Source organism: Caballeronia sp. LZ003, assembly GCF_031451465.1.
GTDB lineage: Bacteria > Pseudomonadota > Gammaproteobacteria > Burkholderiales > Burkholderiaceae > Caballeronia.
Genome location: NZ_JARUXJ010000001.1, coordinates 113,416 through 169,804, shown reverse-complemented (window position 1 = coordinate 169,804; position 56,389 = coordinate 113,416). Strand labels below are relative to the sequence as shown.

At 62.0% G+C, this 56,389-nt stretch carries 54 protein-coding genes and 1 riboswitch (2 of these 55 running past the window's edge); of the genes, 30 read left to right on the top strand and 24 right to left on the bottom strand.

Annotated elements, in window-relative coordinates:
* The 3 genes from QCE79_RS00795 to QCE79_RS00785 all read right to left on the bottom strand — a co-directional run.
* Positions 1-373: the beginning of an enoyl-CoA hydratase/isomerase family protein gene (locus tag QCE79_RS00795; protein WP_309841168.1), read on the bottom strand. 455 nt of this gene lie to the left of the window's left edge; the window shows 373 of its 828 coding nt (coding positions 1-373); the start codon lies at positions 371-373; its stop codon lies off the left edge, out of view.
* Positions 374-391: 18 nt separating this feature from the next.
* The gene (locus QCE79_RS00790) at positions 392-1,561 is read right to left on the bottom strand and encodes an ABC transporter substrate-binding protein (protein ID WP_309841166.1); all 1,170 of its coding nucleotides are present in this window, start codon (positions 1,559-1,561) and stop codon (positions 392-394) included.
* Positions 1,562-1,687: 126 nt separating this feature from the next.
* On the bottom strand, positions 1,688-2,674 hold the full coding sequence (locus QCE79_RS00785) for a fumarylacetoacetate hydrolase family protein (protein WP_250491698.1): 987 nt from the start codon (positions 2,672-2,674) through the stop codon (positions 1,688-1,690).
* A 106-nt stretch (positions 2,675-2,780) separates the two neighbouring features.
* On the opposite strand from QCE79_RS00785, the gene QCE79_RS00780 reads away from it, so the two are divergent.
* The 7 genes from QCE79_RS00780 (at position 2,781) to QCE79_RS00750 (ending at position 10,580) form a co-directional block, all read left to right on the top strand.
* Positions 2,781-3,590, top strand: a complete 810-nt coding sequence (locus QCE79_RS00780; protein WP_309841164.1) for an IclR family transcriptional regulator — start codon at positions 2,781-2,783, stop codon at positions 3,588-3,590.
* A 114-nt stretch (positions 3,591-3,704) separates the two neighbouring features.
* Positions 3,705-4,874: a DUF3108 domain-containing protein gene (locus QCE79_RS00775; RefSeq protein WP_309841161.1), complete on the top strand. Its 1,170-nt coding sequence runs from the start codon at positions 3,705-3,707 to the stop codon at positions 4,872-4,874.
* A gap of 137 nt (positions 4,875-5,011) precedes the next feature.
* The gene (locus QCE79_RS00770; protein ID WP_309841159.1) at positions 5,012-5,803 is read left to right on the top strand and encodes an alpha/beta fold hydrolase; all 792 of its coding nucleotides are present in this window, start codon (positions 5,012-5,014) and stop codon (positions 5,801-5,803) included.
* A 135-nt stretch (positions 5,804-5,938) separates the two neighbouring features.
* Positions 5,939-6,196: a DUF3567 domain-containing protein gene (locus QCE79_RS00765; protein WP_244826831.1), complete on the top strand. Its 258-nt coding sequence runs from the start codon at positions 5,939-5,941 to the stop codon at positions 6,194-6,196.
* 213 nt (positions 6,197-6,409) lie between these two features.
* Positions 6,410-7,471: a homocysteine S-methyltransferase family protein gene (locus tag QCE79_RS00760; RefSeq protein ID WP_250508491.1), complete on the top strand. Its 1,062-nt coding sequence runs from the start codon at positions 6,410-6,412 to the stop codon at positions 7,469-7,471.
* A gap of 41 nt (positions 7,472-7,512) precedes the next feature.
* Positions 7,513-10,230 carry a methionine synthase gene (metH, locus tag QCE79_RS00755; RefSeq protein WP_244827945.1) on the top strand — a complete coding sequence of 906 codons (2,718 nt, stop codon included), beginning with the start codon at positions 7,513-7,515 and terminating at the stop codon, positions 10,228-10,230.
* Positions 10,231-10,373: 143 nt separating this feature from the next.
* Complete coding sequence (locus QCE79_RS00750) at positions 10,374-10,580, top strand: hypothetical protein (RefSeq protein WP_250462726.1); 207 nt, start codon at positions 10,374-10,376, stop codon at positions 10,578-10,580.
* A gap of 104 nt (positions 10,581-10,684) precedes the next feature.
* Here QCE79_RS00750 and QCE79_RS00745 read toward each other — a convergent pair whose 3' ends face one another.
* The gene (locus QCE79_RS00745; RefSeq protein WP_244826828.1) at positions 10,685-11,011 is read right to left on the bottom strand and encodes a DUF1840 domain-containing protein; all 327 of its coding nucleotides are present in this window, start codon (positions 11,009-11,011) and stop codon (positions 10,685-10,687) included.
* Between the two features lie 254 nt (positions 11,012-11,265).
* Here QCE79_RS00745 and argS point away from each other — a divergent pair, with 254 nt between their 5' ends.
* The 4 genes from argS (at position 11,266) to QCE79_RS00725 (ending at position 15,467) form a co-directional block, all read left to right on the top strand.
* Complete coding sequence (gene argS, locus QCE79_RS00740) at positions 11,266-13,050, top strand: arginine--tRNA ligase (protein WP_250491693.1); 1,785 nt, start codon at positions 11,266-11,268, stop codon at positions 13,048-13,050.
* Positions 13,051-13,183: 133 nt separating this feature from the next.
* On the top strand, positions 13,184-13,927 hold the full coding sequence (locus QCE79_RS00735) for an SPOR domain-containing protein (protein WP_244826826.1): 744 nt from the start codon (positions 13,184-13,186) through the stop codon (positions 13,925-13,927).
* A 103-nt stretch (positions 13,928-14,030) separates the two neighbouring features.
* Entirely contained in the window at positions 14,031-14,678 is a 648-nt protein-coding gene (locus tag QCE79_RS00730) for a thiol:disulfide interchange protein DsbA/DsbL (RefSeq protein WP_244826825.1), read from the top strand.
* 15 nt (positions 14,679-14,693) lie between these two features.
* Entirely contained in the window at positions 14,694-15,467 is a 774-nt protein-coding gene (locus QCE79_RS00725) for an SDR family oxidoreductase (protein ID WP_309841153.1), read from the top strand.
* Positions 15,468-15,525: 58 nt separating this feature from the next.
* Here QCE79_RS00725 and QCE79_RS00720 read toward each other — a convergent pair whose 3' ends face one another.
* The 14 genes from QCE79_RS00720 to flhD form a co-directional block, all read right to left on the bottom strand.
* Complete coding sequence (locus QCE79_RS00720; RefSeq protein WP_309841152.1) at positions 15,526-16,836, bottom strand: DUF3443 domain-containing protein; 1,311 nt, start codon at positions 16,834-16,836, stop codon at positions 15,526-15,528.
* An 18-nt stretch (positions 16,837-16,854) separates the two neighbouring features.
* The gene (locus QCE79_RS00715; protein WP_404989354.1) at positions 16,855-17,364 is read right to left on the bottom strand and encodes a DUF2844 domain-containing protein; all 510 of its coding nucleotides are present in this window, start codon (positions 17,362-17,364) and stop codon (positions 16,855-16,857) included.
* 321 nt (positions 17,365-17,685) lie between these two features.
* The gene (gene cheZ, locus QCE79_RS00710) at positions 17,686-18,357 is read right to left on the bottom strand and encodes a protein phosphatase CheZ (protein ID WP_309845098.1); all 672 of its coding nucleotides are present in this window, start codon (positions 18,355-18,357) and stop codon (positions 17,686-17,688) included.
* Between the two features lie 38 nt (positions 18,358-18,395).
* Positions 18,396-18,791 (bottom strand): chemotaxis response regulator CheY, encoded by a 396-nt coding sequence (gene cheY / locus QCE79_RS00705; RefSeq protein WP_244826821.1) that lies wholly within the window; start codon positions 18,789-18,791, stop codon positions 18,396-18,398.
* Positions 18,792-18,845: 54 nt separating this feature from the next.
* Positions 18,846-19,970: a chemotaxis response regulator protein-glutamate methylesterase gene (locus tag QCE79_RS00700; RefSeq protein WP_309841150.1), complete on the bottom strand. Its 1,125-nt coding sequence runs from the start codon at positions 19,968-19,970 to the stop codon at positions 18,846-18,848.
* Positions 19,967-20,734 (bottom strand): chemoreceptor glutamine deamidase CheD, encoded by a 768-nt coding sequence (cheD, locus tag QCE79_RS00695; protein WP_244826819.1) that lies wholly within the window; start codon positions 20,732-20,734, stop codon positions 19,967-19,969. Before cheD ends, QCE79_RS00700 begins: the two co-directional genes overlap by 4 nt.
* On the bottom strand, positions 20,731-21,660 hold the full coding sequence (locus QCE79_RS00690; protein WP_244826818.1) for a CheR family methyltransferase: 930 nt from the start codon (positions 21,658-21,660) through the stop codon (positions 20,731-20,733). Before QCE79_RS00690 ends, cheD begins: the two co-directional genes overlap by 4 nt.
* A gap of 147 nt (positions 21,661-21,807) precedes the next feature.
* Entirely contained in the window at positions 21,808-23,625 is a 1,818-nt protein-coding gene (locus QCE79_RS00685) for a methyl-accepting chemotaxis protein (protein ID WP_309841147.1), read from the bottom strand.
* Between the two features lie 46 nt (positions 23,626-23,671).
* Positions 23,672-24,190: a chemotaxis protein CheW gene (gene cheW, locus QCE79_RS00680; RefSeq protein WP_244826816.1), complete on the bottom strand. Its 519-nt coding sequence runs from the start codon at positions 24,188-24,190 to the stop codon at positions 23,672-23,674.
* Between the two features lie 22 nt (positions 24,191-24,212).
* Positions 24,213-26,474 (bottom strand): chemotaxis protein CheA, encoded by a 2,262-nt coding sequence (gene cheA / locus QCE79_RS00675; protein WP_309841144.1) that lies wholly within the window; start codon positions 26,472-26,474, stop codon positions 24,213-24,215.
* A gap of 63 nt (positions 26,475-26,537) precedes the next feature.
* The gene (locus QCE79_RS00670) at positions 26,538-26,918 is read right to left on the bottom strand and encodes a response regulator (RefSeq protein ID WP_244826814.1); all 381 of its coding nucleotides are present in this window, start codon (positions 26,916-26,918) and stop codon (positions 26,538-26,540) included.
* Positions 26,919-26,995: 77 nt separating this feature from the next.
* Positions 26,996-27,979, bottom strand: coding sequence for a flagellar motor protein MotB (gene motB, locus QCE79_RS00665; protein WP_244826813.1), 984 nt, complete (start codon positions 27,977-27,979; stop codon positions 26,996-26,998).
* Between the two features lie 16 nt (positions 27,980-27,995).
* Positions 27,996-28,856: a flagellar motor stator protein MotA gene (gene motA, locus QCE79_RS00660; protein WP_244826812.1), complete on the bottom strand. Its 861-nt coding sequence runs from the start codon at positions 28,854-28,856 to the stop codon at positions 27,996-27,998.
* Positions 28,857-29,317: 461 nt separating this feature from the next.
* Positions 29,318-29,629, bottom strand: coding sequence for a flagellar transcriptional regulator FlhD (gene flhD, locus QCE79_RS00655; RefSeq protein WP_309841138.1), 312 nt, complete (start codon positions 29,627-29,629; stop codon positions 29,318-29,320).
* Positions 29,630-30,278: 649 nt separating this feature from the next.
* On the opposite strand from flhD, the gene QCE79_RS00650 reads away from it, so the two are divergent.
* The 3 genes from QCE79_RS00650 (at position 30,279) to QCE79_RS00640 (ending at position 32,897) form a co-directional block, all read left to right on the top strand.
* Positions 30,279-31,343: a glycosyltransferase family 4 protein gene (locus QCE79_RS00650; RefSeq protein ID WP_244826810.1), complete on the top strand. Its 1,065-nt coding sequence runs from the start codon at positions 30,279-30,281 to the stop codon at positions 31,341-31,343.
* 251 nt (positions 31,344-31,594) lie between these two features.
* Positions 31,595-32,314, top strand: coding sequence for an aquaporin Z (aqpZ, locus tag QCE79_RS00645; RefSeq protein WP_244826809.1), 720 nt, complete (start codon positions 31,595-31,597; stop codon positions 32,312-32,314).
* Between the two features lie 298 nt (positions 32,315-32,612).
* Positions 32,613-32,897, top strand: coding sequence for a PXPV repeat protein (locus QCE79_RS00640; protein ID WP_309841136.1), 285 nt, complete (start codon positions 32,613-32,615; stop codon positions 32,895-32,897).
* Positions 32,898-33,333: 436 nt separating this feature from the next.
* Here the strand turns inward: QCE79_RS00640 and QCE79_RS00635 are convergent, their stop codons facing one another.
* Entirely contained in the window at positions 33,334-34,158 is an 825-nt protein-coding gene (locus QCE79_RS00635) for a Cof-type HAD-IIB family hydrolase (protein ID WP_250508483.1), read from the bottom strand.
* A 47-nt stretch (positions 34,159-34,205) separates the two neighbouring features.
* Complete coding sequence (locus QCE79_RS00630; RefSeq protein WP_309841134.1) at positions 34,206-35,102, bottom strand: BadF/BadG/BcrA/BcrD ATPase family protein; 897 nt, start codon at positions 35,100-35,102, stop codon at positions 34,206-34,208.
* 109 nt (positions 35,103-35,211) lie between these two features.
* Here QCE79_RS00630 and QCE79_RS00625 point away from each other — a divergent pair, with 109 nt between their 5' ends.
* From QCE79_RS00625 to QCE79_RS00615, 3 genes are all read left to right on the top strand, one after another.
* Positions 35,212-35,823 carry a DNA-3-methyladenine glycosylase I gene (locus QCE79_RS00625; RefSeq protein WP_309841133.1) on the top strand — a complete coding sequence of 204 codons (612 nt, stop codon included), beginning with the start codon at positions 35,212-35,214 and terminating at the stop codon, positions 35,821-35,823.
* 441 nt (positions 35,824-36,264) lie between these two features.
* A complete protein-coding gene (locus tag QCE79_RS00620; protein WP_244826804.1) occupies positions 36,265-36,690 on the top strand; it encodes a hypothetical protein in 426 nt (141 codons plus the stop codon).
* A gap of 35 nt (positions 36,691-36,725) precedes the next feature.
* Positions 36,726-37,085 carry a hypothetical protein gene (locus QCE79_RS00615; protein WP_250462691.1) on the top strand — a complete coding sequence of 120 codons (360 nt, stop codon included), beginning with the start codon at positions 36,726-36,728 and terminating at the stop codon, positions 37,083-37,085.
* 100 nt (positions 37,086-37,185) lie between these two features.
* On the opposite strand, the gene rpsU is transcribed toward QCE79_RS00615, so the two are convergent.
* A complete protein-coding gene (gene rpsU / locus QCE79_RS00610; RefSeq protein WP_244826802.1) occupies positions 37,186-37,398 on the bottom strand; it encodes a 30S ribosomal protein S21 in 213 nt (70 codons plus the stop codon).
* Positions 37,399-37,720: 322 nt separating this feature from the next.
* Complete coding sequence (locus tag QCE79_RS00605) at positions 37,721-38,671, bottom strand: aldo/keto reductase (protein ID WP_250508480.1); 951 nt, start codon at positions 38,669-38,671, stop codon at positions 37,721-37,723.
* A gap of 187 nt (positions 38,672-38,858) precedes the next feature.
* Here QCE79_RS00605 and QCE79_RS00600 point away from each other — a divergent pair, with 187 nt between their 5' ends.
* From QCE79_RS00600 to QCE79_RS00585, 4 genes are all read left to right on the top strand, one after another.
* The gene (locus QCE79_RS00600; RefSeq protein WP_244826800.1) at positions 38,859-41,099 is read left to right on the top strand and encodes a glycosyltransferase family 41 protein; all 2,241 of its coding nucleotides are present in this window, start codon (positions 38,859-38,861) and stop codon (positions 41,097-41,099) included.
* Between the two features lie 275 nt (positions 41,100-41,374).
* Positions 41,375-42,511, top strand: coding sequence for a flagellin (locus QCE79_RS00595; RefSeq protein WP_250508479.1), 1,137 nt, complete (start codon positions 41,375-41,377; stop codon positions 42,509-42,511).
* 179 nt (positions 42,512-42,690) lie between these two features.
* Positions 42,691-44,232, top strand: a complete 1,542-nt coding sequence (gene fliD, locus QCE79_RS00590; RefSeq protein WP_244826798.1) for a flagellar filament capping protein FliD — start codon at positions 42,691-42,693, stop codon at positions 44,230-44,232.
* A 9-nt stretch (positions 44,233-44,241) separates the two neighbouring features.
* Entirely contained in the window at positions 44,242-44,541 is a 300-nt protein-coding gene (locus QCE79_RS00585; RefSeq protein ID WP_244826797.1) for a flagellar protein FliT, read from the top strand.
* A 126-nt stretch (positions 44,542-44,667) separates the two neighbouring features.
* On the opposite strand, the gene QCE79_RS00580 is transcribed toward QCE79_RS00585, so the two are convergent.
* Positions 44,668-45,678 (bottom strand): sodium:calcium antiporter, encoded by a 1,011-nt coding sequence (locus QCE79_RS00580; protein ID WP_244826796.1) that lies wholly within the window; start codon positions 45,676-45,678, stop codon positions 44,668-44,670.
* Between the two features lie 117 nt (positions 45,679-45,795).
* Positions 45,796-45,963: riboswitch (yybP-ykoY riboswitch) on the bottom strand.
* A gap of 199 nt (positions 45,964-46,162) precedes the next feature.
* Here QCE79_RS00580 and QCE79_RS00575 point away from each other — a divergent pair.
* Positions 46,163-47,758 (top strand): ABC transporter substrate-binding protein, encoded by a 1,596-nt coding sequence (locus QCE79_RS00575; protein WP_309841127.1) that lies wholly within the window; start codon positions 46,163-46,165, stop codon positions 47,756-47,758.
* A 6-nt stretch (positions 47,759-47,764) separates the two neighbouring features.
* Here the strand turns inward: QCE79_RS00575 and QCE79_RS00570 are convergent, their stop codons facing one another.
* A complete protein-coding gene (locus QCE79_RS00570) occupies positions 47,765-48,838 on the bottom strand; it encodes an MBL fold metallo-hydrolase (RefSeq protein ID WP_250525295.1) in 1,074 nt (357 codons plus the stop codon).
* 123 nt (positions 48,839-48,961) lie between these two features.
* On the opposite strand from QCE79_RS00570, the gene QCE79_RS00565 reads away from it, so the two are divergent.
* The 8 genes from QCE79_RS00565 to QCE79_RS00530 form a co-directional block, all read left to right on the top strand.
* Positions 48,962-49,384 carry a MerR family DNA-binding transcriptional regulator gene (locus QCE79_RS00565; protein WP_244826793.1) on the top strand — a complete coding sequence of 141 codons (423 nt, stop codon included), beginning with the start codon at positions 48,962-48,964 and terminating at the stop codon, positions 49,382-49,384.
* 24 nt (positions 49,385-49,408) lie between these two features.
* Positions 49,409-51,208: a bifunctional isocitrate dehydrogenase kinase/phosphatase gene (aceK, locus tag QCE79_RS00560; RefSeq protein ID WP_309841126.1), complete on the top strand. Its 1,800-nt coding sequence runs from the start codon at positions 49,409-49,411 to the stop codon at positions 51,206-51,208.
* Between the two features lie 42 nt (positions 51,209-51,250).
* Positions 51,251-52,027 (top strand): carbonate dehydratase, encoded by a 777-nt coding sequence (can, locus tag QCE79_RS00555; protein ID WP_250462664.1) that lies wholly within the window; start codon positions 51,251-51,253, stop codon positions 52,025-52,027.
* The gene (locus QCE79_RS00550) at positions 52,020-53,213 is read left to right on the top strand and encodes an acetyl-CoA C-acetyltransferase (RefSeq protein ID WP_309841125.1); all 1,194 of its coding nucleotides are present in this window, start codon (positions 52,020-52,022) and stop codon (positions 53,211-53,213) included. The genes can and QCE79_RS00550 overlap by 8 nt, the downstream gene beginning before the upstream one ends.
* Positions 53,214-53,260: 47 nt before the next feature.
* A complete protein-coding gene (locus QCE79_RS00545) occupies positions 53,261-53,869 on the top strand; it encodes a glutathione S-transferase family protein (RefSeq protein WP_250491675.1) in 609 nt (202 codons plus the stop codon).
* Positions 53,866-54,288, top strand: a complete 423-nt coding sequence (locus QCE79_RS00540; RefSeq protein ID WP_309841124.1) for a YchJ family protein — start codon at positions 53,866-53,868, stop codon at positions 54,286-54,288. Before QCE79_RS00545 ends, QCE79_RS00540 begins: the two co-directional genes overlap by 4 nt.
* 326 nt (positions 54,289-54,614) lie before the next feature.
* A complete protein-coding gene (locus tag QCE79_RS00535; protein ID WP_250491673.1) occupies positions 54,615-55,859 on the top strand; it encodes a dienelactone hydrolase family protein in 1,245 nt (414 codons plus the stop codon).
* Between the two features lie 283 nt (positions 55,860-56,142).
* Positions 56,143-56,389, top strand: the start of a protein-coding gene (locus QCE79_RS00530) for an adenosylmethionine--8-amino-7-oxononanoate transaminase (protein ID WP_309841120.1). 1,067 nt of this gene lie beyond the right edge of the window; 247 of the gene's 1,314 nt are visible here — the first part of the coding sequence; its start codon is at positions 56,143-56,145; its stop codon lies off the right edge, out of view.

The following is a 56,389-nucleotide window of genomic DNA, read 5'->3' as shown; positions in this document are numbered from 1 at the left end:
CCGCGCCGACGGCCGGACCATGCATGGCGGAAACGATAGGCTTGCTGCAGTTGATCACGTTGTACACGAGATCGCGCGCCTCGCGCCAAACGCGGGCGCGCACGTCGAAGTCGTTGGCCATTTCCTCGACGAGCCCGAGATCGCCGCCCGCCGAAAAGCCCTTGCCTTCGCCGCGAATCAGCGCGACGCGCGTGTCGGGATCGCCGTCGATATCGCGCCAGATTTCCGCGAGTTCGCGATGCATGTTGGCATCGGCGGTAGAGAGGCCGCTTTTGTTCGCGCCCGCGCCGGGCATCACGACTTCGAGCACGCCATCCGCATGGCGGCGCAGTTCGAGCGAGCGGTAATTCGAGTACAGGGCAAGGTCGGTCATGTCGATGTCAGGTTGCGTTCAGCGCGGCTGATAGATCCATTTGCCGTCGCGAATCTCGACCATTACGCGCGCGCGTTGATCGAGGCCGATGTGATCGTTGGGCGTCATGTTGACCTGCCCGTTGGTATCGGCGAACTGCTTCGTGCTTTCGAGCGCGTCGCGCAGCGCGGCGCGAAACGCGGGCGTGCCGGGCGCGCCCGCTTTCAACGCGATGGGCACGGCGCGATCGAGCAGCATGCCGGCATCCCACGCATACGAGCCGAACGCGGAGACCGAGCCCGCGCCCTGCTTCGTTTCATACAGTTTGATGTAGTCGAGCGCGAGGCGCTTCGCCGGATGATCGTCAGGCAACTGGGCGGCGACGAGCACCGGGCTCGCAGGCAGAAAGGTGCCGTTGCAGTCCGTGCCGCACACGCGCAGGAAATCGCGATTACCCACCCCGTGGTTGTGATAGACCTTGCCCTTGAAGCCGCGCTGCGCGAGCGTCTTGGGTGGCAAGGCGGCAGGCGTGCCGGCCGCGCCGACGACCACAGCATCAGGCTTCGCCGCAAGAATCTTGAGAATCTGGCCAGTCACGCTCGGGTCGGTGCGATTGAACCGCTCGTTGGCCACGACTTCGATCTTGTGAATCTGCGCGAACTTCGCGACTTCCGCGTAGAAGGTTTCGCCGAGCGCGTCTGCCTGGCCGATGAACGCAATCGTCTTCACGCCGTGATTGCTCGCGTGTTCCGCAATGGCCGATGCCATCATCGCGTCGGTCTGCGGCGTCTTGAAGACCCAGCGCCGCTTGTCGTCCACGGGCTCGATGATCTTCGCGGACGAAGCGAGCGAGATCATGGGCGTCTGACCTTGCGACACGACATCGATCATGGCGAGCGAGTTCGGCGTGATCGACGAACCGATGATCGCGTCGACCTGATCTTCGCTGATTAGCTTCTTCGTGGTCTGCACCGCTTGCGTGGTGTCGGATGCGTCGTCGAGCACGATGTAGTCGACCGCTCGGCCGCCCATTTCCTTGGGCAGAAGCGCGACGGTTTCCCGAGCCGGAATGCCGAGCGATGCAGCCGGCCCCGTCAGCGAGAGCATGAGACCGATCTTCACGTGCGGCGTCTGCGCGATGGCCCCGGTCGTCATGAACACCGAGGCGAATGCCAGCGCCGCCGCCATCCTCCACTTGCCTTTGCGCATGGAACGTCTCCTTGTTGTTTTATTCGCGCTTTAGTTCGAACTTCATTCACGCCGCAGCGCCCGGCAAGTGTAAGACGGCAAAGGCCCGCGACGCATCGGGCTAAACCCCGCCGCGCGCTCGGTGCCTTAGTGCTCCAGTTGCGTCACGGCCTGATCGATCGCGCCGAAAATGGACTTGCCGCGCTCGTCGAACATCTCGATCTTCACGCTGTCGCCGAACTTCATGAACTCCGTCTCTGCCGCGCCGTGCTCGATGACTTCGAGGCAGCGCTTCTCCGCGATACAGCAGTAGCCGCGCTGCGCGTCCTTGTTGGAGATGGTGCCCGAGCCGACGATGGACCCCGCGCGCAGGTTGCGCGTCTTTGCCGCGTGCGCGATCAACTGGCCGAAGTGAAAGACCATATCGACGCCGCATTCCGGCTGACCGACTTTCTTGCCGTTCCAGTGCACGATCATTGGGCGATGCACGCGGCCTTCGCTCCAGGCGTCGCCGAGTTCGTCGGGCGTGACGGCCACGGGCGCGAACGCGCTCGCGGGCTTGCTCTGAAAGAAGCCGAAGCCTTTCGCCAGTTCGGGCGGAATCAGATTGCGCAACGACACATCGTTGACGAGCATCAGCAAGCGCACGCTCTTCAACGCTTCATCGGGCGTGGGCGCCATAGGGACATCCGACGTGATGACCGCCACTTCCGCTTCGAAGTCGATGCCGAACGATTCGGACGCGCACACGATATCGTCCGTCGGCCCGATGAAATCGTCGCTACCGCCCTGATACATCAACGGATCGGTCCAGAACTCGGGCGGCATTTCCGCGCCGCGCGCGCGCCGCACGAGTTCGACGTGATTCACGTAGGCCGAGCCGTCCGCCCACTGGAAGGCGCGCGGCAGCGGCGCCATGCAGGCTTTGGGATCGAACGTGAAGCTATTGCGTGCGCGCGATTGATTCAGCGCTTCGTAGACGTCCATGAGTTGCGGCGCATAGAAGGCCCAGTCGTCGAGCGCGCGTTGCAGCGTCGAGACGATTCCATCGGCGATGGCCGCGGTGCGCAAGTCGCGCGAGACGACGACGAGTTGGCCGTCGCGCGTGCCGTCTTTCAGCGTGGCGAGTTTCATAGAGCGGAGGGTAAGCCGTGATGACGTTAAGGAAAATCTATTTTACGATGGTGAATCGCCGGTCGATGAGTCGGCCATTCGGCATAAGCCCTTTTACGCGCTCCAGATGGATGAAACCCAGGACGACGACCTCGTCGACACCGCTTCAGAAAAAACCCGCTCGGGCATCCAATCGATCGAAGTCGGCTTTCGTCTGCTCGACGTGCTCACCAACGAACCGCGTGCCATGATGTTGCGCGATCTTGCGCAGCGGGCCGGCATGAGCCCGGCGAAGGCGCATCGCTATCTGGTGAGCTTCGTGCGGCTTGGGCTGGCATCGCAAGATCCTTTGTCGGGGCGCTACGAGCTCGGCGGCTTCGCCTTGCAGATGGGACTGGCACGCCTTGCACGCGTCGATGGCGTGAAGCTCGCGCGCCTGGCGCTGGCGCAATTGCGCGACAGGCTGGATCAGACGGTCGGCATCGCCGTGTGGGGCAATCAGGGGCCGACCGTCGTGCACTGGATGGAATCGAGCTATCCGGCGAAGGCATCGCTCAAGCTCGGCGATGTCATGCCGCTGCTTTCGTCGGCAACTGGTCTGCTGTTCGCGGCTTACCTGCCGCGCAGCAAGACGCAGGCGATGCTCGCGCGTGAACTCGCCACCACGCGGAAAACGCTCGCGGATGTCGAGCCGCTTCTCGCCGATGTGCGCGAACAGGGCGCGGCGCGCGTGGAAGGCATGCTGTTGCCATCGATTCATGCATTCTGCACGCCGGTTTTCGATTCGACGGGCGACCTCGCACTGGGTTTGATCGCACTGGGTCACGAAGGCGCGTTCGACACGCGCTGGGGCGGTGAAATCGATTCCGCGCTGCGTGAGTGCGCGCGCGGTTTGTCGTATGAGCTGGGTTATGCGGAAGACGAGCGCTCGCTTTGACGCGTTTTGTAAAAGCTTCGCGTGCGAGGCGCATTCAAGGAACATCGTTTCGTTCAAATGTGTCGAAAACGTTCCTCGTGTTCCGTAACACGCGCCTTTCCATCGCTTCGTTCAATGCCACTTTTCCCGTTTCGCCGTCGAAGTACTGCTTTCGCATCCGGCGAGCCATCCGATGCCGAAAACCCTCCGCGTCGCTGGGGCCGCTGGGCGCTGGTCATTCTCATCGTCGTATGTCTGCACCTGGGCGCGATGCGCTGGGTTGGCCGTGCGCAACGGCCGGTTAATCCGCCGCCGGAAAACCCACCCGTGCAGGTCGAACTGTTGACACAGAAACCGGTTTCGCCTCCTGCGCCACGGCCTCCCACGCCTGCACAGACACCCGTCAAACCTGCACCGACGAAGGCTGTCGAACCACCGAATCCCACACCCCAACCGAAGCCAGCCGCACCGGCGCCAACGCCCACACCGTCAACAACGCCCGCGCCGCCTGTCACCCCAGTCGTTGCCGATGACGACACCGCCCAAGCACAAGCCGCCGCGATTGCAGCCGCTTCTGCCGCTTCTGCCGCTTCTGCATCCGCGCAAGCTGCCGTGCCTGCATCGCAGCCAGTCGTCGCATCCGGCGACAAATTCAGCGTGCCGCCATCCGGCGAGCTTCGTTACGACACGCTCGTGAACGGCGTCATGAATCAGACCGGCACCATTCACTGGACGAACGATGGACAGCATTACGAGATGGTCGTTTCCATTCCGCTGCCCTTCGTCGGTCCATACGTCTATTCGAGCAAAGGTCACATCGATACCTTCGGCATCGCGCCGGACCAGTATTCCGAACAACGCGGCCGCCGCGCCGCCGATATCGCCGTGTTCAATCGCGAGACCAGACAGATCGTCTATACGCGTACGCCCAATAGCCAGCCGCTCGCCGATGGTGCGCAGGACCGCTTCAGCGTGGTCATGCAATTGTCCAGTCTGGTGCGCGGATCGCCCGATCAATACAAGCCTGGCGTGACGCGCCAGTTCAGCGTCGCCGATAACGACAGCAACGAAGTCTGGGCACTCGAAACCGTCGGCGACGAAAACGTGCAGTCGCGCGGCGGATTCACCACGGCGCGCCGCTTCACGCGCCTGCCGCGCCGCGAAGGGGACAAACGCAAGCTCGACATCTGGCTCGCGCCCGCGCTCGGCTGGCTGCCTGTGCGTATTCTGCAAACCGAACCGAATGGCATGCAGATCGAAATGCTGTGGGCGGACAAATTGGGAATAGCTCCCGATGCGCGCTAAGACGACGATTCAGGCACGCCGGATGCGTATGAAGAATCCGCGTCACGGCAATGCAGTGGCCCGGACCTCGAACTGACACCGCTGTGCGCACGAAAAACGGAGACAGCAGCGCAAACCGCATTCTCCACGGAGCCGATATGCAGTTGACGATCAATGGCATCGACACACGGTATGTTCTCGACAACGAAGGCGGCGGCCCGACGCTCACCTTCATCCATCAACTTGGAGGCGATCTCTCGGTGTGGGACCAGATGGCGGGATACTTCCGTCATGGCTACAACGTGCTGCGTTATGACCTGCGCGGACACGGAAGGACTGCGGTATCGCGGGACGCGTTCAGTATCGGGGACCTGGCCGATGACCTGGCCGAATTGCTCGACGAGCTCGGCGCAAAGACCGCGCACCTTGTGGGCTTATCCATTGGCGGCATGGTCGCGCAGACGTTTGCGATCAACCATGCGGATAAAGTGGATTCGCTGACGGTTGTCGGTGCGCCGGCGTTTATTCCAGAAGAAGCGCAGCCTACCTTTCGTCAACGGGCAGCTTCCGTGCGCGAAAACGGCGTATCGAGTATGGTGGATGCAACGCTCGAACGCTGGCTGACGCCGCAATTTCGCAAGGCGCATCCGGAAGTGGTCGAGCAAATTGGCGAAACGATTGCGCAAACGCCCGTCGATGGTTTCGCCCGCGCGGCTGAAGCAATCAGCCGTTTCAACGTCCGGGACAAGCTCGCAGCCATCGACAAACCCACGCTGGTAATTGCCGGCGAGCACGACAGTGGCACGCCACATGCTGCATCTCAGGTGATTGCCGATACCGTACCAGGCGCGCGATTCGAACTACTCAACGCAGCGCACCTAAGCCCGGTCGAGGAGTCGCAACGGTTTTGCGCATTGTTGAATGACTTCTTGCGCACGTCCGCGTCATAAGCTTTCCGCGTCAAAAGCTTCACAAGAAAGCCTCGATAAACCGGCATCACGTCGAGGCCACCCCTTGAATTCCCACCCGAGCGCTCCAATTACGGTGCAGGATTGCCAGGAGCAACAGGAATAAGGAGTGTCGCCATGCAAATGATCTACAACAGCCCTAACTATTGCGTCGTCGAGTTCCCGCCGCAGGACAATCATCTCGCGATGATGTCGGGCGGCTATGAGATCGTCGACAAAAATACGCAGCGGGAAATCTTCATCGACGGTGCGCTTGCCGCCAAGTTTCGCGAGCACGTGCAGAAACTGATCGAAGAAGAACCGTCGCTCGAAGACGTCGATGAATTCCTCGGTCAGTTCGATATCTTGATGAATCAGCCGGTGGTGCTCCACTGAAACTCGACTGCGCGCGCGGTTGAGTGCCGCGTCGCGCCCGCTCCAGCAGCGGTGATCACGGCAGCATGCGACACGAAAGACCCCGTCCGGGCAACCAGGCGGGGTTCTTTTTTTGCATCGGCGCCATGTCCGCGAGCGCTCCCGCACACGGTGATCGAGCCGCGCTGCGGCTACAATGCAGACTATTTCACATTGGTGCAGGGCCCGTCCGTCATGAACCAGAACGCCACATCCAAAGCTCCTTCGCGCGTCTACACGCGCGGCGCCGCGCTCCCCGCGCTCTTGCAGAAACGCATCCTCATCCTGGATGGCGCGATGGGCACGATGATCCAGCGCTACAAGCTCGACGAAGCCGCGTACCGTGGCGAGCGCTTCAAGGACTACGCACGCGACATCAAAGGCAACAACGAACTGCTTTCGATCACGCAGCCGCAGATCATCCGCGAGATTCACGACAAGTATCTGGCGGCGGGCGCGGACATCATCGAGACGAATACGTTTGGCGCGACACGCGTGGCGCAGGCCGACTACGGCATGGAAGACCTGGCTATCGAGATGAACGTCGAGTCGGCGAAGCTCGCGCGTGCCGCCTGCGATGCCTTCTCCACGCCCGACAAGCCGCGCTTCGTGGCGGGCGCGATCGGACCGACGCCCAAGACCGCAAGCATCTCGCCCGACGTGAACGATCCCGGCGCGCGCAACGTGACCTTCGACGAATTGCGCGAGGCTTATTACGATCAGGCGAAGGCGTTGCTCGACGCGGGCTGCGATCTGTTCCTCGTCGAGACCATCTTCGACACCTTGAACGCGAAAGCCGCGCTCTTCGCGCTCGACGAGCTGTTCGAGGACACGGGCGAACTCCTGCCGATCATGATCTCGGGCACGGTAACGGATGCGTCGGGCCGCATCTTGTCGGGACAGACGGTCGAAGCCTTCTGGAACTCGCTGCGGCATGCGAAGCCGCTGACCTTCGGCCTCAACTGCGCACTGGGCGCGGCGCTGATGCGTCCGTATATCGCCGAATTGGCGAAGCTCTGCGATACCTACGTTTCGTGCTATCCGAACGCGGGCCTGCCGAATCCGATGAGCGATACGGGCTTCGACGAGACACCGGATGTGACCTCGGGCTTGCTGAAGGAGTTTGCGCAGGCGGGGCTCGTGAACCTTGCGGGCGGTTGCTGCGGGACGACGCCGGAGCATATTGCGGAGATCGCGAAGGCGCTTGCCGAGGTGAAGCCGCGCGCGTTTCCCTCGCAGTATCGCGACGCTGCTTGACGACGATACCGACATCGACCGACGACAAGATAAAAGACACCATGACCGACCACACCATGCGCCTCTCCGGCCTCGAGCCATTCAACGTCACCGACAGCTCGCTCTTCATCAACGTCGGCGAGCGCACGAACGTGACCGGCTCGAAGGCGTTCGCGCGCATGATCCTGAACGGCCAGTTCGATGAAGCGCTCGCCGTTGCGCGTCAGCAGGTCGAGAACGGCGCGCAGGTCATCGACATCAACATGGACGAGGCCATGCTCGATTCGAAAGCCGCCATGGTGCGCTTTCTGAATCTGATCGCCTCTGAGCCGGATATCGCGCGTGTGCCGATCATGATCGACTCGTCGAAGTTCGAGGTGATCGAAGCCGGTCTCAAATGCGTGCAAGGCAAGGCTATCGTCAACTCGATCTCGCTCAAGGAAGGCGAGGACGCGTTCCGTCATCACGCGAACCTGATCCGTCGCTACGGCGCGGCATCCGTGGTCATGGCCTTCGACGAGCAAGGGCAAGCCGATACCTTCGAGCGCAAGACGCAAATCTGCAAGCGCTCCTACGACATCCTCGTGAACGAAGTGGGCTTCGAGCCCGAGGACATCATCTTCGATCCGAACATCTTCGCTATCGCGACGGGCATCGAAGAGCACAACAACTACGCGGTCGATTTCATCAACGCCACGCGCTGGATCAAACAAAATCTGCCGCACGCCAAGGTGAGCGGCGGCGTGTCGAACGTGTCGTTCTCGTTTCGCGGCAACGACCCCGTGCGCGAAGCCATCCATACTGTGTTCCTCTACCACGCCATTCAGGCGGGCATGGACATGGGCATCGTCAACGCGGGCCAGCTCGGCGTTTATGCCGATCTCGACGCCGAGTTGCGCGAACGCGTGGAAGACGTCGTGCTCAATCGTCGCGACGACGGCACCGACCGTCTGCTCGAAGTCGCCGACAAGTTCAAGACCGGCGCGGCAAAAAAGGAGGAGAACCTCGAATGGCGTAATCAGCCGGTCGAGGCGCGTCTGTCGCATGCGCTCGTGCACGGCATCACGAACTTCATCGTCGAAGATACGGAAGAAGTGCGCGCGAAGATCGAGAAGGCAGGCGGCCGGCCGATCAACGTGATCGAAGGGCCGCTCATGGACGGCATGAATGTCGTCGGCGACCTGTTCGGCGCGGGCAAGATGTTCCTGCCGCAAGTGGTCAAGTCCGCTCGCGTGATGAAGCAGGCGGTTGCGCATCTAATTCCGTTCATCGAAGAAGAAAAGAAGCGTCTCGCCGATGCAGGCGCCGACGTGCGGCCGAAGGGCAAGATCGTCATCGCGACCGTGAAGGGCGACGTGCACGACATCGGCAAGAACATCGTCTCGGTCGTGCTCCAGTGCAACAACTTCGAAGTGGTCAACATGGGCGTGATGGTGCCCTGCGCGACCATCCTGCAAAAGGCGAAGGAAGAAGGCGCGGATATCATCGGGCTCTCGGGACTCATTACGCCGAGTCTCGAGGAGATGGCGTACGTCGCGTCCGAAATGCAGCGCGACGACTACTTCCGTGGCAAGCAGACGCCGCTTCTGATCGGCGGCGCGACGACTTCGCGCGTGCACACCGCCGTGAAGATCGCGCCGCATTACGAAGGGCCGGTGGTGTATGTGCCGGATGCGTCGCGTTCGGTCTCGGTGGCGTCGAGCCTGCTGTCGGACGAGGGTGCGGCGAAGTATCTCGACGACCTGAAGACCGACTACGACCGCATCCGCACGCAACACGCGAACAAGAAGGCGCTGCCCATGGTCACTTACGACCAGGCGCGGGCCAACAAAACGAAGATCGACTGGAGCGCGTATCGGCCGAAGAAGCCGGGCTTCATCGGGCGGCGCGTGTTCAAGAATTACGATCTGGCCGAGTTGGCGACTTATATCGACTGGGCGCCGTTCTTCCAGACATGGGATCTCGCGGGCCCCTATCCCGCGATTCTCAACGATGAAATCGTCGGCGAATCGGCGCGGCGCGTGTTCTCGGACGGCAAGTCCATGCTCTCGCGCATCATCCAGGGCCGCTGGCTTCAGGCGAACGGCGTGGTCATGCTGCTGCCCGCGAACACGGTGAACGACGACGACATCGAAATCTACACGGACGACTCACGCTCGCAAGTCGCAATGACATGGCGCAATCTGCGTCAACAAAGCGTGCGTCCGATTGTCGATGGCGTGCAGCGGCCGAACCGCTCGCTGGCCGACTTCATCGCGCCGAAAGATTCCGGCGTGGCGGACTACATCGGCATGTTCGCGGTGACGGCGGGCCTTGGCGTCGACAAGAAGGAAAAGCAGTTCGAAGCCGATCACGACGACTACAGCGCAATCATGCTGAAGGCGCTGGCCGACCGTTTCGCCGAAGCATTCGCCGAAGCACTGCACGCGCGCGTGCGTCGCGATCTGTGGGGCTATGCGGCGAACGAAACGCTGGACAACGAATCGCTCATCGCGGAAAAATACGCCGGCATTCGCCCGGCGCCGGGTTATCCGGCGTGCCCGGATCACCTCGTCAAGCGCGATATGTTCGAAGTACTTCAGGCAGGCGAAATCGGCATGAGCGTAACGGAGTCGCTTGCCATGTTGCCGGCCGCAAGCGTGTCGGGTTTCTATCTCGCGCACCCGGAGAGCACGTATTTTTCGGTGGGCAAGATCGGCGACGACCAACTTGCGAGTTTCGCCGAACGCATGGCGATCTCGAACGCGGATGCGGAACGCGCCCTCGCGCCGCAGCGCTAATGCTGCAAAACAACATATGCAATCTGTGATAACGAAAAAAATGCACGCTATCGGCGGGAAAATTTTGATTTCCGTAGACTTGTAGCCGCGATAGGTCGTCACCACGACGGCCACGCATTTCTTTTCGTCACGGAGAAAGTCGCATGAAGAAGATGACGTCCGCCGTAACCGTAGCGCTTGCGGCAGCCGTACTTGCAGCATCGAGTTCGGCTGCGTTCGCGCAGGCCAGCACCACCACGGCGTCTTCGTACTCGCCGCCCGTTACCGAGCACAAGAAGAAGCCGAAGAAGCCCAAGAAGCCGAGAGCGTCCGCCAAACCTGCTCCGGCGGAAGGCGGTCAGTCGCAGTAAGCGGCAGCATCGCGACTCAGCCGTCTGACGTTATGTCCGCTGCAAAGTAAAAACCCGCATCGTCGCCGATGCGGGTTTTTTTATTCGCCAATGCAAACGAACGTTCAGACGCCCCAGAGAATGTCCGTATGCTCTTTCTGCGCAAGACGCAGCATGTCGAGAAACGGATAAGCGCGTTGCGCAAGCCCGATGGGAATCTCGTGCGGTTCGTGACCGTCCTCGCCTTCGTGGAAGTGGCCGTCGTGCTCGGCGCGCTCTTTCTTGTCCGTCGACACGGCGGCTTCGAGTTTTTCGATAGCCGCAGGCAGTTCGTCGTGAGTGATGACGCCCCGTTCGTTCAGCTGTTTACCAATGATGCCAAGCAGATACTCGGCGAGGTTTTGCAGCATCATGACGTCCGGAGCCGCGCTGGTTTTGAAAGTGATCAGCATGGTTAGGTCCTTTTCTTTATGTTGATATGCAGCTTTGAAAGCTGCACGATGTTGCCGCGAGTCGCGCCGACTGCCCGGTATGCACCCTGATTCGACATATTAGCACCTGCTAAAATCCCGCTTTACGCGTAGTTTGATTCCCGCGGCCTGTCGAGGCCTCTTACGGCCGGAGCAGCATCGCGTCGCGCATCCGCGCGCACCGCCCTCGCCTACGCCACACCACATCGGACTCGCTCCACTGGATCATTTTCAGCATGCTGCCCGCACACAAAGAAACCCTAGAAACGCTCCTCACCGACGCGGTCAAGCAGGTCGCGCAAGCCACGCAGGGCGCGACTGAAGCGGCCTTCGTCGCGCCGACCATCGTGCTCGAACGACCGAAGGTCGCGGCGCATGGCGATGTCGCCTCGAACGTGGCGATGCAACTCGCCAAGCCACTGCGCGCCAATCCGCGTCAGCTTGCGCAACAAATCGTCGATGCGCTACTCGGCAACGCAGCAGCCAAGGGGCTCGTGGAAGGCGCGGAAGTCGCGGGACCGGGCTTCATCAATCTGCGACTCGCGGCAACGGCGAAGCAAGCCGTGATCCCGGCAGTGCTGTCCGAAGGCGCCGCATACGGCGACTCGCGGCGCGATGCAGGCAAGCAAGTGTTGATCGAATTCGTCTCCGCGAACCCGACCGGACCGCTGCACGTCGGTCATGGACGTCAGGCCGCGCTTGGTGACGCGCTCTCGAACCTGCTCGGCACGCAAGGTTACGCGGTGCATCGCGAGTTCTATTACAACGACGCGGGCGTGCAGATCGGCAACCTCGCCATCTCGACGCAAGCGCGTGCGCGCGGCTTCAAGCCAGGCGACGCCGAGTGGCCGGAAGCGGCGTACAACGGCGAATACATTGCCGATATCGCGCGTGATTACCTGGCGGGCGCAACCGTCGCGGCGAAAGACGGCGAGCCGGTCAAGGGCGTGGGCGATGTCGAGAATCTCGAAGCCATCCGCAGCTTCGCGGTCGCTTATCTGCGTCACGAACAGGACATGGATCTGACCGCGTTCGGCGTGAAGTTCGATCAGTTCTATCTGGAGTCGTCGCTGTACAAGGAAGGACGCGTCGAGCAGACCGTCGAGGCGCTCGTGGCTGCCGGCAAGACCTATGAGCAAGAGGGTGCATTGTGGCTGCGCACCACCGACGACGGCGACGACAAAGACCGCGTCATGCGCAAGACCGACGGCACCTACACCTACTTCGTGCCGGACGTGGCGTATCACGTCGCCAAGTGGCAGCGCGGCTTCACCAAGGTCATCAACGTGCAGGGCTCGGACCACCACGGCACCATCGCGCGGGTTCGCGCTGGGCTGCAAGGGCTCGGCATTGGTATTCCGAAAGGCTACCCCGACTACGTGCTGCACAAGATGGTCACCGTCATGCGCGACGGCCAGGAAGTCAAGATCAGCAAGCGCGCCGGAAGCTACGTGACCGTGCGCGATCTGATCGAATGGTCGGGCGGCATGACGCCCGGCAACGAAGCCGCGCCCGATCAACTGGACGAAGACACCATCCGCCGCGGCCGCGACGCCGTGCGCTTCTTCCTCATTTCGCGCAAGGCAGACACCGAATTCGTCTTCGATATCGACCTCGCGCTCAAGCAGAACGACGAAAATCCGGTCTATTACGTGCAGTACGCCCACGCGCGCATCAGCACGATTCTCAACGACTGGAAGGAGCGCTACGGCGGCGATCTGGCCCAGGCCGCGCACGCCGATCTCGAGCCGCTGTCGAGCCCGCGCGCCATGGCGTTGCTCAACAAGCTCGCCGAGTATCCGGAAATGCTCGCGCACGCCGCCGAAGAACTGGCGCCGCATGCCGTCGCTTTCTATTTGCGCGACCTCGCTGGCGAATTTCACTCGTTCTACAATGCGGAGCGCGTGCTCGTGGACGAACAAAAGGAACGCGACGCGCGCATCGCGCTGCTTGCCGCGACGCGTCAGGTGCTCGCCAACGGTCTCGCGACCATCGGCGTGTCGGCTCCCGAAAAGATGTAATGGTCAGAAGACGTCCGTCGCGCCGAAAACACGACTTTCGACGCGCGCGGACGGCTGCCTGGCGCGGACTTGGCTTTAAGCCACCGTTATAATCGTCGGCCAACTCGAAGACTTTTTGCAGGTGATTCATACGATGGCAAAACCACGTCGCACGTCGAAGCAGTCGCAGTCGAAGCAAACCGGGGGTACTTTTCTCGGCATCGTGCTGGGCCTGATCGTCGGGCTCGCGATCGCCGTGATCGTCGCGCTATATATCACCCGCGCGCCCACGCCGTTCGTGGCGAAGGTTGCGCCGCCGCCCTCCGACACCAGTTCCGCGCCCGCCGCGCAGCCTTACGATCCGAACCGTCCGCTGCAAGGCAAGACGCCTGGGCAGGCCGTGCCACAAGCCGCGCAACCCACGCCGCCCAATACCGCGCCGGGCCAGAGCACCAATCAAACGCAATCGTCGGGCATGCTGGACGAACCGCAGATCGTCGAAGTGCCGCCGTCCGGTTCGGCCGCGTCCACGCCGAGGAACGGCAACGCCGCGAATCCGAAGACGCCCGACAACGCGACGAGTTCCGCCGCCGCTACGCCCAAGCCGAGCTCGACGACGGGCACGGCCAAGACCACGCCGCCCGCTCCTGGCGACGTCAACACGGGTTACTTCCTGCAGGTCGGCGCGTACAAGACTCAGGCCGACGCGGAACAGCAGCGCGCGCGGCTCGGCTTCCAGGGTTTCGAATCGAAGGTGACGCAGCGCGACGCGGGCGGCGTGACGTACTATCGCGTGCGCGTCGGCCCGTTCGCGAAGTTCGAGGACATGAACACGGCACGCCAGCGTCTGTCCGATGCAGGCGTCGATACCGCCGTCATCCGGTTCTCGAAACAATGACGGGCGTGGCCCGCGTCGTAATCAACGCGATGCGGGCCGACTTTAAGCTCGGCTTAAGCGTCGTATGTCCCACTTATGGACCTTCTGTGCTTCCTCTCAAATCATGAAAAAACTGCTTAGCGCCCTCGCTCTTTCTTTCGGCATCGCGGCTCTTTCGCTGAGTGCGGCCAATGTCGCATCGGCGGCGCCCGTTTCGGGCAAGGACTATACGGTGCTTTCGGCGCCTCAACCGGTCGGCGCGCCCGCGGGCAAGGTCGAAGTCATCGAATTCTTCTGGTACGGCTGCCCGCATTGCAACGAATTCGAGCCGTACATCGAGACGTGGGAAAAGAAGCAAGGACCGGACGTCGTGTTCAAGCGCGTGCCGGTTGCCTTCCGCGACGACTTCATCCCGCACTCGAAGATGTATCACGCGCTCGTCGCGCTGGGCGTCGCGGAGAAGGTCACGCCAGCCGTATTCAACGAGATCCACGTGAAGAAGAACTATCTGCTGACGCCGGAGGCGCAGGCGACCTTCCTTGCGACGCAGGGCATCGACAAGAAGAAGTACATGGACGCGTATAACTCGTTCTCGACGCAGAGCGACATCAAGCGCGACGCCAAGTTGCTGCAGGACTACAAGATCGACGGCGTGCCTACCGTCATCGTGCAGGGCAAGTACGTCACGGGTCCGGCCGCGACCAACAGTCTGCAAGGCACGACCGACGTGATGGACTTTCTCGTTCAGCAAGTTCGCGACAAGAAGATGTAATCGACACGGGCCGGCATGAACGCAGTTCGTCTCAAGGTCTTCCTGACCGGCGCGTCGAGTGGCATCGGCCTCGCTTTAGCCGAAGAGTATGTCAAGCGCGGGGCCGTACTCGGCCTCGTCGCCCGTCGCGTCGATTCCCTCGCGGCATTCGCCGCCCGCCATCCGCAAGCCTCCATCTCGATCTACCCCGCCGACGTGCGCAACGCGAACGCGCTTGCCGATGCCGCGCGCCGTTTCATCGAAGAACACGGTCCCGCCGATATCGTGATCGCCAATGCAGGCGTAAGCCGTGGCGCCCTCACCGGCCACGGCGATCTCGAAGCCTTCCGCGCCGTCATGGACACCAACTACTTCGGCATGGTGGCCACGTTCGAGCCGTTCATCGCGTCGATGACGGCGGCGCGAAGCGGCACGCTCGTCGGTATCGCGAGCGTCGCAGGCGTGCGCGGGCTGCCAGGATCGGGCGCCTACAGTGCGTCGAAATCGGCGGCGGCGAAGTATCTGGAAGCGTTGCGTGTGGAAATGCGGCCACAAGGCGTCGCGGTCGTGACCATCGCGCCGGGCTACGTGCGCTCGGAAATGACGGCGCACAATCCCTATTCCATGCCCTTTCTCATGGACGCGGACCGCTTCGCCGCCAAGACCGCCGACGCCATCGCGCGCAAGGTGCGCTACGCGACCTTTCCATGGCAAATGCGCATTGCAGGCATGCTGCTGCATGTCATGCCGCGCTGGCTTTACGACTTCATCTTCGAACGCGCGCCACGCAAGCCGCGCGACGGCCAATAAAAAATCCGGCAACGCGCTCAACGCTGCCGGATTTTTTTGCTTCGAACTTACTGGCCGGTCAGAACGCCACGTAAGGCGAGCTTCCCTGCGGATCGTAGCCGACATACACGTGCCGTCCGTAGAAGAACGGCATGCCGAAGTCGAAGAAGCCCGTCATGCCCAACTGACCGCCGAGACTGTCGAATGCGTACTTCCCGCCGCCCGAGGTCAGCGTGCGCGCGCTTACGAGACTGAACGGCACGGTAGCGGTATTGCCCTCGCTGCCGGTGATCGTGGCCGACAACTGTTGCTCGGAACTCGGGCAATAGAACGAACTCGTGCTCGAACAGAGCGTGAAGCTGTCCTGGAAGAAGTTGCCGTTCGAGCCGGTATCGAAGAAGGTCTGATACGTCGTGCCCTTGTAGGAGCCCGTCAGATCGCCGAATTGGTCCGTGCCGTACTTCGTGACGCCCGAGAGCGAGTTATTGCTCTGCGTGCCGATGCCGAATACCAGCGTGCCGGCAGCACTCGCCGCGCCGTTGTCTGGAATGGGCGGCAACTGCACGATCACGCCGTTGTTGTCGGTCGGAAAGCGCATGACCGGGTTGACGACCTGCTGCGCGAGCGGCACTGCCGTGCCCGTGCAGTTCGTGCCGTTCTGGCAGGAGAAGTAAGTCGCGTTGAGCGCGGAACTCACGCAGGACGTGCCGCAGTCGTAGGTCGCGGGACCGACGCCAAGAATGCCGTTCGCGCCGATATCAGCGGTCGTCGCTTCGTCATTGCCGGACGGGCAGCCGTTCATGCCGGACGGCGCCGAGGTCGAAGCCAGATCGCCGATGATCTGCAACGGCACGTTGCTCGCGACTTCGGTACCGATACGCACATCCGCCTGACGCACCGTGCCCCACGTGTAGCCATCCGCGAAACCGGCGCATTCGGCGAGCTGACCGCCGTTCCCCGCGCTCGTGACAGGCAGGCTGCCCAGTACCGACTGCGCCGCCGTGTTCAGGATACGCAGGCCGTAGGAAGCGGTATCGAGCTGAATGTTGTCGATGGTCTGACATACGTTCGTGCCCGGCGCGCATACCGTCACCGACACGTTCGGAATATTGACGAAGCCCGCCACACCCGCGTTGACGCTGATCGGCACGGCATTGGTGCCGTTGGCCGCAACGGGCTGCGCGTTCGCCGTGCTGGTGGAACCGCCGCCGCCAACCGAGCCGCCGGATGAGCCGCCGTTCGAACCGCCGTTCGAGCTGGATTTGTTGTCGTCGCCGCCACCGCCGCATGCGGCCAGCGCGAACGCGAGGAACAGCGCGCCGAGCCAGCGCACGCAGTTGCGTGCGCTCGAAGAAGAGGAAGCGCCGAGGCCGAGTGTAGTTCTACGCATACTGGGTTCTCCCGTCGCTTACTGAATGTCGCTGGCGGATACGCCGGCGGGCAAGGATTGCGGCAGATAGGCGCTGCCGGCAAATGCACCCATGTGTCCGCCCGAGCGCACGACGAGACCCGAATCCTGCACGCTCACCTGACCGCGTGCGCCGCGCTCGGCGCGTTGCGCGAGCAGGCCTTGCTGATACTGCGGGAAATAGCTGCCGAGCAGCGTGGCCAGGTCGGGCACACGCGGTCCGCGCCAGGCGATGCCGAACACCGTGCCTTCCGTGGACAAATACTCGTTGACGATGGTGCCGCTCGCAAGCGTGGTCGACCGGACCGTATAACTCGAAGCGCTGGCAGACGACGCGCCCGAGGCGCCCACGGCTGCGCGCACGACCGCATTCGTCGCCGTGGCGCCCGGTGGCGCGGTGAGCGGATCGCCGCCAAGCGCGGCCAATGCCGGTGCCGCGGCGCAGATGCCGAACGCTCCCGCTAGCAGAACGAAGTGTCTTTGCAGATGCCCAAGACGGGGTTGCTTCAGTGCCTTCACTGGGCCTCCTGATATTCGCTGTCCATGATGTTTGACGCCGCCGGCGCACTCGCAAGCGGCCGGCTCATGACGTTCCGGTGACGCAAGGACCGCCGATTTGCGCACCGCCAGGGTGCCGCTCAACCGTCAGTATGCCAAAGTCCTCGGAATTGTCCGAACGTTCGCCAGCACGCGCCGTTTGCGTTTTGGCGAATTGGACCGGAAACAGTGCGATTCATTCACACGAATTTACGACGCGCGCGAAAAAACGCGACGCGCACTCTTCGTGCGCGCCGCGTCATTCGCGGGCGAGAAAGCCGCCGATGCAGGAGCTTAAAAACCCAGGCTCGCCAGCAGGTCGTCCACTTGCGACTGATCCTGCACGACATCGCTGCGGCCTTGCGGATTGATCTGCGGACCGTTGAGCAAGGCTTCCGGGCTGCCGCTCGAAGAGACGAGCGCCGCCGCCGATGCCGCGAACTGCTCGCGCCGCTCCGGTGCGATGTTTTCGAGCAGCACGCCAAGCAATTGCTGTTCAATGAGATACACGACATCCGTGATCTTGTTGATGACCTGTCCGGTCAAATCCTGGAAATCCTGCGCGAGCATGATTTCGAGCAGTTGCGCATTGGTCGCCTGCGTCTTCGCCGGAACGCTTTGCAGAAACGTGCGCGTATCCGCGAGCAATTCGCCCGCTTCGCCCTGTCCGAGCGGCGCGCCGTACCATTGCTCCCAGCGTGCATCGAGCGCCTGCGCTTCGCGCTGCATCGCTTCTTGCATCGGCTTCGCGAGTTCGATCGCGTTGAGCGCGCGCTCGGCAGCCTGCTCGGTCATCGTGGCGACGTACTTCAGGCGATCGCGTGCGTCCGGAACGGCAACGGCTGCCGCTTCCACCTGCTTGTCGAGGCCGAGTTCGCGCATCGAGTCGCGCAGCGTGCGCGTCAGTTGCCCGATGCGGGCGAGAATCCGGTCAGTGGACTGATCGTTCTCGATCTCCGCCTGCATGAGCGGGGCGGCAAAATCAGTAGTCAGATCGTTCACGATCAGCTCCCCGCTTTGGCCATCTTCTCGAGAATCTTGCTGAGCTTCTCGTCGAGCGTGGCGGCCGTGAACGGCTTAACGACGTAACCATTCGCACCGGCTTGCGCCGCCGCGATGATGTTTTCCTTCTTCGATTCCGCCGTCACCATGAGTACCGGCAAATGCGAGAGGTTGGCGTCCGCGCGAATCTGCTGCAGCATGGCGAGGCCGTCGAGGTTCGGCATGTTCCAGTCGGAGATGACGAAGTCGAAGCCGCCGCCGCGCAGTCGCGCGAGACCGGCGGCGCCATCTTCGGCTTCATCGACATTCGAATAGCCGAGCTCTTTCAGCAGATTGCGCACGATACGGCGCATCGTCGGAAAATCGTCGACGACGAGGATCTTCATGTTCTTGTCCATCACTACTCCCGGTTGTTTCAATGCGGCGCGACGCCGCGAATCCAAAGTGAAAAATCAGACGCGCTGCACGCGTTCGCCCATCGAGGCAAGCCGCGCCATGACGCGCCGGCTCATTTCGTTGAGCGGCGCGATTTCGCTCGCACCGCCCATTGCAATTGCTTCGCGCGGCATGCCGAACACCACGCAACTCGCTTCATCCTGCGCAAGCGTGCAAGCGCCCGCCTGCTGCATGTCGAGCAGGCCGGCCGCGCCGTCGCGGCCCATGCCGGTCAGGATCACGCCGATCGCGTTCTTGCCCGCGTGCTGCGCGGCCGAGCGAAACAGCACATCCACCGAGGGACGATGCCGGTTGACCGGCGGCGCGTCCGACAGATGCGCCACGTAGTTCGCTCCGCTGCGCGCGAGCACCAGATGCGCGTGGCCCGGCGCGATATACGCGTGGCCCGGCAAGACACGCTCGCCGTGTTCGGCTTCCTTCACCGTGATACGGCATAGTCCGTTCAGACGCTGCGCGAACGACTTCGTGAAGCCGGGCGGCATGTGTTGCGCGATCAGCACGGCGGGCGCATCGGGCGGCAGCGGCACGAGCACTTCGCGGATCGCTTCCGTTCCGCCCGTCGATGCCCCGACGATCACCAGCTTTTCCGTCGATACCAACGGGTTGTTCAAAAACGGCGCGGGCCGCACGGCGGCAGCCGACCCCGCGCTGGCGGGCGCGCTTGCCGCATGCGTCGTCTGCCGCACGCGAGCGCGCGACGCCGCGCGAATCTTGTCGGCGAGCTTCTCCGCGTAATCGAGCATGCCGTCGCGGATGCCGACTTTCGGCTTCGTCACGAAATCCACCGCGCCGAGTTCCAGCGCGCGCAACGTGATTTCGTTGCCGCGCTCGGTCAGCGACGACACCATCACGACCGGCATCGGCCGCAGGCGCATCAACTTTTCCAGGAAGTCGAGGCCGTCCATGCGCGGCATTTCGACATCCAGCGTCAGTACGTCCGGGTTATGCAGCTTGATGAGCTCACGTGCGACGAGCGGATCGGGCGCGGTCGCGCACACGTGCATGTCGGGCTGCGAGTTGATGATCTCGGTCATCAGGCTGCGCACCAGCGCCGAATCGTCGACGCACAGTACGTTGATCTTCGGCGTCGCCGGCTTGTTGTTCGCGTTGACGATACTCATGCTTCCTCCGCCGCTCTGGTGCTGCGCGGCGCACGCGCCAGGCCGCTGCTGAAAAGCTCGGCCCGGGGCTTTGCGCCCGCCGCACTCGATGCGCCGAACAGTTCCACGCGCGGCTTGCCCGTGGCGCCCGCCGCACCCGGCTTCGTGTTGAATAACTCGACCCGCGAGCGTGCCTTTGCGAGCCGCTCCGCGCGTTCTTCCGGCGTGCGCTGCACGAGCGCCTGCTCGCGTTCCACCACCACCGGCTCGTGCGCGGCCTTCAGTTTCTTGACCATCACTTGTCCCGAGCGCGGCATGAACGCCACCTTGCGCGGATGCATGCCCTGCAAATCCTCGGCGACGATACGAATCTTTTCCAGCGCGAGATAACGCCGCACGAACTCCGAATTACGATCGCCGATATTGATGGTCGTCATGCCCGCGAGCACCGCGCCGCCGCCAAACACCTTCGCTTCGAAACGCTCACGCCGTCCGCCGCGCTTGATGAGTTCGTTGATCAGCACTTCCATCGCATAGGCGCCGTAGCGCATCGAATCGGACGCCGCCGCCGACGCATCCGAACCGTCGTCGGGCAACATGAAATGATTCATCCCGCCAATGCCCGCCGTGCGATCGTTGATGCACGCCGCCACGCACGAGCCGAGCACGGTCACGAGCACCATGTCTTCGCTCGTCATGTAAAACTCGTTCGGCAGGAGCTTCACGCCCGGCTTCTGAAAGTGATTGTCGAAATACAGATTCGACGCGATCGGCAGGCCGCTCATGCCACTTCTCCCGCCAGCGCCTTCGTCTGTTTCGCCGCGCCCGCGTTCTTCATGTCGCGCGTCAGTTCGTACACGGTCTGGCCGCGCAAACGGAACGCCTGCGACACATACGTGAAGTTTTCCGAGTGTCCCGCGAACAGCAGGCCGCCCGGCTTCATCAGCGGATCGAAGCGCGACAGCACGTGCGATTGCGTCGGCTTGTCGAAGTAGATCATCACGTTGCGGCAGAAGATCGCGTCGAACGGACCCTTGATGTCGTAGCGCGCATCCGTCAGATTCACGCGGCCGAAGTTCACCATCGCGCGCAGCTCGGGACGAACCTTCACGAGGCCCGCATGCGCGCCCGTGCCTTTCAGGAAAAAACGCTTGAGGCGGTCCGCCGGCAGCGTCTTCACCTGATCGAGCGAATACACGCCGGCGTCGGCCTTGGCGAGCACCTGGCTGTCGATATCGCTTGCGAACACCGTGCACTGGCGCGCGGCGTGATCGCCGAGCGCTTCGACGAGCGTCATCGCGATCGAGTAAGGCTCTTCACCCGTCGATGCCGCCGAGCACCACACCGACACCGGTTGCTGCCGGCGCTTGGCGAAGTCCGCGAGAATCGGAAAGTGATGCGACTCGCGGAAAAACGCGGTGAGGTTCGTGGTCAGCGCATTGACGAAGGCTTCCCATTCGTTGCTGTCTTCGTTGGCTTCCAGCCGGTCCAGATACAGCTTGAACGTGTCGATGCCGCATGCGCGCAGACGGCGGGCGAGACGGCTGTACGCCATGTCGCGCTTGTGGTCGGAGAGCGAAATGCCCGCGCGGCGATGGATCAGTCCGCGAATGCGAGCGAAGTCCGCTGCCGTGAATTCGAAGTCGCGTTCGACTTCGGAGCCGCGCGTGCCGGCGGCCGGGTCGATGCGTGCGTTGCGCGTTGCCGTCATGATGCTTCGTGCTTCCCTGGCGTCTTCTTCGGCGACGCGCGCCGTTGTGTCGTTGAATGCGATCTTGCGTGGCTTTGTCGTCGCTGTTCTCCGCGAACGGAGCTCATGTCGAAAGCCTGCATGGTCGCTGCTGTTTGCAAACCCGGCTTAGAAGGTTTCCCAGTCGCCGTCGTCCGCGGTCGTCGCCTTGGCGCGCGGTGCGCTCACGGCGGCTTTCGCTGCCATACGCGGCGCGGGCTTCTTCGCTGGCTGTTGCGCTTCGCTTGCCGTTACCTTGATAACGGCCGGTTCGCACGCGACGTTAGCCTCGTGCGAAACTTTTGTGGGTTCGGCGCGCTTGAACGTCTTCGCCTTCGAGACGGCAGCCTTCGGCGCCACGCGTGCAGCGGGCGCGGCAACGGTCTTGGTGCCTGCTTCGATGCGCCATTGGCCGACCACGTCCTTCAGTTGCCGCGTCTGCTCTTCGAGCGATGCCGCGGCAGCCGCCGCTTCCTCGACGAGGGCCGCGTTCTGTTGCGTGACGCTGTCCATCTGCGTGACGGCGCGATTCACCTGCTCGATGCCATCGGACTGCTCTTCCGATGCCGCGCTGATCTCGCCCATGATGTCGGTCACGCGGCGCACCGCCTGCACGATCTCGCCCATGGTTTCACCGGCGCGCGTGACGAGTTCGGAGCCGCTTTGCACCTTGCCGGCCGAATCGCCGATGAGCGCCTTGATTTCCTTCGCCGCCGCCGCGCTGCGTTGTGCAAGCGAGCGCACTTCGCCCGCCACGACCGCGAACCCGCGTCCTTCCTCGCCTGCACGCGCCGCTTCCACGGCCGCGTTCAACGCGAGAATGTTGGTCTGGAACGCGATGCCTTCGATCACGCCGATGATGTCCACGACCTTGCTCGAACTCGATGCAATCGCGTTCATCGTATCGACGACCTGCTCGACGACCTGGCCGCCGCGCGACGCGATATCCGACGCGTTCACCGCAAGCTGGCTTGCCTGACGCGCGTTGTCCGCGTTCTGCTTGACCGTGCTCGTCAGCTCTTCCATGCTCGACGCCGTTTCCTGCAGCGACGCCGCCTGTTCTTCCGTGCGTTGCGAGAGGTCCGTGTTGCCGCTCGAAATTTCATGCGCGCCGACATCGATCGATTCCGCGCCGCGATGCACCGCGCCGACCATATGCGTCAGGTCCGTTCGCATGCGTTCGATGCCCGCGAACAGACGCCCGATTTCGTTCGTGCTGTCGGTATGCGCCGACTTCGTGAGATCGCCGCGCGAGATGCGGTCGAAGTGATCGACGGCGTCGTTGATCGGCTGCACGATAAGGCCGCGCAACGCGATGCGCGTCCCGATGAGAATGAGCACCGACAACGCGAGCAGCGCGCCGATGGTCAGGCTAAGCGTCGAGATGTGCGACGCCGTGTTCGAGCGCGATTCTTCCGCGTGCTTCTGCTGGAACGCCACCGCCGCGACTACCGCCTGATCGAAGGACACGAACATCGGGCTGATCTTCGTATCCGCGATGGCGTGATACGCGGCCGTGTCGTTCGCGCGGATCGCGGTGAATTCCGGCTCGACGCCCGTCTTCACGAGCGTGTCGTGCTGCGCCACGAGCTCATCGAGCGTGGTCTTCGGCAGCATCGGCTTATGGGTGTCGAGATAGAGCTTCCAGTTCTCGTTGCTCTTGTCGAGCAGATACTGGCCGCGGTCCAGCGCTTTCTTCGCTTCCGCGTCGTTGCCCGCTTCGGCGAGCGAACGCACGCGGTCGAGCGTGATGCGCGAGCGCAGCAGATACGACGAGGTCTCCGCGAGCGCGCGCATCGCGACCATGTCTTCCTGCGCGAGCGACGTGAGCGAATGGCTCGCCGAGTTCAGGCCGACGAGCGACAGCGCGCCGATCACGGCCGCGCAACTGACGAATAGCAGTCCGACGAGCGTGAGCATCGTGCGGATCGACAACTTCTTGAACATGTCTTTCTTCCCTGAGCCCGCGCTTCGGTACACGAACGCGGTTGTTTTAAGCGGCAACCGAGTCGATCAATTCCATCTCGCGGCTCGTCATGAGCTTCTCGATGTCCATCAGAATCAGCATGCGGCCATCCACGGTGCCTAAGCCCGTCAGATATTCGGAGGTCAGCGTCGCGCCGAATTCGGGCGCGGGCATCACTTGCTCTTGCGTGAGCGTGAGCACGTCCGAGACGCCGTCGACCACCATGCCGACCACGCGATGCGCGACGTTCAGAATGATCACGACCGTCTGGTTGTCGTACTCGACGCGACCCAGATTGAACTTGATGCGCATGTCCACGATCGGCACGATGATGCCGCGCAGATTGATCACGCCCTTGATGAACGAAGGCGCATTGGCAATGCGCGTCACGTTGTCGTAACCGCGAATCTCCTGCACCTTCAGGATGTCGATGCCGTACTCTTCGGCGCCGAGCGTGAACACCAGAAACTCTTGTCCGGCGGCTTCCGCGTGTTGCGCGTCGCGACGCGAAGACGTCGCGGAATGGATGTTTTGAATGTCTGCCACGGTAACTCCTTCGATGCGGGTGTTAATGAGCGTGCGCGCTGTGCTGCACACGCGATTCGCGGTTGAGCGCGGCCACGTCGACGATCAGCGCGACGCTGCCATCGCCCAGAATGGTCGCGGCTGAAATGCCGTGCACCTTGCGATAATTGGTTTCGAGATTCTTCACGACCACTTGCTGCTGGCCGACGAGTTCGTCGATCAGCATGGCGAAGCGCCGGCCTTCGGTCTGCATGATGGTGACGATGCCTTGCGTGGGCTCGGTGCGCGCGTTCTCCACGTCGAACACGGCATGCAGCGCCACGAGCGGCAGATACTCACCGCGCACGCGCACCACGCGCTCGCCGTTGGCGACCGTGTAGATGTCTTCGGCCACCGGCTGAAGCGACTCCATCACGAAGTTGAGCGGCAGAATGAAGATCTCGCTGCCGACCTTCACCGACATGCCGTCGAGAATCGCGAGCGTGAGCGGCAGCACGATCTTGGTGGTCGTGCCCGCGCCTTCACGCGACTTGATTTCGACGTGGCCGCCCATCGACTGGATGTTGCGCTTGACCACGTCCATGCCCACGCCGCGGCCGGAAATGTCCGTCACCTGTTCGGCGGTCGAGAAGCCCGGCATGAAGATGAGCTGCCACACTTCCTCGTCGCTCATCGACTCGGAAACCTGCATGCCCTGCTTCTGCGCCTTCGCGAGAATCTTGTCGCGGCGCAGGCCCGCGCCGTCGTCGCTGACTTCGATCACGATGTTGCCGCCGTGATGCGCCGCCGACAACACGAGCTGGCCGGTCGTCGACTTGCCCGCCGCGCGACGCGCTTCCACGGTTTCGATGCCGTGATCGAGCGAGTTGCGCACGAGGTGCGTGAGCGGATCGATGATGCGTTCGATCAGGCTCTTGTCCAGTTCGGTCGCCTGACCGAACGTGACGAGTTCCACGTCCTTGCCGAGCTTGCCCGCGATATCGCGCACGAGCCGGGGGAAGCGGCTGAATACGTAATCCATCGGCATCATGCGGATGGACATGACGGCTTCTTGCAGATCGCGCGCGTTGCGTTCGAGCTGCGCCATGCCGTTGAAAAGACGGTCGTGCAATGCAGGATCGAACGTGCTCGTCGTTTCCGCGAGCATCGCCTGCGTGATGACCAGTTCGCCCACCAGGTTGATGAGCTGATCGACCTTCTCCACGCCGACGCGAATCGAGCTGCCTTCCGCCGATGCGGCCGCTGCCGGACGCGCCTTTTTATCGGCATCGTTCGTATTGGCGTTGGCCGGTTTCTGTGACGGTTGGGCGGCAGTCTCCGGGACCGCCGCCGTCGCCGCTTGTTGTTTTTGTTGCGCCGTGGATGCAGACGCGTCGAGCGCCTGCGATGCGTCCGGCTGTTGCTGTAGCGCGTGATGCGCCGCCGTTGCCGGCGGTACTTCGACGGATGCGGCCGGCGACTGCGCCGACTGATCCGCCGCATTGCCACGGCCGATTCCGATCTGCGATTCATCGATCACGAAGCAGCACACGGCCACGATGTCGTCGGCGCTCACGTCCGACTCGAGCCAAAGCACGAGTTCGGCGTCAGTCTTCTTTTCTCCGACGATACTTCCCAGGTTACCCAGCTCCTCGGTCAAAGTCGCCAGGTCCTTCTCGCCCACCCCCCGTAGCGTAATTTTCAGGTGGGGTCCTGCTTCCGCTGCCGATGCTGCCGCAGCGGTTCCTGCAATCGGTGCGCCGTCCGTGACTTCGAACGCGCCGTCCCACGTGCCGTCGTCCTCGATCGCTTCCGCAGCCTGCGCGATGACATGCGCGGGCGGAGCGTTCGGGCCTTCGTAGGCGAATTCGTGTTGTTGCGCCTTCTCGATGACGGCGGCGGCTTCTTCTATCACCGGTGCCGCCGGCGCTTCCGGGTCTTCGTGCTTCAGACGCTCGAGTTTCGCGCAGATCGCCGCGGCCGCAGCCGCATCCGGCTCGGCGCTCGCGCGATACGCGGCGAGCTGGTCCGAGAGCACGTCCTTTGTCGCGAGGAAGGTATCGATCATGTCGCGGCGCAGGACGAGTTCGTTGTTGCGCGCGCGGTCCAGAAGCGATTCGAGGATGTGCGTCGTTTCCGTGAGCGCCGTAAAGCCGAAGGTCGCCGCGCCGCCCTTGATCGAATGCGCCGCGCGAAAGATCGCCGCGAGGTCTTCCGGATCGGGATTCGCAATGTCCAGAACGAGCAGCAGCTGCTCCATCTGCGCGAGCAGTTCGTCTGCTTCGTCGAAGAAGGTCTGATAGAACTGGGTAATGTCGAGTGTCATGCTTGAGTCACCGCAGAAATGCTGTTCAGTCGCGTTATTCGGTCGAGGTTTGCTTCGTCTTGCTCAGTGCTGCTCTTCGGGTTCCGACAGTGCCGCCACCAACTCGGTCAAGAGCTCGGGATCGAGCGGCTTCTGAATCCAGCCGGTCGCTCCCGCCGCGCGCGCCGCGTCCTTGAACGCTTCGCTGTCCTCGGTCGTCAGCACGAGCACCGGCGTTGCCTGGTAGGCGTGATTCACCCGCAACTCCGCGATCAAATCGAGCCCGCTCTTGCCGGGCATGTGCTGGTCCGTCAGGACGAGATCGAAACGCTCGGCGAGGGCCCATTCGAGCCCTTCGTTGCCGTCCGACGCGACGGTCACTTCGTAGCCCGCCGTCGTCAGCGTGGCGGAGAGAATCTGCCGCATGGCGGCGGAATCGTCGATTGCCAGAATGTTCTTGATCATGTGTGTCTCTTGCGGTCTTGCCGGGTTGACGGCTAAAACGTGTGGAGTCTTGAGAGTCTTTCGCGCGGATTTCGCTTTTATTGCGGTCGCGCTTGGAATACGGGCGCGAGTTTGTCCAGCACGGGAGCCGCGCCCGCCGCGTTGTCGAATGTCGCGGGCGGCGCGCCGTCGTCGCGCAACATGGCGCTCTCCGCGCGCCGGTTGAGCACGATGATGCTGATGCGCCGGTTTTCCGGGTCCATCGCGTCCTTGCGATTCAGGTTCTGCGTCGATGCAAGCCCGAGCACGCGCAGCACCTTCGCTTCGTCCATGCCGCCATAGATCAGCTCGCGCCGCGACGCGTTCGCGCGGTCCGCCGACAGTTCCCAGTTGCTGTAGCCCTTGTCGCCGCCGGCGTACTTCACGGCATCCGTATGTCCTTGCACGACTATTCGATTGGGCACGTCGTTCAGCGTCTTGCCTATCTCGCGCAAAATGTCGCGCATGTACGGCTGCACGGAGTCGCTGGAGAGCGCGAACATGGGCCGCTTCTGGGTATCGACAATCTCGATGCGCAAGCCCTGCTGGGTCGAATCGATGCGTATCTGCTGCCTGAACTGGCGCAAGGTCGGGTTGGCCTCGACGGCCGACATGAGCTTCACCTGGAGGTCGTGCAGGCGCTCTTGCTCGCGGCGTTCGATCTCGCCTTCGGCTTGTCTCAACGCGGCTTCATCGGGTCTTGCCGATGAGCGCACCGCGAACGGCGTATTGCCTTCGGTGGTGCGCACCGTGCCGGGCTCGGGGCTCGACAGATCGCGCCCGCCGCCCATGATGATGCTGGAGTCCATGCCGACGGTCTTGCCGCCGACCATCGCGGCCTTGAGCGGCGTGTTGAAGTATTCGGCGATACCGCGTCGTTGCACCGGCGAAGTCGAACTCAGAAGCCACATGAGCAGGAAGAACGCCATCATCGCGGTCATGAAGTCCGCGTAGGCAAGCTTCCACGCGCCGCCGTGATGTCCCTTGCGGCCCGCGACGATACGCTTGATGAAAATTGGCCGGTCTTTGTCGGGTGAACTCATGGCGTCGTTCCTCGCTTCACTTCGCGCGGACCCGGCGCACGTGTTCTTCCAGTTCGGAGAACGACGGGCGCTCGGTCGAGAACAGCACCTTGCGGCCGAACTCCACCGAGATGGCGGGCGCATAGCCGTTCAGACTCGCAAGGATCGTCACCTTGATGCACTGAAACATCTTGGTCTGCTCGGCCACGCGCTGCTCCGCCACGCCCGCGAGCGGGCCGATGAAGCCATACGAAAGCAGAATGCCGAGGAAGGTGCCGACGAGCGCCTGCGCGATCATCTCGCCGAGAATCGCGGGCGGCTGATCGGCGGAAGCCATCGTGTGCACGACGCCCATGACGGCCGCGACGATACCGAACGCGGGCATGGCGTCGCCCACTTTGTGCAGCGCTTGTGCGGGCGCTTCGCCTTCGGCGTGATGCGTCTCGATTTCCTCGTCCATGAGGCTTTCGATCTCGAACGCGTTCATGTTGCCGCCGACCATCAGCCGCAGATAATCCGTCAGGAATTCGACGATGTGCTCGTCCGCGAGAATCTTCGGGTACTGACCGAAGATCGGGCTTTTATGGGGATCGTCGATATCGCTTTCGAGGGTGAGCGTGCCTTCCTTGCGCGCCTTGGCGAGCAGGACGTAGAGCAGACCCATCAGTTCCATGTACACATCCTTGTTGTACTTGGAGCCCTTGAACAGCGTGGGAATGACGCGCAGCGTCGACTTGATCGTCTTGATGCCGTTACCGAGGATGAATGCGCCGACACCCGCGCCCGCGATCATCAAGATTTCGACCGGTTGCACGAGCGCGCCAAGGTGGCCGCCTTCGAGCGCGTAACCGCCGAATACGGACAGCAATGTCACGAGCGTTCCAACGAAAATCAGCACAGTCGAGTCCTCAAGGTAGTTGCGGGATGACCGCCGTTATGTGGGTTTACGGCACGGCAAGGGAAAACTTTGGTGCATGACCGGGAGGTGAGGCAAACGCTAAAACCCGCGTGGGATGGGGCTCTGACGACATGCGGCGCAATGGCGCATGACGCGCGGGGAAGCTACGGTGCGAGTGCCTTTTCGTGCGCGCGATGGCGGCGTATAGCTCTTCGCGATAAGCCAGTTGTTCGTGGTTAAAGACGAGTTGACCGCGAGACGTGCGTCGATCTGGCAGCGAGGCGGCTCACTGCATGGGTCGCCTGTCATGGGCCGCAGACGTATGCCGACCAACTTACGAGGTGTTGGCACGGCGGCCGCTCGTCCGATCGGTTCATGCCGGCTGCGCGCCGTTGCGTTCGGTCAGCGCTGTGAACGTGGAACGCAAACGCCGCCGTGATCGGCTCGAATCAACGCGCAGATCAGCCGGCTTCTATCGCCAATGCATCCGCGAGGAGGGTCGCGTCCGGCGCTGCGCTTTTGTCCTTTTCGTCGAGTGACGAAAGGATGGCGTGATCGTCGAAGCGAAAGCGGCACAGCAAATGGCTCGACGACGCCACCCTCACCGCCTGCGCGGGCGAAAGCGAAGCCAGTAACTGCGCCACGTCGTCCGAAAGCGCCAGCCGAGCCATGGCCGAAGCGCGGTCCGCAAGCAATAGCTGCTGCGCCAGAAGCAAGTACGCGAGATTAAGCTCGCGAATCTCCGCGAGCGTGGTGGTTGTGCTGGCCGTCATCTTTTCCCCGAATCGATACCCGGCTCGTCAGGCCGTGCGGGAAACGTTTGCTCGGATCGCTCTGGATTGCGGCGATTCGGCCCCGCTCATGGTGTGGATTCGATTGTCGATGAGGCTTCGAGCGCGCGCCAATCGGATAAATCGACCGATTTACCGACGGAAAAGCCCGCGACGTCGTGTAAGAAAAATTCCTACGCGAAATAGTTGAACGGCTGTTTGAGCGAATCGGGAGCACCAAACTCAACTATCGGCTGCTTTTCATCTGACTTGAAACGCTGTGAGCACGAATCGCCCCGTGCCATGCGTAGAACCGGCCCATATGCCTTAGGCCCGATCCGTGCTACTTCAATGCCTCGCGGCAATGCCCTGCGTGCGTCGAATTCGTCTACGTCATTGATATCGATGCACTTTTTGACTTCGTAACAGCCGTTGTTTCGCGCTGTAACAAGGTTAAGCGTTTGAAAAATGAAGTGTAATGCCGCGCTCGATCCCGATAATGAGCAGTAAGGGATAACCCGGTTGAACAGTTTCTTGTCCGGGCCAGTCTCGGGCGGCGTCTTCTACACGAACGCGGCCCGCCCGAACGGCATGCGTCGAGCGCTCGACCGGAGCGTGACTGCAATGCCTTAAATAACAGGAGAGTCACGTTATGCGAATCGCACAAATTGCACCGTTGCACGAAGCAGTTCCCCCGAAGTTTTACGGCGGCACCGAGCGCGTCGTGTCGTATCTGACCGACGCACTCGTCGACCTCGGCCACGATGTAACTCTGTTCGCCAGCGGCGATTCGCAAACCAAGGCGACTCTCGATGCGGCCTGGCCGCGCGCGCTGCGCCTCGACCCGACCGTGCGCGACGCGCTCGCGCCGCACATGCTCCTGCTCGAAACCGTCCGCCGCCGCGCGCATGAATTCGACGTGCTGCACTTCCACCTCGACTACATGCCGTTCCCGCTGTTCACGCAGATGGACACGCCTTTCGTGACGACGCTGCACGGCCGTCTCGACCTGCCTGAACTCCAGCCGATCTTCAACACGTTCACGAAGGCGAACGTGATCTCGATCTCGGACAATCAACGCACGCCGCTGCCGCAAGCGAACTGGCTGAACACGGTCTATCACGGTCTGCCGGAAGATTTGCTCACGCCGCAGCCGCACAAGAAGCCGGAATACCTGGCGTTCCTCGGCCGTATCTGCCCGGAAAAGCGCGCCGATCTGGCCATCAAGATCGCGGCGCAAAGCGGTTTGCCGCTGAAGATCGCAGCGAAAGTGGACAAGGTCGACCAGGAATATTTCAAGTCGACCATCGAGCCGCTCTTGTCGCAGGCGCATGTCGAGTTCATCGGCGAGATCAATGAAGCGCAAAAGCCGGAATTCTTGTCGGGCGCGAAAGCGCTGCTGTTCCCGATCGACTGGAACGAGCCGTTTGGCCTCGTGATGATCGAAGCGATGGCATGCGGCACGCCGGTGATCGCGTTCAATCGCGGCTCGGTGCCGGAAGTGATCGATCATGGCGTGACCGGCTTTATCTGCGAAGACGTGCAAGGCGCAGTGGGCGCGCTGCATCGGATAGATGAGCTATCGCGCACGGAAATCCGCGCGCAGTTCGAGCGTCGTTTCAGCGCGAAGACCATGGCGCAAAATTACGTCGATAGCTACACGGCCATGCTTCAGGCGGCCAAGCGTCCGGTGCTTCGTCAGGTCGCAGTGGGCTAATACGCGGCGCGCCAGACCTTAGGTATCGTTTAAAAAAACCGCCCGACAACGGGCGGTTTTTCATTGTGTGAGCCCAATTCAACCCGCTAAGGATATTCCGAAGATTCTGCCGTTATCGCGTGAATTGACTGCAAATCAACCATTTTTGACAGTTTTGCCAAAGAATCGCGCTTAAACTCCGCTGCGCAAGAGGAGTTGAGCTTTCTTGCATTTTGTCAACGGTTGTTCATATTTTTCACGAAGGCAGGATCATGCAATTGTCGAAGCGTCTCGGCGCTGAAATTTTTGGTACTTTCTGGCTTGTGCTGGGCGGTTGCGGAAGCGCCGTGCTTGCCGCGGCCTTTCCTCATGTTGGCATTGGCCTGGCTGGCGTTTCGCTGGCGTTCGGTCTCACCGTGCTCACCATGGCTTACGCCATCGGCCATGTGTCGGGTTGCCATCTGAACCCCGCGGTCAGCATCGGTCTCGCGGTTGCGGGCCGCTTCCCGGTACGTGATCTCGGTCCGTACATCATCGCTCAGGTGATCGGCGCGACGCTCGGCGCATGGGTTTTGTCGCTGATCGCCACGGGCAATCCCGACTTCAATCTGGTTGCCAGCGGCTTCGCGGCGAACGGTTTCGGCGAGCACTCGCCGGGCAACTATTCGATGCTCGCGGCACTGGTTTGCGAAGGCGTAATGACTTTCTTCTTCCTGTTCGTCATTCTCGGCGCCACCGATGACCGCGCACCGAAGGGTTTCGCGCCGATCGCCATCGGCCTGTGCCTCACGCTCATCCATTTGATCTCGATTCCCGTCACCAACACGTCGGTGAATCCGGCGCGTTCGACTGGCCCGGCATTGTTCGTCGGCGGCTGGGCACTCGACCAGTTGTGGCTGTTCTGGATCGCGCCGTTGGCCGGTGCAATCGTCGCGGGCGTGGTGTACCCGATCCTGACGAGCGAACGCAGAAAGGCACTGATCACTGCCTAAGTACGTTTGATCATGCTTCAAAGACGGGCGCCTCGTGCGCCCGTTTTGCTTTTCCAGCGCGAATTCTGTGCTCTTAGATTAAAGCGGCGAGACAAATGTAATGGACAATTACGAAGCATGCTTACTATCTTCGTTCGGCGCGCCGTTCCCTTGCTTGAAAGCCTTGCTGGACAAGGCTCCGGCTTGCTTCATCGTCTTTACGACGCGCTTTCATACCGTAACAACTCGTCGAGGCTTGTAAGACGCGCGGCGCTTACATTGGACTCATGCGACACGCGTCGCTCTAAAGGAGAACACCATGAAGCGCATCGTCACCCACATGCTCGTAGCTGCCGGCCTCGCGATCGGTGCGGTTGGAGCGGCTCAGGCCCACAGTGATCTTCACATCGGCGTTTCGCTCGGCGCACCCGCGTATGTGGCGCCGGCTCCGGTTTATGTGCGCCCGGCGCCGGTGTATGGCCGACCTTATTATCGTCATGACGAACCGCGCTGGCATGGCAACTACGGCCACGACAATGGCCGATGGAATCGTGCCGGCTGGCATGACAACGGCAATCACAATGGCTGGGGACGTCGCGGATAAGAACGGCGCAGTCGGTTGCGGCTGCGGTTGCCGGAGCTGCAGCGGCCGGAGCTGCGGTGGCGGTCGCAGTTGAAGTCGCCGTCGCCGTCGCAGTCGCAGTTGCACTTACGGTGGCGTTCGCCGTCGAAGTTTCGATGGCACTCGCGGTCGTTGTCGCAGTTGCGATGGCACTCGCGGTCGCCGTTGCCGTCACAGTTGCGTTGGCAGTTGGAGTCGCAGTCGCACCTACCGTGGCAGTCGCCTTCGCAGTTGCGATGGCACTCGCGGTCGCCGTTGCCGTCGCAGTTGCGTTGGCAGTTGGAGTCGCAGTCGCACTTACGATGGCAGTCGCCTTCGCAGTTGCGATGGCAGTCGCGGTCGCCGTTGCCTCCGCAGTTGCGATGGCACTCGAAGTCGCAGCACGAGCCACCGACGCCCCGCACGCTCCATCAACAGGTCAGGCATCCGCAATGTCGTCGCGAATCCCGAAAAGCTTGCGCAACTGATGCGCGACACCCGCCTCGAAGTTGTTGCCAATACGCGGTACGTCCGGCAGCCGCTTGATGAGATCGGGATTCGCGTTGTTCATCATGAACGGATGCCCTGCCGTTTCGAGCAGATCGATGTCGTTCATGTTGTCGCCAAACGCGACGCATTGTGCGGGATCGATATCCAGTCGCTGCAAAACGTAGCGCAGCGCGCGTCCCTTCGATACATCCGAAGTCATCACCTCGAGACAGTCCGGCAGCGAATAGGTGACGTACAGCGAGTCGCCGAATTCGCGCTCCAGATTTGCCGCTGTCTCTTTCAGATCGGCCGGCTCGCCGATATACAGCACCTTCGCGATGTTCTCGCCGTCGTGCTCGCGCAGATCCATCACCTCGTACTTGAAGCCCGAATCCTGATGGAAAACGAGCAATTGCGGCGCGTGGCGGTCGATCAGCCACGCGTCGTCGGCGAAGAGGTTGACGATCACGCGCCCATTGCCGCCCGCAAGATCCGGTTGCACCAGACGGCGAACGGCGGCGGGATCGAGATCGCGCGAGTAGATGCGTTCGTCGCCAGGCGCGTGCACGCGTGCGCCGTTCGACGTGATCAGATAGGCGTCGACACCGAGCACATCGCGAATACCCGCGACGTCGCGATAATGCCGCCCCGTCGCGATCACGATAGGTACGCCGCGCGACGCGAGCGTGCGAACGGTGGTCGCGGTGAAGGGGTCGAGCTGGTGGTCGCTGTTGAGAAGCGTGCCGTCGAGATCGGTTGCAATGGCCGAGTACATGAACTGCCCTGTGTGAGCGGATCGAAGCTGCCGCGAAGCGGGCTATTTTATCGCGCCCGACGATGCGCACGTCTCGCCAGTTCCAACGCGCCAGCGGCCGAATCGGCGCGCGGGGATCGCACGCGTTCGCGCAAGGCGGCAGGCACGAACGGCTCGTAAAGCGCGGCTAGTCCGCCGCACAACGCAACAGGCAGCTTGCCCGCGGGATCGAGCGCGCCGACGAGCGTCTCGATCTCCCGTGCGGCCTGCGCGAGCAAACGCGCCGCCGCCGGATGATCGCGGAACTCGAAGACGAGCGGCGCGAGCGTGGCGTACACCGTCTGATTGGCGGCGCAGAGCCACACGACAAGGCTGTCGCGATCGCTTGCGCCGGTGCGTTCGAGCAGTGCGCGCGACCAGCCGTCGGCATCCGCGCGACCGTCGAGAACGCGCTGAAGATGCACGACCGCGCGCAGGCCGAGCCACGCGCCGCTGGCTTCGTCGCCGCTCGGAAAGCCATAACCGCCGGCGATTCGGCATACACCGGCTTCATCGAGCGATGCCGCGATGCTGCCCGTACCGAGCGCGACGATCACGCCCGCGTCGCCTCCGTGCGCGCCAAGAATCGTGGTGTAGGCGTCGCTCTCGACGCTCAACGCGCGCACGCGTGGCGCGTGAGCAAGAAAGCCCGCGAGCCAGTCTGCGTTATTGACGCCAGCCAAACCGCAGCCGAGCGAGCATGCGTTCCAGTCGAACGGCAGACCGGCGCTTTCCAAGGCGCGCCGGCAGGCATCGCCGATAGCCTGCCACGCGCGCTCCACGCCGAGCGCGAGCGCCGAGGGACCGCCGCTCGCGCGCGCGAGTTCGGCGCCGCCAGCATCGGCAAGAATCACGCGCGTGCCGCTGCCGCCGCCGTCGATGCCCAGCAGAAAGCCGTCGGAAGAAGTAAGAGTCGAGGTAGTCATGGCCGCAAGCTTACCGGTGCTGGCGGCGCGCGCCAATTGGCCGAATGGCCGAGGTGGCGGAAAGCGGCCCTTCGGCTATCCTGACGCGATCCGAAAACCGAGAAACGCAATGGCCGATACCGACGCAACCCGCTGCTCCTGGGCGACCGCCACGACGGACGCAATGGTCCACTATCACGACACCGAATGGGGCGTGCCCTCCCGCGACGATCGTCACCTCTTCGAAATGCTGGTGCTCGAAGGCGCGCAGGCCGGGCTTTCGTGGTCGACCATTCTCAACAAACGGGAGGGCTACCGCGCGCTGTTCGCGGACTTCGATATCGAGAAAGTCGCGCGCTTCACTGCAAAGGACATCGAGCGGATCGTCGGCGACGCGCGCGTGGTGCGTAACCGCATGAAGATCGAATCGGCGGTGCTCAATGCGCGCGCGGTCCAGCAAATTCAGGCGGAGCACGGGTCGTTCGCCAGCTTCGTGTGGTCGTTCGTCGGCGACGCGCCGATCGACACGCCCCGGAGCGCGGACAATCCAACACCAGCATCGACGCCCGAGTCGGACGAACTCAGCCGCGCGCTCAAGAAGTACGGCTGCAAGTTCATCGGCACAACCATTTGCTATGCGTTCATGCAGGCGACCGGCATGGTCAACGACCACGCGGCGACGTGTCAGGCGCGGCAAAAAATCAAGACGAAACGGAAAGCGCCCGCCAAGGCCAAGCAATGAGCCCGGTCCGATATGGAAAATCTTTGCTTTTTGGCAACATGCCTGAGTGCAAAAACTACGCATCAGGGAAGATCCTTATAGCTGACGTTTTTTTGCAGTGAAGCAGCGCTAAAACCTTATTGGATAAGGGTTTCCGATGCTTCTTCCGCACTGCACGAACGTGCGGTTCATGTAAAAATGGCGTCCTCGCGTGCGCCACCGCACCTTTTTACCGAGCCGAACCGTTATAACTGTCGGTAAGCGGATCGTTCAAGGAATCAAGAATCCGACGCGAGCATAAGGACGCTATGAGACCTAGGCGTCCAGGCCGGGAAAACCATCATGCTCGAAGCAGTACCCGGACAGCAGTCGCAACAACGCCGCTGTTCCGGTGCCGCAAGTGCAGGTTGCTCGAACTACTCAACGCTTGGCCGCTGCGCAGGGGCGCAGGGGAGAATGAATATGAAAAGCCTTAACTTCCTGACCCATCAGGACATTTTCAACCGCGCAGTCCAGCATCTTCTCGTGCAAGGACAAGCCGCATTGCTGCCACACGGCGGCGGCGCGTATCGCGGATACTGCGGCGGCTGCCCGATCGGCAGCTTCATTCAGCCGCGCGACTACATCACGGCGATGGAAGGCATTCCCATTCGCTACATCGCGAAGGCGCCCGAAGTGGTGCCGGCGTATATGGATGTAGGCGTCGCGGGTCTCAAGCGTGCGCTCTTGCGCGCGCGTATCAACGTGTTCGATCCCAACACCGTCGAGTTGCTCTCCTGCCTGCAGAACGTGCATGACGTTTTCGGCAAATGGGAATGGCGCGAGCGTCTTGCTTCGATCGCGCGCCAGTTCGGTCTGTCGGCCGAGCTCCTGAAAACGGCTGCATAAGCGCTTCGGGTGTCGAGATGTTGAGCCCAATCACGATGTTGAGTCCAAAGGACATCTACCAACGCGTCAGCCGGCATTTGCTGGAGCAAGGCGCGGTATCGGAAGATGACAACGGTTCCTGCCGCCTGCGCAGCGCGAACGGGCGCAAATGCGCAATCGGTTCGCTGGTGCGCGACGAGCATTACGACCCGGCGCTCGAAGGCGTGGGAATTTCGTACTACCGGCACGCGCACGACGGCAAGCTATTGCGCGCGCTGTATGCGTCGAATGTGAATGCGTACGATCCGAACGTGATCGATCTATTGATGGAGCTGGAGCAGATTCACGACGACTCGAGCGTCGAGGAATGGCCACATCGGCTCGCGGTACTCGGCAAGCGTCACGCGTTCGTCTAAAGACCGGCGGTAGAAAGCAAAACGGCGGTGCGCCCTTAGGGGTCGCACCGCCGTTTGCCTTTGCCGAACCAGATTCGCACCCGGCCCGAGGCGAAGACGCTTAGTGCATCTTCTTCGGCAGCATCTGGCTGCGCAGGCGCTTGCGCAGACGCGAAACGGCTGCTGCCTTCTTGCGCTTGCGCGCGGTGGTCGGCTTTTCGTACGACTGGCGCTCGCGGAGTTCCGCGATCAGGCCATTCTTTTCGATCGTGCGACGGAAACGCCGAATCGCGACATCAAACGGCTCGTTTTCTTTAAGGGTAATGGTGGTCATGTAAATCCTGTTTCGCTAAACGTATTTCTAACTGCACGACGGACAAACCCGCCGCGCGCCGGCACTCCGATCGTCCACCCAACACGGCGGACACGAGCAAAGCGGCCACGGAGGCCGGAAAAGAGAGAGAGTTGAGATTCAGTTGCGCGCTCGCTGGAAAGACGTGAACGCGCATTTGGAGCCGTCTGCTGCACATTGAGCATTTTCACGCTCGACGGCAAAGGCAAAAATCGGACACATTTCTCGATTCGGGCGCGATGTTACCAGAACCTCGCGCCCGTGCCAACACCTCGGTTCACTGCAAGCCTTTGATGCAGCGGAATTATTTTTGCCAGGCGCTGGCTTCGTCGAGCGCTTTGACATCTTCCGGCGTGAGTTGCAGGCGCGTGGCTTCCGCAAGGCTTTCCAGTTGCTGCACGGACGTCGCGCTGGCGATAGGCGCGGTCACGCTCGGGCGCGCGATGATCCACGCAAGCGCGACCGTCGCGGGCGCCGTGTCATTGCGTTTGGCGACTTCGACAAGCGCATCGACAATTTTTAAACCGCGGTCGTTAAGATACTTCTCCACACGCGAGCCGCGCGCCTTTTCCTGCGTGTCTTCCTTCGAGCGGTACTTACCCGACAGAAAGCCGCTTGCAAGACTGAAGTACGTCGCCACGGCGAGCTTGTTGGCCTCGACGACCGGTTCGAGATCCGTCTCGTAGGCTTCGCGATCGTAAAGGTTGTATTCCGGCTGAAGGATTTCGTATGCGGGCAGTCCCGACTCCTTCGAGATCTTCAGCGCCTCTTCCACCCGCGCGCCCGAATAGTTCGACGCGCCGATCACGCGCACCTTGCCTGCGGCGATGAGCTTCTGATAAGCGCCGAGCGTTTCTTCGAGCGGCGTGTTTTCGTCGTCGCGATGCGAGTAGTACACGTCGATGTAATCGGTCTTCAGGCGCCGCAGCGAGTCGTCCACCGCCGCCGCGATATTCGCCGCCGAAAGCCCCGAGCGCGTGCTCAGCATGCCGACCTTGGTCGCCAGCACGATCTTGTCGCGCTTGCCGCTTTCCTTGAACCACTTGCCGATGATCGTCTCCGACTCGCCGCCCTGGTGCCCGTCGATCCACGCGGAGTAAACGTCGGCGGTATCGACGAAATTGAGGCCGTGATCAACGAACGCGTCGAGGATGGAGAACGACGTGCGCTCGTCCGCGGTCCAGCCGAACACGTTGCCGCCGAAAGAAAGCGGCGCGACTTTGAGATCCGATTTGCCGATGGTGCGTGTCTGCATGTGTGCTCCGGATGCTTGATGGGTACGGATCGAAAAGGATACGCGGGAACGCGCCAGTGCGCTCGGAGCGCTTTTCGGTGCCTCGCGCAAAAGCGCCGAACTGAGCGGTTTTTCCCCGCCAGTTCCGCCCTTCGGCTCAAGGTGGACGGCTCGATAATCCGTGCAACGCTACCGAAATGCCGAGACCATGAACACCTTCGAAGCACTGGACCAAACGCCCGCACACGTCGCGACGAACGCCGACCAGCAGTTCGAGGCCGATCTCGCCGATGTGCTGCAAGCCGCGATCCTGCAGCATCAGACGCTCAACCTGCACGAGGCCGAGAAGCTCTATCTCCTCGTTCTGGACGCGCGGCCGCAACACGCCGACGCCAACTTCAACCTCGGCATGCTGATGGCGCAGCGCGGTCAATACGAGGCAGCCGTGCCGTTCTTCGAAACCGCGATCGGCACGGACCCGACGCAGCATATCTATTGGGCTACGTATATCGACGTGCTGACGCGCAGCGGTCAGGTCGCGGCGGCGAATATCGTGTTCGAAGTCGCAGTCGCGCAAGGCATGAGCGGGCCGGCAATCGAGAAACTGGCCGCCGAACTGCGCGATGCGACAAAGTCGCGCGAAGGCATCACGGCGCCAAACGGCCGCACGACGCCGACGCCGCAGGAAGTACAGCAGTTGCATGCGCACTTCAATGGCGGGCGACTCGAAGAAGCCGTGGCGCTCGCGAAGACCCTGACGCAGCGCTTCCCCACTTTTCTGCTGGGATGGGAAGTCATGGGCGTGGCCCAGGTTCGCCTGATGGACCTGCAGTCGGCCATTCCCTCGCTACGCCGTTATTTGCAATTGAAGCCGGATGGAATCGACGTTCGCCGAATCCTGGCCGACTCCCTGCGCCTTTTCGACAAGTTCTTCGAAGCGGAAGCCGAATGCCGGCGCATGATCGAGCAGGACCCGAACTATCCGGAAGCGCACCGCATTCTCGGCGTGACGCTGCGCTCGCTGATGCGCCTCGACGACGCGCAAGCTGCTTGCCGTCGCGCCGTGGAACTCGCGCCGTTGTCGGCGAAAGCGCACGAAACGCTCGGCGTGGTGCTGATGGACCAGACGCGGTTCGACGACGCGGAGAAGCATTCGCGTCGCGCGATCGAACTCGATCCAACTTGCGACAGCGCGCACGAGAACCTGTTGTTCTGCTTGTCGCACAAGGAAGAAATCGACCGGAAGGCGTACTTCGAGCAGCATCTGTACTTCGCCGAGCAATGCGCGAAGCCGCTGCAATCGACGTGGAAGAAGCATCGGAACCAGCCGGACCCGAACCGCTGCATTCGCGTGGGCTTCGTCTCGGGCGACTACAACCAGCATCCGGTGGCTGTCTTCATCGAGCCGGTGTTCCGCTATCTCGTAAACGATCCCAGCGTCACGGTGCACGCGTACTACAACCGCTCGGTGACCGACGAGGTCACGCGCACGCTGCGCGATATCGTGCCGCGCTGGCACGACGTCTCGGGTTATAGCGATGCCGCGCTCGCCGACAAGATTCGCGCGGACGGCATCGACGTGCTGATCGATCTTTCGGGGCACACGGCCTATAACCGCCTGCTGACTTTCGCGCGCAAACCCGCGCCGATCCAGGCGACGTGGATGGGCTATCTCGGCACGACCGGCATGACCGCGATGGATTACTACATCGGCGATCGCCACTATGTGCCTGAAGAACAGATCGACGGTCAGTTCGTCGAAAAGCTGGCTTATCTGCCGGCGTATGCGCCTTTCAAGCCCTCGGAACATGCGCCGGCGCTCAACGCGTTGCCCGCGCTCACCAACGGCCACATCACTTTCGGCAGCTTCAACCGCTTCAACAAACTGCGTCCGCGCACCATCGCGCTGTGGTCGGAACTGCTGCGCGCGGTGCCGGATGCGCGCATGTTGATCGCAGGCGTGCCGCGCGACAACAGCCACACGATTCTGATCGATTGGTTCGAGAAGGAAGGAATCGATGTGAGCCGGCTCGAGTTTCGTCAGCGCTCGTCGCTCGTGCGCTATCTCGCGCATCACCTCGACGCCGATATCGCGCTCGACACGTTCCCTTACGCGGGCGGCGTCACCACCATGCAGGCGCTGTGGATGGGCGTGCCCACGCTCACCTTGCCCGGCGAACTGATCGCGAGCCGAGGCAGCACGTCGGTGCTTTCCAACACGGGCCTCGGTGACTTCGTGGCTCGCGACCGCGCGGACTTCGTCGCGAAGGGCATCGAATGGGCGGGCCGGGTCGAAGAACTCGCGCAGATCCGCGCCGGCATGCGCGAGCGCTGCCTGCAATCGCCGGGCTTCCAGCCCGACACGGTGGCCCGCGCGCTCTCCGCCAGCATGCGCCAGATGTGGCAGCGCTGGTGCGCCGGCAAGGCTGCGGCCACGTTCGACGTCTGAAGCGAATTTTTTAACGAAAGAAGTCGCTCCGTCTGCCGTTAAAGCTCTCAGACGGGGCATTCAAAAACCGCGAGCATCGGCAGCAGAGCCCCGCTGGGCAAGCTTTAGCACGGATTTCCAGGTATTTATCAGGCAAATCGAAACGAGCACTAAAGTTTGCCTAGCACGGGCCGAAAACCTAAACAAGCGGCCAAACAAACAAACGACGGACGCTTCCGCCAAACGATGGCGTTATCAACTCAGATAAATGCGCCAGGCCTCATCGGAGAAACAAAATGATCGGTATCAATAGCAACATCAACTCGCTGGTCGCTCAGCAAAACCTGAACGGCACGCAAAGCGCACTGTCGTCGGCAATCACGCGTCTTTCGTCGGGCAAGCGCATCAACAGCGCAGCAGACGACGCAGCTGGCCTCGCAATCGCTTCGCGCATGACCTCGCAGATCAACGGCCTGAACCAAGGCGTTTCGAACGCGAACGACGGCGTGTCGATGGTTCAGACGGCTTCGAGCGGTCTGTCGCAGATCACGGATAACCTTCAGCGTATCCGTCAGTTGGCCGTGCAAGCATCGAGCGGCTCGCTGTCGACGGCTGACAAGACCTCGCTGCAACAAGAAGTGACGCAGCGTATCAGCGAAATCAACCGTATCTCGTCGCAAACCACGTTCAACGGCACGAACCTGCTCGACGGCACCGCCGGCAGCAAGACGTTCCAGGTTGGCGCGAACGTCGGCCAGTCGATCACGATCGACCTCGGCTCGGCAGCAAACGTCTCGGCTCTGTCGCTCGGCGGCAGCAACCCGCAGAAGGGCACGGTCATCGGCACGGTCGACGGTCTGAGCCTGGGCAACACGGGTGCATCCGCAGCTGCCAGCTCGGCAACGATCACGTCGGTCAACGTCATCGCTGACGGCTCCGGCGGCTACACGTTCACCGACCAGGACAACAAGGCGCTCGGCAGCTCGTTCGCCTCGTCGAACGTGTTCACGGGTCTGTCCGCAGGCAGCACGAGCATCAGCCTGAACAGCACCAACGTTCCTTCGGCAACCGCAGCTCAAACGTCCGAAGTCGGCGCGCTGACCGCGAACAACACGCCGCCGCAAGTGTCGCAAATCGACATCAGCAAGGCGAACGGCGCATCGTCCGCAATCGAGGCAGTCGACAACGCACTGGATGCAGTGAACTCGCTGCAAGCTCAGTTGGGCGCCGTGCAGAACCGCTTCAGCTCGGTTGCCGCTACCCAGACCGCGCAGTCGACCAACCTGTCGTCCGCTCAGTCGCAGATCACCGACGCGAACTTCGCGCAAGAAACCGCGAACCTCTCGAAGGCTCAGGTTCTGCAACAAGCTGGTATCTCGGTTCTGGCGCAAGCGAACTCGATGCCCCAGCAGGTTCTGAAGCTCCTCGGCTAAGCATCGCCGACGCAGTAACCGGCGCGTCTCGATCACGGCGCGCCGGCGACGTACCCAGGGAGGCTTGCCTCCCGATTTGCATTTCCGCCAGAGGCGCCTTCATGACGAATCGCCTGCTGACGGCGCAGTAAAACGCATCTTCAACCGCTCACGGCAAGAAGCCAGAAACGGAGCCATACATGTCCACGGTAGCAACCACTTCGGCATCCACGGTCGATCCGACCAGCGCCGTCCAGCAGGCCGCGCAGTCGATCATCAGTGGCTCGACCAACTCCACGATGGATGTGAACTCGCTCGTCACCGCCATCGTCAACGCGAAGGTCGCCGGACAGACGGATGCGCTGACAGCCAAGCAAACCAAGGACAACACCCAGCTCACCGCGGTCGGCACGCTCAAGTCCGTGCTGTCGCTTTTGCAAAGCTCGGTGAGTTCGCTCGCGGACGGCACGACGCTCGGCGCCTTCACGGCGACCGGCAGCGGCAAGGGTCTGACCGGCACGGCCAGCACCGGCGCGGTCGCGGGCACTTATTCGGTCGCGGTCAGCAATATCGCCACCTCGCAATCGCTTACCTCCACCGCGTTCACCAGCACCGCGCAACTCGGCACGGGCACGATGAAGCTGTCGGTGGGCGGCAAGGACATGTCGATCAGCATCGACTCTTCGAACAACACGCTCGCGGGCATTGCGTCCGCGATCAACAAGGCAAGCGGTAACCCCGGCATCACGGCGGCGGTCGTCAACGGCACCGATGGCGCGCACCTCGTGCTGCGCTCGGCGTCGACGGGCCAGGCCAACGGCATTACCGTGGCGGTCACGCCGAACATGCAGTCCGACGGCACGACGCCCGACGACAACGGTTTGTCCAAACTCAACGTGGCATCGACGTTGAGCGCCGCCACGACAGATTCGAACGGCAATGCGGTTCCGGCACAGACGGCCATCAGCTCGTCGAACTGGACGCAGACGACGGCCGGCATGGACGCCAACTTCACCATCGCGGGCACGCCTGCCAGCAGCTCGACCAATGCGGTCACGACGGCGCTGTCCGGCGTGACGCTGAATCTCACGTCGGATGCGGTCGGCACGACGCAGACCTTGACCATCGCGCAGGACACGGCCACGCAGAAGACGGCCATCGATGGTTTCGTCACCGCGTACAACAACTTCATCACGACGGCCGCGTCGCTGACTTCGTTCGACTCGACCCAGGCAGCCGGTTCGCAAGGCGGCGCGCTGCTCGGCGACTCGATGATGAACACCATTCGCAACGCCCTTTCCAGCACGATTGCCAAGGGCGTGGGTTCCGGCACGAGCCAGGTGAACCTCGCATCGATCGGCATTACGCTGCAACCGGACGGCACGCTCAAAACCGACGAAGACGCGTTGACCGCGGCATTGTCGAGCAACTCGGGCGCGGTGGCATCGCTCTTCAATTCGAGCACGGGCGTAGCCGCGCAACTGAACAACAGCCTGACCGGATTTCTCGCGACAGGCGGTATTGTCGATACGCGCACGACCGCGCTCACCGCCGATCTTTCGAGCATCACGGACCAGCAGACCGCGCTCGCTTCCTACACGGCGCAATTGACCACGACCTACAACGATCAGTTCACCGCGCTCAATACGCTGATGTCGCAGATGGCGACGCAGGGCAGCTACCTGACCGCGCTCTTCGGCGGCACCAACAGCGCGGGCGCGCTGGCAAGCAACAAGTCGTAAGGATCGAACATGAACCAGCAAGAAATGATTCAACACGCCTGGGCACTGACCGAGGCGATCGAAGCAGCGGTCAACGAAGAAAACTGGGCGCGCGCGGCCGAACTCACAGAGGCGCGCACGCCGCTCCTGATGGCTGTGGAAGCGAATCAGCCGGCTGAATCGCTCGCGACCATTCGCCGGATTCAGGCGAGCATCGAAGCAACGATGGGCCGTGCGAACGCCGCGCAAGCCATGCTGTCGACGGCGTACCGCAAGTCGATGGATCAGGCGAAAGCCGCCGGACGATATCAACAAGCCGCGCGCTTCTAAAGTTTTTCCGGCACGCGCCGATAACCTTAATAAGAACAACGAGAAGAACGCGTCAGACATGACGCGGCGCTTCGCTCTTGATGCCCGCCTCGCGCGGGCATTTTTTATTTGCGTCGCTCGAAGGCTTCAGCGGCCGAGGGTTAAGGTCAGATAAGCCGCGTACAAGATGCCATTGCCAAGCAATGCCCACAACACCACGCCATTGCCGCGCGCGTTGAAGCGCAGCCATGCCGCCGCCGCGAGCGTGATCAGCACGCCGGTCAGCACTTCCACGCGCGGCTCCCACGGCGTCAGCATGATGCCGATGCCCGGCAGCAAGGTGCCCTGAAATACCATCGCGCCTGTGATGTTGCCGAACGCTAGCGTATCTTTTCCGCGTCGCGCCCAAAGAATGCTGTTCACTTTTTCCGGCAGTTCGGTCGCAATCGGAATGATGATGAGCGAGAGCAAGAGCGGCGATATGCCAAGCGCCGCCGACACGCCTTCCACACCGTGGATGAAGCCCTTCGCCCCGCCGACGAGCAGCACGATGCCGATCAGGAACTGCAGCATGATCGACCCGATACCGTTCGGCAAACCCACGCGCGTGATGAAGAGACGCTCGGGCGCTTCCGTGCCGTGTCCGCTTTCGACGAGACTCGCCGATGCCTTGAACGTGGTGATCACGTAAATCACGTATAAGCCGACGAGGCCGACCGCGAACATCGCCCGCACCTGCCACGCATGATGCGGCACGAACATGGCGCCGGCCGCAATCAGGAACGCGACGAGAAAGAAGTTCAGGTCGCGCGTGAAGCCGCTGCGCTCGGGCATGATCCGGCCGCGCAAGCCACGCGATTTGATGACCGCGAGCGTCATCAGGAAAGTGGAAAGCGTCGCGAGCATGAGTGGCGCGCCGAGAATGGCGCCAACACCGATTTCTTCGTTAACCGAACGGCTCGCCGTGCCGCCCAGCAGCGCGATGATCGGCACGGTCGTTTCCGGCAGCGCCGTGCCGACCGCCGCGAACAGCGATCCAGTCACGCCCTCCGATATGCCGAGCCGTTCGCCGAGATGTTCGAGCGCATTGGTGAAGAGTTCCGATGCGATGAGAATGACCGCGAGCATCAACGCGAGTTCGACGAAGAGCATCGTCATGCGGCACCTCGCGGGAAACGATGCAACGCGCATGCGCGAATGAGCGCGCAGCGAGACAGGGATTTTTGTAGTTGTGGGGACACGATGATTCCACGGTCGGACGTTCAGCGAACCACGATGCGCCATGCGCCGTCCGACCAAGAACGACAAAGCGCATCGATGGTCTCGCCAAACCGCCGGATGCGACAGCACCGACCGGTCGAACGCGCCACGGCAGCAAGGCCGAGGATGTTGACGCGTTCTCCTTCGCTGATGGAAGGAAGGCTACTCCCCAAAGACCGGGGCAGTGTAGCCTGAGCCGCCCGGTTCGGCAACCCGCACGGCGCGTTCGAGGCATAAGCGTATGCGCAACGATTCGTTGTCGAGCGGCGAGCGCTTCGCTAACCTAGCCGCGCGGATGCGCTACTTGCTCGCCACACGCGCACAGGGTAAAACCAGCCACAAGAACAATCGTAATGTGACCAGCCGGGTCACGGGAGATCTCATGCGCAACACACTTTTCGCTGCCGCCATCGCGGCGACGTTCGCCGCCGCGCCGCTTATCGCAATGGCCAAGCCGCTCACCATCTGTACTGAATCGAGCCCGGACGGCTTCGATGTCGTGCAGTTCAATTCGCTCGTCACGACCAACGCGTCGGCGGATGTCATCTTCAACACGCTCGTGTCATACGACGAGGCCGCGAAGAAAGTCGCGCCCGCGCTCGCCGAGAAGTGGGAGCTCAGCAGCGACGGTCTCACCTACACGTTCCATCTGCGTCCGAACGTGCAGTTCCAGACCACCGACTACTTCAAGCCGACGCGTCCGCTCAATGCCGACGATGTCGTCTTCACCTTCGAGCGCATGTTGTCGGACAGCAACCCCTGGCACAAGATCGCGGGCGCGAGCGGCTTTCCGCATGCGCAATCGATGGGTCTCGTGAAGCTCATCAAGGCCGTGACCAAGGTCGATGACAGAACGGTGAAGTTCGAACTCAACGAGCAGAACGCGACCTTCGTGCCGATCCTCACGATGGGCTTCGCATCGATCTATTCGGCGGAATATGCGGACAAGCTGCTGAAAGCGAACCAGCAAGTCGATCTGAACAGCAAGCCTGTCGGCACCGGTCCGTTCGTGCTCAAGAGTTATACGAAAGACGCGGTGATCCGTTATGACGTGAATCAGAGCTACTGGGGGCCGAAGCCTAAAGTCGATCGCCTGATTTATGCCATCACGCCGGACGCCGCCGTGCGCGCGCAGAAGATCAAGGCGGGCGAATGTCAGATCGCGTTGTCGCCGAAGCCGCAGGACGTGCTCGACGCGAAGAAGGACAAGTCGCTGAAGGTTAGCGAGACGCCCGCATTCATGACCGCGTTCGTCGCGCTGAACACGCAGAAGAAGCCGCTCGATAACCCGAAGGTGCGGCAGGCGTTGAACATGGCGTTCGACCGCACCACCTATACGAAGACGGTGTTCGAAAACACGGGAACGCCCGCGGTGAACCCGTATCCGCCGAACACGTGGAGCTATGATAAGAACATCGCGGCGTACAAGTATTCGCCCGATGCCGCGAAGAAACTGCTCGCGGATGCAGGCTTGCCCAATGGCTTCGAAACGACCATCTGGGTGCGTCCGAACGGCAGTGTGCTGAACCCGAATCCGAAAGCTGGCGCCGAACTGCTGCAGGCGGATCTGGCGAAGATCGGCGTGAAGGCGCAGGTGAAAATCATCGAGTGGGGCGAACTCATCAAGGAAGCCAAGCAGGGCAAGCACGACATGCTCTTCATGGGCTGGGCCGGCGATAACGGCGATCCGGACAACTACCTCTCGCCGCTTTTCAGTTGCAATGCGGTGAAGTCGGGCATCAACTTCGCGCGCTTCTGCGACCCGCAACTCGATAAGCTCATCGCGGATGGCAAGGTCACCTCCGACGTCGCGAAACGCACGAAGGCTTATGTGGACGCGCAAAAGATCATCCACGATCAGGCGCTGTGGATTCCGCTCGTTTATCCGACTGCGGCGGCAATCACGCGTGCGAACGTCAGCGGCTATAACGTGAGTCCGTTCGGGCGGCAGAACTTCGGGGCTGTGACGGTGCAGTGAGGGGTTCTAAGCGGGCGAGTACCGGATCACCCCGTCTTCGCCCGTCTCGCGCGTAAGCGTGCCATCCAGCCACAACAAGTTCAGATGCGCGAGCGCTTCGCCAAGTGCGAAGGTCATCTGATGGATATCGAGCTTGCGCTTGAACATGATCGGCACGATATCTCCCGCGCTGCACGGACGCTGCGTGCACGCCTCGACCACTTCCGCAAGCCGCGCGCGATGATGGTCCCGCAACTGACCGATACGCGTGAGCACGCCGCGAAACGGCTTGCCATGCGAAGGCAAGGCGAGCACATCGGCGGGCATGTGTTCGTAGCGTCCCAACGATTCGAGATATAGCGCAAGCGGATTGCCTTCTGGCTCGATAGCGAACACGGACACGTTCGTCGAGATGCGTGGCAAAACCATATCGCCGGAAATGAGCAGCTTGTCCGCCGCGCAATACAGCGCACTATGTTCGGGCGAATGACCGTAGCCCGAAATGATTTGCCATTCGCGTCCGCCAATCGCGATGCGGTCGCCATCGCGGATACGGCGGAACTCGGCGGGGATGGAAGGCACGAGCGTCGGGTAATAGCTGTCGCGCTTTCTCAATGCATCGAGCGATGCCTCGTCCGTTAGACCATGCGCCGCGAAGTGCTTCGCCGCGCGCTCGCCGCCCGCGTTCGAGCCATCGCCCGCGGCCATCACGCGGCCCATTGCATACTCGCCGAGCGCAATCCAGAGACGCACGTTCCAGCGTGCCTTGTCGCCACCCTTGCAGATCCAGTCGGCAAGACCGAGATGATCCGGATGGCAATGCGTGACGATCACGCGCAGCACAGGCAAGCCGTCGAGCGCGCTGTCGAACACGCTTTCCCAGTTCGCGCGAATATTTTCGTTCGAGATGCCGCAATCGATGATGGTCCAACCCTGCACGCCATCGATCTCATCGCGCAATAGCCACAGATTGATGTGATCGAGTGCGAACGGCAAAGGCATGCGCAGCCAGTAAAGGCCAGGCGCGACTTCCTTCACGCGCCCCGCTTCGGGCAATTCGTCGGCAAAAACATAATCGAGTTGATGTTCGAGTGCGTTCATTCTTTTGCGCCTCTGAAGTGTGCATGAATGCGGGTTCAAGCCACGTTGCAATTTCGCCAGGTTGACGATAACGTAAACCTCATTCTAACGTCGCATGTGTGATCACGTGCTCCGGCGCCGGCAATGACTCAAGCCATTCACTACACCATCAGCGAACTGGCGCGCGAGTTCGACATCACGTCGCGCGCCATTCGCTTCTACGAAGACCACGGTCTACTCGCGCCCGAGCGCGAAGGCGCGAACGGCCTGCGGCGTGTGTATTCGTCACGCGATCGCACGCGCCTGAAACTCACGCTACGCGGCAAGCGGCTCGGCTTTACGTTGTCGGAGATTCGCACGCTGCTGGACTTGTACGACTCGCCCACGGGCGGCACGCGGCAGTTGCAGGCTTTTGTCGATACCATCGCGGCGCATCGCGAAGTGCTCGAGCGGCAACTCGTCGATCTCACCACGACACTCGCCGAACTCGAAACATACGAGAAGCAAGGCCGCGCGCTCCTCGCCGCTGGCGTCGAAAAGCGCGCCCGCAGAGCCAAAGCCGCATGATGGCCAACGAGACGCCCAGCCGACATGAATCACTTCCCCAAGCTGCTCTCGTCGCAAATAGGCTTCGATGTCGCGCAGACGATACTCGACGGCTTCGATCGCCATTACCGCGTCTTTCGCGAAGCGGCAGTCGAGGCGAAGCATCTGTTCGAGGAAGGCAACTGGCAAGCGCTCGCGCAACGCGCACGCGACCGCATCGCGTCTTATGACGATCGCGTCGCGGAATGCGTGACGTCGCTGGAAGACGAGTACGACGCCGAGACCATCGACGATGAAATCTGGCAGCAGATCAAGCTGCACTTCATCGGCTTGTTGACGACGCATCGGCAGCCGGAATGCGCGGAGACGTTCTTCAACTCGGTGTGCTGCAAGATCCTGCATCGCTCGTATTTCAACAACGATTTCATCTTCGTGCGGCCCGCCATTTCGACGGAATACATCGAGAACGACGAGCCCGCCGCCAAGCCGACGTATCGCGCGTATTACCCCGAGAAAGACGGGCTGCAAGCCACGCTCGAACGCATCGTCACGAACTTTCAGCTGGAGCCTTCGTTCGAGGATTTGCCGCGCGACGTGCATTGCGTGGTGGATGCAATCGAAGAGGCCTTTGGCCAACTCACGCCCGCGCCGAACTTTCAGATTCACGTGCTCTCGTCGCTGTTCTTTCGCAACAAGGCGGCGTATGTCGTCGGGCGCATCGTCAATGGCGATGCCTTACTTCCGTTCGTGGTTGCCATCCGTCACACGCAGCCGCACTTGCTGGCGCTCGACACCGTGCTTTTGAACCGGGAGCAACTGCTCGTCATCTTCAGCTTCTCGCATTCGTACTTTCTCGTCGACATGGAAGTGCCGTCCGCGTATGTGCAGTTCTTGCGCAGCATTATGCCGGGCAAGCCGAAGGCCGAAATCTATACCTCGGTGGGCTTGCAGAAGCAGGGCAAGAATCTGTTCTATCGCGACCTGCTGCATCATCTGAAACATTCGAGCGATCGCTTCATCGTGGCGCCCGGGATCAAGGGGCTCGTGATGATCGTGTTCACGCTGCCTTCGTTTCCTTACGTGTTCAAGCTCATCAAGGACGCGTTTCCGCCGCCGAAGGAAACCACGCGCGAGAAGATTCAGGGCAAGTATCAACTCGTCAAGCGTCACGACCGCGTGGGCCGCATGGCCGACACGCTCGAATATTCGAGCGTCGCGCTGCCGCTTGCGCGCCTCGACGATGCGTTGATCCGCGAACTTGAAAAAGAAGCGCCTTCGATGATCGAATACGAAGGCGACAAGCTCGTCATCAAGCACGTGTATATCGAACGGCGCATGGTGCCGCTCAATCTCTTTCTGCAAGGCGGCAGCGACGCGGACGTCGATCACGGCATCCGCGAATATGGCGACGCAATCAAGCAGTTGATTCAGGCGAACATCTTTCCCGGCGACATGCTGTACAAGAATTTCGGCGTGACGCGCCACGGGCGTGTCGTGTTTTACGATTACGATGAAATCGAGTATCTGACCGATTGCAACGTGCGTAGCGTGCCGCCGCCGCGCTACGAGGAAGACGAGCTGTCCGGGGAACCGTGGTATACCGTCGGGCCGCACGACATCTTTCCGGAGACGTACGGCACGTTCCTGCTCGGCGATCCGCGCGTGCGCGAAGCATTCATGCGTCATCACGCGGATTTTTTCGATCCCGCGCTGTGGCAGCGTCACAAGGAGCAGCTACAACGAGGCGAACTCGCCGATTTTTTCCCCTACGACCGGGCCCTGCGATTCTGCATCCGCTATCCGGAGCGTTTCGACAAGGCAACGGCATCGATACGCGCCGCTTGATACATCATCGAGCGCGCAAGTACCCGAAACACGACCATCACCATGACTGAGCAAAACGACCAAGCCTTCCATCCCCTCGCCCATCTCTTCGACAACAATCAGGCGTGGGTCGAACGCAAGCTATCCGACGACGCGGAGTTCTTCACGCGCCTCGCGCACCAGCAGGCGCCGGAGTATCTGTGGATCGGCTGCTCCGACTCGCGCGTGCCGGCGAACCAGATCATCGGCTTGCCGCCCGGCGAAGTGTTCGTGCATAGAAACATCGCGAACGTGGTCGTTCACTCGGACCTCAATGCGCTGTCCGTCATTCAGTTCGCGGTGGACTTGCTGAAGGTGAAGCACATCATGGTCGTCGGCCACTACGGCTGCTCGGGCGTGGGTGCGGCGCTCGTCGGCCAACGCGTGGGTCTCGCGGACAACTGGTTGCGGCACGTCGAGGACGTGCGCGAAAAACACGCGGCGCTGCTCGATGAATGGCCGGTTGGAGAAGCGCGGCACCGGCGTCTGGTCGAACTCAATACCATCGAGCAGACGCTCAACGTGTGCCGCACGACCATCGTCAACGACGCGTGGGCGCGCGGTCAGGACCTCACCGTGCACGGCTGGACCTATGGCGTGCACGATGGCCGCTTGCGCAACATGGGCATGATGATCAGCGCGCAAGACCAGGTAGATTCAACCTATCAGGCATGCCTCGCCGCGTTGACGCGCGGCGGCGCGCATGCTGCGGCGAACGATGTGATCGCGTCGGATGCGGCGCGGCTCGGCGACGTTCCCGCCGTCATTCAAGGCGTCATCAAGGAGCTGAAACATGAGTGAGACATCGAAGAATTCCGTGGTCATCGTATCGGCGGCACGCACGCCGATGGCCGCATTTCAGGGCGATTTCGCCGCGATGACCGCGCCGCAGCTCGGCGCGGTCGCGATTCGCGCGGCATGCGAACGCGCGGGTCTCGAACCCGCGCGGATCGACGAAGCGATCATGGGCTGCGTGCTGCCTGCGGGCCAAGGTCAAGCGCCTGCACGGCAAGCGGCGCTCGGCGCGGGCTTGCCGCTTTCGACCGGCAGCACGACCATCAACAAGATGTGCGGCTCCGGCATGCGCGCGGCCATGTTCGCGCACGACATGCTGCTGGCAGGCTCGGCCGATGTGATCGTCGCGGGCGGCATGGAAAGCATGACGAATGCGCCGTATCTGTTGCCGAAGGCGCGCGGCGGCATGCGCATGGGTCACGGTCAGGTGCTCGACCACATGTTCCTCGACGGCCTCGAAGACGCTTACGACAAGGGGCGTCTCATGGGCGCGTTCGCGGAGCAATGCGCGTCGTCGTATGAGTTTTCGCGCGAATCGCAAGATGCGTTTGCCGTCGAGTCGTTGCGACGCGCTCAGCGCGCCAACGACGACGGTTCCTTCGCCTGGGAAATCGCGCCTGTCACGGTACAAGGCAGAAAGGGCGATACGGTCATCGCGCGCGACGAACAGCCGTTCAAGGCGAACATCGAGAAGATTCCGTCGCTCAAGCCCGCGTTTGCCAAGGACGGCACGGTGACGGCCGCTAATTCGTCGTCCATTTCCGACGGCGCCGCCGCGCTCGTGATGATGCTCGAATCCACCGCCAAGCGGTTGGGCGTGACGCCGCTCGCGCGAGTCGTGGGTCACAGCACGTTCGCGCAGCAGCCCGCGTTGTTCACGACCGCGCCGGTTGGCGCCATTCGCAAGCTGTTCGAGAAGAACGGCTGGCGTTCCGGCGATATCGATCTCTACGAAATCAACGAGGCCTTCGCCGTAGTCGCCATGGCCGCGATGCGCGAGCACGATTTGCCGCACGACAAGGTCAACGTGAACGGCGGCGCGTGTGCGCTCGGACATCCTATCGGCGCGTCCGGCGCGCGCATTCTCGTGACCTTGCTTGCGGCGCTGAAGGCTCGTGGGCTCAAGCGCGGCGTTGCGAGCTTGTGTATCGGCGGCGGCGAAGCGACGGCCATGGGTATCGAACTGGTCTAAAGAGTTGGCGCCGTGCCACGACCATCCATAACAAGGGAAGATTGCACGTGACTTATCAGGTACATGGCGTTTCGTCATCGGGAAACTGCTACAAGGTGCGGCTCGCGCTCGAACAACTGAATCTGCCCTACGTCTGGCACGAAGTGGACATGATGAACGGCGCCACGCGCACCGAGTCGTTCCTGAAGCTCAATCCGAATGGCAAGGTTCCGGTGCTCGTCATCGACGAACAAACGGCGCTCACCGAATCGAACGCCATTCTCTGCTATCTCGCCGATGGCACGCCGCTCCTGCCCGCCGACCGGCTCGAACGCGCGCGCGTGCTGCAATGGATGTTCTTCGAGCAATACAGTCACGAGCCATATGTCGCGGTGGCGCGCTTCATCAAGCAGTTCCTGAAGAAGCACGACGATCCGCGGCTGCCCGACAAGATCGCTGGTTCGTACCGCGCGCTCGACGTGATGGAGCAGCATCTCGCCACGCGCACGTTCTTCGCCGCCGAGCGCTACACGGTGGCCGATATCGCGCTTTACGCTTACACGCATGTCGCGGATGAAGCCGGTCTCGATCTCGCTAGCTATCCGGCCATTCGCGCGTGGCTTGCGCGCGTGAAGAACCAGCCGGGGCGCATCGACATGCCGAGCGTGGATCAATGAAGCCGGTGGAATGTCCTTGCGGCGGAGCATCGCCCGATCAACGTCCGAACGCCCGCGCGCCGCGTTATGAAGCGTGCTGCGGGCGCTTTATCGAAGCCGGCGCCTTTCCGGCGAACGCCATGGAACTCATGCGTTCGCGCTATACCGCTTACGTCCTCGGCAATACGACCTACCTGCGCGCGACCTGGGACGACAAAACCCGCCCGCCCGATCTCGATGTCTCGAACGACGCGCACACACGCTGGCTCGGTTTGCAAATCAAACGTCACGCTGTGATCGATACACAACACGAGGAAGTCGAATTCGTCGCGCGCTACAAGGTCGAAGGGCGAGCGCATCGCTTGCACGAAGCCAGCCGCTTTTGCCGCGACAACGCCGGCCACTGGGTCTATATCGACGGTGACGTAAAAGAAAAGTAAATGTCTCTTTAAAACATATAAATCCGATTCAGTATTAATTTCCTTGATTTCTCCTTTCAAATTAAATGGTTACGGGGTTACGCTTATTGTGCAGTGCAATTTTGAACAGTTAATCTCTCTTCACGTCAGGGCGCAGTCATTGCCGCGCCCCGATGTTCGCAGCGAAGCCCCGTATTGAAGCCAATTGTCATGCCTTTTCTGGGCATGGCTCCCGGAACCCGCATTCGATACTGCTCATCATGAGCAGCGAGATAGGTTTGTGACTTCAATCGTGCATTTGGGGCCAAGCCAATCAAGCCTTAATCGGAGCGAGGCGGAGTTAAGGGATGGCGATCAGAACCTGGTTGGTCGGATGCAGCATGGTGTGCTCACTTGCGACATCGTTCATCACGACTGTCGTGAAAGCCGAACCGATCGGCGGCGTTCGCCCCTCCGAAGGGCTTTCAGCCCCCGTCTTCGGCCAGATACCCGACGCGCTCGACGCTCACCTTCCAGTCGTCGGCAATGGTCTGAACGAAAGCATCGTTCAAATTCCCGAAGCCGACATCTCGCTCGAAACGACCGTTTTCAAACCGGACGGCGCGGGTCCTTTCCCGATGATCGTCTTCAACCACGGCAAGCTCCCCGGCGACTCGCACGCCCAACCGCGTAATCGGCCGGTCGCGCTCGCACGCGAGTTCGTGCGTCATGGCTATGTCGTGGTCGTGCCGAATCGTCGCGGCTTCGCGGGATCGGGCGGCGACTACGCTGGCCATGGTTGCGATGTCGAAGCCAACGGCTTCGCGCAGGCGGAAGACGTCGCCGCAGCGGTCGCGTACATGAGCCAGCAGCCTTATGTCGACAAGACGCATATCGTCGTGGGCGGCACTTCGCACGGCGGCTTGACGACCATGGCCTACGGTGCGCGCGAAGCGGTCGCGGCGCCGGGCGTGCGCGGTCTCATCAATTTCTCGGGCGGTCTGCGTCAGGACGAATGCACCGGCTGGCAAAAGAATCTCGTCGATGCCTTCGGCGCTTATGGCGAGAACGTTCGTTTGCCTTCGCTGTGGCTCTACGGTGACAACGATTCGGTGTGGCAAGGCGACTTGTCCACGCAGATGTATGCCGCATTCGTGTCGCACGGCGCACGCGCGCAGATGACCGACTTCGGCACCTACAAGAACGACGCGCATCGGCTCGTCGGCGACCGCGACGGCGTGCAGGTCTGGTGGCCGCGCGTGAAGGCGTTCCTCGCGCAAGTCGGCATGCCGACCACGGTGCAATATCAGGTCGCCGAGCCGCATTCGCCGAAGGCCACCGACTTTGCGAACCTCGATGCCGTGCAGTCGGTGCCCTTCATCGATGAAAGCGGCCGCAACGGCTATCGCAACTTCCTGAGCCAATATTCGAGCCGCGCGTTCGCCGTGTCGAACTCGGGCGCGTGGTCGTGGGCTGAAGGCGGCGACGACCCGATGTCCGTCGCGCTCGCCAGTTGCCAGAAGCAGAGCGCCGATCCCTGCAAGCTCTACGCGGTGGATAACGCCGTCGTGTGGAACGAAGCGGGCGAGCAAACGCAGACGGCATCGCGCTGATACGCTTCTTCCCTCCAAATTTTTCGAACGCCGGCCTTGCGCCGGCGTTTTGCGTCTTTCGCCCGTGTTGGCGGTCCGTTCGGCGAAGTTAGCCGCGATCGTGCTTTTCACCACTTCGTGGAAGCGTGCGCAGGCGATCCAGGACCCGGCCGAAAAGCGAAGCTTCCGGATATTTTCGCCATAATCGAAGCGCGCGAAGTCAGGCGCAATCCTCGAATAGCGCAGGCCCTCGCGGCTTGCCCGATGTATCCGGCTGGCGCCATGCGCCGCCTGGGAGCCGTTTTTGAACACAGAAGACAATCAGGACTGGGTCGCGCGCTCGCTCGCCGCGGTGTGGCACCCGTGCACTCAGATGAAACACCACGAGCGCATGCCGCTCGTGCCCATCGCGCGCGGCAAGGGCGCGTGGCTCTACGACCCGGCGGGCAACCGCTATCTCGACGCCATCAGTTCGTGGTGGGTCAATCTGTTCGGCCACGCGAATCCCGACATCAACCGCGCGCTCAAGGATCAACTCGATACGCTCGAAC

What these genes read in the sequence shown, in the direction of transcription:
- QCE79_RS00570 (WP_250525295.1), bottom strand. Translation starts at nt 48,838, where the DNA reads ATGAACGCACTCGAACATCAACTCGATTATGTTTTTGCCGACGAATTG.
- QCE79_RS00670 (WP_244826814.1), bottom strand. Translation starts at nt 26,918, where the DNA reads ATGATCAAGAACATTCTGGCAATCGACGATTCCGCCGCCATGCGGCAG.
- QCE79_RS00605 (WP_250508480.1), bottom strand. Translation starts at nt 38,671, where the DNA reads ATGCAGACACGCACCATCGGCAAATCGGATCTCAAAGTCGCGCCGCTT.
- metH (WP_244827945.1), top strand. Translation starts at nt 7,513, where the DNA reads ATGACCGACCACACCATGCGCCTCTCCGGCCTCGAGCCATTCAACGTC.
- cheY (WP_244826821.1), bottom strand. Translation starts at nt 18,791, where the DNA reads ATGGACAAGAACATGAAGATCCTCGTCGTCGACGATTTTCCGACGATG.
- QCE79_RS00785 (WP_250491698.1), bottom strand. Translation starts at nt 2,674, where the DNA reads ATGAAACTCGCCACGCTGAAAGACGGCACGCGCGACGGCCAACTCGTC.
- QCE79_RS00685 (WP_309841147.1), bottom strand. Translation starts at nt 23,625, where the DNA reads ATGTTCAAGAAGTTGTCGATCCGCACGATGCTCACGCTCGTCGGACTG.
- QCE79_RS00790 (WP_309841166.1), bottom strand. Translation starts at nt 1,561, where the DNA reads ATGCGCAAAGGCAAGTGGAGGATGGCGGCGGCGCTGGCATTCGCCTCG.
- QCE79_RS00625 (WP_309841133.1), top strand. Translation starts at nt 35,212, where the DNA reads ATGGCCGATACCGACGCAACCCGCTGCTCCTGGGCGACCGCCACGACG.
- QCE79_RS00725 (WP_309841153.1), top strand. Translation starts at nt 14,694, where the DNA reads ATGAACGCAGTTCGTCTCAAGGTCTTCCTGACCGGCGCGTCGAGTGGC.
- QCE79_RS00650 (WP_244826810.1), top strand. Translation starts at nt 30,279, where the DNA reads ATGCGAATCGCACAAATTGCACCGTTGCACGAAGCAGTTCCCCCGAAG.
- QCE79_RS00585 (WP_244826797.1), top strand. Translation starts at nt 44,242, where the DNA reads ATGAACCAGCAAGAAATGATTCAACACGCCTGGGCACTGACCGAGGCG.
- fliD (WP_244826798.1), top strand. Translation starts at nt 42,691, where the DNA reads ATGTCCACGGTAGCAACCACTTCGGCATCCACGGTCGATCCGACCAGC.
- QCE79_RS00630 (WP_309841134.1), bottom strand. Translation starts at nt 35,102, where the DNA reads ATGACTACCTCGACTCTTACTTCTTCCGACGGCTTTCTGCTGGGCATC.
- QCE79_RS00595 (WP_250508479.1), top strand. Translation starts at nt 41,375, where the DNA reads ATGATCGGTATCAATAGCAACATCAACTCGCTGGTCGCTCAGCAAAAC.
- QCE79_RS00550 (WP_309841125.1), top strand. Translation starts at nt 52,020, where the DNA reads ATGAGTGAGACATCGAAGAATTCCGTGGTCATCGTATCGGCGGCACGC.
- QCE79_RS00580 (WP_244826796.1), bottom strand. Translation starts at nt 45,678, where the DNA reads ATGACGATGCTCTTCGTCGAACTCGCGTTGATGCTCGCGGTCATTCTC.
- QCE79_RS00750 (WP_250462726.1), top strand. Translation starts at nt 10,374, where the DNA reads ATGAAGAAGATGACGTCCGCCGTAACCGTAGCGCTTGCGGCAGCCGTA.
- cheZ (WP_309845098.1), bottom strand. Translation starts at nt 18,357, where the DNA reads ATGCAGGCGGAGATCGAGAACGATCAGTCCACTGACCGGATTCTCGCC.
- QCE79_RS00565 (WP_244826793.1), top strand. Translation starts at nt 48,962, where the DNA reads ATGACTCAAGCCATTCACTACACCATCAGCGAACTGGCGCGCGAGTTC.
- QCE79_RS00770 (WP_309841159.1), top strand. Translation starts at nt 5,012, where the DNA reads ATGCAGTTGACGATCAATGGCATCGACACACGGTATGTTCTCGACAAC.
- rpsU (WP_244826802.1), bottom strand. Translation starts at nt 37,398, where the DNA reads ATGACCACCATTACCCTTAAAGAAAACGAGCCGTTTGATGTCGCGATT.
- QCE79_RS00745 (WP_244826828.1), bottom strand. Translation starts at nt 11,011, where the DNA reads ATGCTGATCACTTTCAAAACCAGCGCGGCTCCGGACGTCATGATGCTG.
- cheD (WP_244826819.1), bottom strand. Translation starts at nt 20,734, where the DNA reads ATGAGCGGCCTGCCGATCGCGTCGAATCTGTATTTCGACAATCACTTT.
- QCE79_RS00615 (WP_250462691.1), top strand. Translation starts at nt 36,726, where the DNA reads ATGTTGAGTCCAAAGGACATCTACCAACGCGTCAGCCGGCATTTGCTG.
- QCE79_RS00635 (WP_250508483.1), bottom strand. Translation starts at nt 34,158, where the DNA reads ATGTACTCGGCCATTGCAACCGATCTCGACGGCACGCTTCTCAACAGC.
- cheA (WP_309841144.1), bottom strand. Translation starts at nt 26,474, where the DNA reads ATGACACTCGACATTACCCAGTTCTATCAGACCTTCTTCGACGAAGCA.
- QCE79_RS00760 (WP_250508491.1), top strand. Translation starts at nt 6,410, where the DNA reads ATGAACCAGAACGCCACATCCAAAGCTCCTTCGCGCGTCTACACGCGC.
- QCE79_RS00735 (WP_244826826.1), top strand. Translation starts at nt 13,184, where the DNA reads ATGGCAAAACCACGTCGCACGTCGAAGCAGTCGCAGTCGAAGCAAACC.
- QCE79_RS00535 (WP_250491673.1), top strand. Translation starts at nt 54,615, where the DNA reads ATGGCGATCAGAACCTGGTTGGTCGGATGCAGCATGGTGTGCTCACTT.
- QCE79_RS00640 (WP_309841136.1), top strand. Translation starts at nt 32,613, where the DNA reads ATGAAGCGCATCGTCACCCACATGCTCGTAGCTGCCGGCCTCGCGATC.
- QCE79_RS00690 (WP_244826818.1), bottom strand. Translation starts at nt 21,660, where the DNA reads ATGACGGCAACGCGCAACGCACGCATCGACCCGGCCGCCGGCACGCGC.
- QCE79_RS00620 (WP_244826804.1), top strand. Translation starts at nt 36,265, where the DNA reads ATGAAAAGCCTTAACTTCCTGACCCATCAGGACATTTTCAACCGCGCA.
- argS (WP_250491693.1), top strand. Translation starts at nt 11,266, where the DNA reads ATGCTGCCCGCACACAAAGAAACCCTAGAAACGCTCCTCACCGACGCG.
- QCE79_RS00700 (WP_309841150.1), bottom strand. Translation starts at nt 19,970, where the DNA reads ATGAGTATCGTCAACGCGAACAACAAGCCGGCGACGCCGAAGATCAAC.
- aqpZ (WP_244826809.1), top strand. Translation starts at nt 31,595, where the DNA reads ATGCAATTGTCGAAGCGTCTCGGCGCTGAAATTTTTGGTACTTTCTGG.
- can (WP_250462664.1), top strand. Translation starts at nt 51,251, where the DNA reads ATGACTGAGCAAAACGACCAAGCCTTCCATCCCCTCGCCCATCTCTTC.
- motB (WP_244826813.1), bottom strand. Translation starts at nt 27,979, where the DNA reads ATGAGTTCACCCGACAAAGACCGGCCAATTTTCATCAAGCGTATCGTC.
- flhD (WP_309841138.1), bottom strand. Translation starts at nt 29,629, where the DNA reads ATGACGGCCAGCACAACCACCACGCTCGCGGAGATTCGCGAGCTTAAT.
- QCE79_RS00720 (WP_309841152.1), bottom strand. Translation starts at nt 16,836, where the DNA reads ATGCGTAGAACTACACTCGGCCTCGGCGCTTCCTCTTCTTCGAGCGCA.
- QCE79_RS00765 (WP_244826831.1), top strand. Translation starts at nt 5,939, where the DNA reads ATGCAAATGATCTACAACAGCCCTAACTATTGCGTCGTCGAGTTCCCG.
- QCE79_RS00775 (WP_309841161.1), top strand. Translation starts at nt 3,705, where the DNA reads ATGCCACTTTTCCCGTTTCGCCGTCGAAGTACTGCTTTCGCATCCGGC.
- aceK (WP_309841126.1), top strand. Translation starts at nt 49,409, where the DNA reads ATGAATCACTTCCCCAAGCTGCTCTCGTCGCAAATAGGCTTCGATGTC.
- QCE79_RS00540 (WP_309841124.1), top strand. Translation starts at nt 53,866, where the DNA reads ATGAAGCCGGTGGAATGTCCTTGCGGCGGAGCATCGCCCGATCAACGT.
- QCE79_RS00730 (WP_244826825.1), top strand. Translation starts at nt 14,031, where the DNA reads ATGAAAAAACTGCTTAGCGCCCTCGCTCTTTCTTTCGGCATCGCGGCT.
- QCE79_RS00600 (WP_244826800.1), top strand. Translation starts at nt 38,859, where the DNA reads ATGAACACCTTCGAAGCACTGGACCAAACGCCCGCACACGTCGCGACG.
- QCE79_RS00575 (WP_309841127.1), top strand. Translation starts at nt 46,163, where the DNA reads ATGCGCAACACACTTTTCGCTGCCGCCATCGCGGCGACGTTCGCCGCC.
- QCE79_RS00780 (WP_309841164.1), top strand. Translation starts at nt 2,781, where the DNA reads ATGGATGAAACCCAGGACGACGACCTCGTCGACACCGCTTCAGAAAAA.